The 41454-nt window shown below is 63.2% G+C and carries 36 protein-coding genes; 28 read left to right on the top strand and 8 right to left on the bottom strand.

What is annotated here, in order from left to right; genetic code table 11:
- Positions 1-452 precede the first annotated feature (452 nt).
- Positions 453-2282, bottom strand: a complete 1830-nt coding sequence (gene glmS / locus ACLB1G_RS24400; RefSeq protein ID WP_491629855.1) for a glutamine--fructose-6-phosphate transaminase (isomerizing) — start codon at positions 2280-2282, stop codon at positions 453-455.
- 143 nt (positions 2283-2425) lie between these two features.
- Here glmS and ACLB1G_RS24405 point away from each other — a divergent pair, with 143 nt between their 5' ends.
- On the top strand, positions 2426-2893 hold the full coding sequence (locus tag ACLB1G_RS24405; RefSeq protein WP_491629856.1) for an Lrp/AsnC family transcriptional regulator: 468 nt from the start codon (positions 2426-2428) through the stop codon (positions 2891-2893).
- A 532-nt stretch (positions 2894-3425) separates the two neighbouring features.
- Here the strand turns inward: ACLB1G_RS24405 and glmU are convergent.
- Positions 3426-4790: a bifunctional UDP-N-acetylglucosamine diphosphorylase/glucosamine-1-phosphate N-acetyltransferase GlmU gene (gene glmU / locus ACLB1G_RS24410; protein WP_491629857.1), complete on the bottom strand. Its 1365-nt coding sequence runs from the start codon at positions 4788-4790 to the stop codon at positions 3426-3428.
- A 25-nt stretch (positions 4791-4815) separates the two neighbouring features.
- Here glmU and ACLB1G_RS24415 point away from each other — a divergent pair, with 25 nt between their 5' ends.
- The 4 genes from ACLB1G_RS24415 (at position 4816) to ACLB1G_RS24430 (ending at position 7266) form a co-directional block, all read left to right on the top strand.
- On the top strand, positions 4816-5712 hold the full coding sequence (locus ACLB1G_RS24415) for a DUF6279 family lipoprotein (protein ID WP_491629858.1): 897 nt from the start codon (positions 4816-4818) through the stop codon (positions 5710-5712).
- A gap of 59 nt (positions 5713-5771) precedes the next feature.
- Positions 5772-6413 (top strand): 16S rRNA (guanine(966)-N(2))-methyltransferase RsmD, encoded by a 642-nt coding sequence (gene rsmD, locus ACLB1G_RS24420; RefSeq protein WP_491629859.1) that lies wholly within the window; start codon positions 5772-5774, stop codon positions 6411-6413.
- A 97-nt stretch (positions 6414-6510) separates the two neighbouring features.
- Positions 6511-7002, top strand: coding sequence for a pantetheine-phosphate adenylyltransferase (gene coaD, locus ACLB1G_RS24425; RefSeq protein ID WP_491629860.1), 492 nt, complete (start codon positions 6511-6513; stop codon positions 7000-7002).
- A gap of 9 nt (positions 7003-7011) precedes the next feature.
- Positions 7012-7266 (top strand): YfhL family 4Fe-4S dicluster ferredoxin, encoded by a 255-nt coding sequence (locus tag ACLB1G_RS24430; protein WP_491629861.1) that lies wholly within the window; start codon positions 7012-7014, stop codon positions 7264-7266.
- Between the two features lie 95 nt (positions 7267-7361).
- On the opposite strand, the gene ACLB1G_RS24435 is transcribed toward ACLB1G_RS24430, so the two are convergent.
- Positions 7362-7643, bottom strand: coding sequence for a hypothetical protein (locus ACLB1G_RS24435; RefSeq protein ID WP_491629862.1), 282 nt, complete (start codon positions 7641-7643; stop codon positions 7362-7364).
- 160 nt (positions 7644-7803) lie between these two features.
- On the opposite strand from ACLB1G_RS24435, the gene ACLB1G_RS24440 reads away from it, so the two are divergent.
- A complete protein-coding gene (locus ACLB1G_RS24440; protein WP_491629863.1) occupies positions 7804-8769 on the top strand; it encodes a LysR family transcriptional regulator in 966 nt (321 codons plus the stop codon).
- Here ACLB1G_RS24440 and ACLB1G_RS24445 read toward each other — a convergent pair.
- Together ACLB1G_RS24445 and ACLB1G_RS24450 are read right to left on the bottom strand one after the other, a co-directional pair.
- Positions 8766-10334: a methyl-accepting chemotaxis protein gene (locus tag ACLB1G_RS24445; RefSeq protein WP_491629864.1), complete on the bottom strand. Its 1569-nt coding sequence runs from the start codon at positions 10332-10334 to the stop codon at positions 8766-8768. The two genes, ACLB1G_RS24440 and ACLB1G_RS24445, sit on opposite strands and share 4 nt — an antisense overlap.
- A 60-nt stretch (positions 10335-10394) precedes the next feature.
- Positions 10395-10850 carry an Lrp/AsnC ligand binding domain-containing protein gene (locus ACLB1G_RS24450; RefSeq protein WP_008443393.1) on the bottom strand — a complete coding sequence of 152 codons (456 nt, stop codon included), beginning with the start codon at positions 10848-10850 and terminating at the stop codon, positions 10395-10397.
- A gap of 212 nt (positions 10851-11062) precedes the next feature.
- Here ACLB1G_RS24450 and putA point away from each other — a divergent pair, with 212 nt between their 5' ends.
- Positions 11063-14704 carry a trifunctional transcriptional regulator/proline dehydrogenase/L-glutamate gamma-semialdehyde dehydrogenase gene (gene putA / locus ACLB1G_RS24455; protein WP_491629865.1) on the top strand — a complete coding sequence of 1214 codons (3642 nt, stop codon included), beginning with the start codon at positions 11063-11065 and terminating at the stop codon, positions 14702-14704.
- A 375-nt stretch (positions 14705-15079) separates the two neighbouring features.
- Here putA and ACLB1G_RS24460 read toward each other — a convergent pair whose 3' ends face one another.
- Positions 15080-15850: a 5'-methylthioadenosine/adenosylhomocysteine nucleosidase gene (locus tag ACLB1G_RS24460; RefSeq protein WP_491629866.1), complete on the bottom strand. Its 771-nt coding sequence runs from the start codon at positions 15848-15850 to the stop codon at positions 15080-15082.
- Positions 15851-16662: 812 nt separating this feature from the next.
- Here ACLB1G_RS24460 and ACLB1G_RS24465 point away from each other — a divergent pair.
- The 8 genes from ACLB1G_RS24465 (at position 16663) to ACLB1G_RS24500 (ending at position 26259) form a co-directional block, all read left to right on the top strand.
- A complete protein-coding gene (locus tag ACLB1G_RS24465; RefSeq protein ID WP_491629867.1) occupies positions 16663-17709 on the top strand; it encodes an NAD(P)H-dependent flavin oxidoreductase in 1047 nt (348 codons plus the stop codon).
- Between the two features lie 23 nt (positions 17710-17732).
- Positions 17733-19358, top strand: a complete 1626-nt coding sequence (locus ACLB1G_RS24470; protein WP_491629868.1) for a GMC family oxidoreductase — start codon at positions 17733-17735, stop codon at positions 19356-19358.
- 158 nt (positions 19359-19516) lie between these two features.
- Entirely contained in the window at positions 19517-20290 is a 774-nt protein-coding gene (locus tag ACLB1G_RS24475) for an ABC transporter ATP-binding protein (RefSeq protein ID WP_491629869.1), read from the top strand.
- Positions 20290-20997, top strand: a complete 708-nt coding sequence (locus ACLB1G_RS24480) for an ABC transporter ATP-binding protein (RefSeq protein WP_491629870.1) — start codon at positions 20290-20292, stop codon at positions 20995-20997. Before ACLB1G_RS24475 ends, ACLB1G_RS24480 begins: the two co-directional genes overlap by 1 nt.
- A gap of 34 nt (positions 20998-21031) precedes the next feature.
- Positions 21032-22231, top strand: a complete 1200-nt coding sequence (locus tag ACLB1G_RS24485) for an ABC transporter substrate-binding protein (RefSeq protein WP_491629871.1) — start codon at positions 21032-21034, stop codon at positions 22229-22231.
- 68 nt (positions 22232-22299) lie between these two features.
- Complete coding sequence (locus tag ACLB1G_RS24490) at positions 22300-23184, top strand: branched-chain amino acid ABC transporter permease (RefSeq protein WP_491629872.1); 885 nt, start codon at positions 22300-22302, stop codon at positions 23182-23184.
- A gap of 9 nt (positions 23185-23193) precedes the next feature.
- A complete protein-coding gene (locus tag ACLB1G_RS24495) occupies positions 23194-24174 on the top strand; it encodes a branched-chain amino acid ABC transporter permease (protein ID WP_491629873.1) in 981 nt (326 codons plus the stop codon).
- A gap of 15 nt (positions 24175-24189) precedes the next feature.
- Positions 24190-26259, top strand: coding sequence for a 3-hydroxybutyrate oligomer hydrolase family protein (locus ACLB1G_RS24500; RefSeq protein WP_491629874.1), 2070 nt, complete (start codon positions 24190-24192; stop codon positions 26257-26259).
- Here ACLB1G_RS24500 and ACLB1G_RS24505 read toward each other — a convergent pair.
- Positions 26256-28787, bottom strand: a complete 2532-nt coding sequence (locus ACLB1G_RS24505) for an aldo/keto reductase (RefSeq protein ID WP_491629875.1) — start codon at positions 28785-28787, stop codon at positions 26256-26258. The genes ACLB1G_RS24500 and ACLB1G_RS24505 overlap by 4 nt on opposite strands.
- A 15-nt stretch (positions 28788-28802) precedes the next feature.
- Positions 28803-29045: a hypothetical protein gene (locus ACLB1G_RS24510; protein WP_491629876.1), complete on the bottom strand. Its 243-nt coding sequence runs from the start codon at positions 29043-29045 to the stop codon at positions 28803-28805.
- Between the two features lie 206 nt (positions 29046-29251).
- Here ACLB1G_RS24510 and ACLB1G_RS24515 point away from each other — a divergent pair, with 206 nt between their 5' ends.
- The 13 genes from ACLB1G_RS24515 to atpD all read left to right on the top strand — a co-directional run bounded on the left by ACLB1G_RS24515 (position 29252) and on the right by atpD (position 41383).
- Positions 29252-30019, top strand: coding sequence for a sulfite exporter TauE/SafE family protein (locus ACLB1G_RS24515; RefSeq protein ID WP_491629877.1), 768 nt, complete (start codon positions 29252-29254; stop codon positions 30017-30019).
- A 188-nt stretch (positions 30020-30207) separates the two neighbouring features.
- Positions 30208-32139, top strand: a complete 1932-nt coding sequence (gene mnmG / locus ACLB1G_RS24520) for a tRNA uridine-5-carboxymethylaminomethyl(34) synthesis enzyme MnmG (RefSeq protein WP_491629878.1) — start codon at positions 30208-30210, stop codon at positions 32137-32139.
- Positions 32136-32780 (top strand): 16S rRNA (guanine(527)-N(7))-methyltransferase RsmG, encoded by a 645-nt coding sequence (gene rsmG, locus ACLB1G_RS24525; RefSeq protein WP_491629879.1) that lies wholly within the window; start codon positions 32136-32138, stop codon positions 32778-32780. The genes mnmG and rsmG overlap by 4 nt, the downstream gene beginning before the upstream one ends.
- Positions 32781-32891: 111 nt before the next feature.
- Positions 32892-33662: a ParA family protein gene (locus ACLB1G_RS24530; RefSeq protein WP_491629880.1), complete on the top strand. Its 771-nt coding sequence runs from the start codon at positions 32892-32894 to the stop codon at positions 33660-33662.
- A gap of 8 nt (positions 33663-33670) precedes the next feature.
- Complete coding sequence (locus ACLB1G_RS24535; RefSeq protein ID WP_491629881.1) at positions 33671-34555, top strand: ParB/RepB/Spo0J family partition protein; 885 nt, start codon at positions 33671-33673, stop codon at positions 34553-34555.
- A gap of 220 nt (positions 34556-34775) precedes the next feature.
- Positions 34776-35141, top strand: coding sequence for an ATP synthase subunit I (locus ACLB1G_RS24540; RefSeq protein ID WP_491629882.1), 366 nt, complete (start codon positions 34776-34778; stop codon positions 35139-35141).
- Between the two features lie 63 nt (positions 35142-35204).
- Positions 35205-36026 carry a F0F1 ATP synthase subunit A gene (gene atpB / locus ACLB1G_RS24545; protein ID WP_491629883.1) on the top strand — a complete coding sequence of 274 codons (822 nt, stop codon included), beginning with the start codon at positions 35205-35207 and terminating at the stop codon, positions 36024-36026.
- 65 nt (positions 36027-36091) lie between these two features.
- Complete coding sequence (gene atpE, locus ACLB1G_RS24550) at positions 36092-36373, top strand: F0F1 ATP synthase subunit C (RefSeq protein WP_491629884.1); 282 nt, start codon at positions 36092-36094, stop codon at positions 36371-36373.
- Positions 36374-36415: 42 nt separating this feature from the next.
- The gene (locus tag ACLB1G_RS24555) at positions 36416-36886 is read left to right on the top strand and encodes a F0F1 ATP synthase subunit B (RefSeq protein ID WP_491629885.1); all 471 of its coding nucleotides are present in this window, start codon (positions 36416-36418) and stop codon (positions 36884-36886) included.
- 2 nt (positions 36887-36888) lie between these two features.
- A complete protein-coding gene (locus ACLB1G_RS24560; RefSeq protein WP_491629886.1) occupies positions 36889-37422 on the top strand; it encodes a F0F1 ATP synthase subunit delta in 534 nt (177 codons plus the stop codon).
- Positions 37423-37482: 60 nt separating this feature from the next.
- Positions 37483-39024 carry a F0F1 ATP synthase subunit alpha gene (gene atpA, locus ACLB1G_RS24565; RefSeq protein ID WP_491629887.1) on the top strand — a complete coding sequence of 514 codons (1542 nt, stop codon included), beginning with the start codon at positions 37483-37485 and terminating at the stop codon, positions 39022-39024.
- 55 nt (positions 39025-39079) lie between these two features.
- The gene (atpG, locus tag ACLB1G_RS24570) at positions 39080-39955 is read left to right on the top strand and encodes a F0F1 ATP synthase subunit gamma (protein WP_491629888.1); all 876 of its coding nucleotides are present in this window, start codon (positions 39080-39082) and stop codon (positions 39953-39955) included.
- A gap of 27 nt (positions 39956-39982) precedes the next feature.
- Positions 39983-41383, top strand: coding sequence for a F0F1 ATP synthase subunit beta (gene atpD, locus ACLB1G_RS24575; protein ID WP_491629889.1), 1401 nt, complete (start codon positions 39983-39985; stop codon positions 41381-41383).
- Positions 41384-41454 lie beyond the last annotated feature (71 nt).

The following is a 41454-nucleotide window of genomic DNA, read 5'->3' on the forward strand; positions in this document are numbered from 1 at the left end:
TCAGTTCCTCCAGTATGACCTTGGCGCGAAACAAAGGCCAGCTACGACGAGGGATATGATCGCACGGAACTAAACACCTAGATGCCTTCATCGAATACAGGGACCTCGTTTCGGTGGCTCGTCCAAATTTCGATAGCGTGAACGACGGACGTTGAAGTCAATATTGCAGCCTGGAGAAACACAGTAATTACAGCGACTCCAAGTCTTTGGTCTACGTAGCTCCACCATCGGGCGGTACAGCACAGCACCTGGAATCTCGCTCCTGATGAGCGAGCCTTCATGGGGACGGTTTCCCCATTTGACTTGCCTAAATGGTGCGGGAAATAGAAGCCTTCCTGCTTAGGCTGGAGTTGGGTCCGCTATGATTTCAGCCTCCAAAACGCAAGCTTCTAGACATAGTCAAACGAGCGTATCTATTTCCCGCCTACACTTGGGTCCGACTCGTCCAGAATTTACTCCACCGTCACCGACTTGGCCAGGTTACGCGGCTTGTCCACATCGGTGCCGCGCGCCACGGCCGCGTGGTAGGCCAGCAGCTGCAGCGACACCACGTGCAGGATGGGCGACAGCAGGCCGTAATGCTCGGGCAGGCGGATCACGTGCACGCCCTCGCCCGGGGTGATGCGCGAGTCGACGTCGGCAAACACGTACAACTGGCCGCCGCGCGCCCGCACTTCCTGCATGTTGGACTTGAGCTTTTCAATCAGGGCGTCGTTGGGCGCCACCGTCACCACCGGCATTTCTTCCGTCACCAGGGCCAGCGGGCCGTGCTTCAGCTCGCCCGCCGGATAGGCTTCGGCGTGGATGTAGGAAATCTCCTTGAGCTTGAGCGCGCCTTCCAGCGCGATCGGGTAGTGCATGCCGCGTCCCAGGAACAGGGCGTTTTCCTTGCGGGCGAAGTCCTCGGCCCAGGCGATGATCAGGGGTTCCAGCGCCAGCACGGCGGCAATGGCGACCGGCAGGTGGCGCATGGCTTTCAGGTGCGCACTTTCCTGCTCGTCACTGAGCCGGCCGTTGACTTGCGCCAGGCTCAGGGTCAGCAGGAACAGCGCCGCCAGCTGGGTGGTGAAGGCCTTGGTCGAGGCCACGCCCACTTCCACCCCGGCGCGCGTGATGTAGGCCAGTTTGCATTCGCGCACCATGGCGCTGGTGGCGACGTTGCAGATGGTGAGCGTGTGCTCCATGCCCAGGCTGCGCGCGTGCTTGAGGGCGGCCAGCGTGTCGGCCGTTTCGCCGCTCTGCGAGATGGTCACCACCAGGGTGTTCGGGTGCGGCACGCTGTCGCGGTAGCGGTATTCGCTGGCGATCTCGACGTTGACCGGGATCTGGGCCACCGATTCTATCCAGTACTTGGCGGTCAGGCCGGAGTAGTAGCTGGTGCCGCAGGCCAGGATCAGCACGCGGTCGATCTGCTTGAAGACCTGGTAGGCGCCGTCGCCGAACAGCTCGGGCATGATGCCGGTGACGCCTTCCAAGGTATCGCCGATCACGCGCGGCTGCTCGAAGATTTCCTTCTGCATGTAGTGGCGGTAGGGGCCCAGCTCGGCGGCGCCGGTGTGGGCCTGCACGGTCCTGACCTCGCGCTGCACCTGCTTGCCGTTGGCGTCGGCGATCCACACGCGCCCCAGCTGCAGGTCGACCACGTCGCCTTCTTCCAGGTAAATGATCTGGTCGGTGGTGCCGGCCAGGGCCATGGCGTCGGAAGCGACGAAGTTCTCGCCCTTGCCCAGGCCGACGATGAGCGGCGAGCCCTGGCGCGCGGCCACCACCCGGTGCGGTTCCTCGCGGCAGAACACGGCAATGGCGTAGGCGCCCGTCAGGCGCTTGACGGCGTGCTGCACGGTGTCGAACAGGTCGCCGTTGTACAGGTGGTCGACCAGGTGGGCGATCACTTCGGTGTCGGTCTGGCTCTGGAACACATAGCCCAAGGCGGTCAGCTCGGCGCGCAATTCGTCGTGATTCTCGATGATGCCGTTATGGACCAGGGCGATGCGGGCCTGGTCGGCCGAGGGCGAGAAGTGCGGGTGGGCATTGTGCGAGGCCGGCGCGCCGTGCGTGGCCCAGCGGGTGTGGGCAATGCCGGTAAAGCCGGCCAGGTGGGCGTCGCTGATCTGCTTTTCCAGGTCCGCCACGCGCGAGGTGCTGCGCGAGCGCTGCAGCTGGCCATCCACGTGCAGGGCCACGCCGCAGGAATCGTAGCCGCGGTATTCCAGGCGCTTCAAGCCTTCGACCAGGATGGGGGTGATGTTGCGTTGCGCTACCGCGCCGACGATGCCGCACATGGGATACCTCGTTGAGTAATCGATGGGGCATCGTAGAGCAGGGCGTTTGAAATATGCTTTCTATTTGTCGTGATATTTGAAATAAAATATCACCAAGTACTCACCAAGAAATAATATTTCATTTTCACCTGAAGATTTTGCAAATGCCGCATACCGAACTGGACGATCTTGATCGTCGCATCCTCAACGCCCTGCAGCTTGATGCATCGCAAACGAACAGCGAGCTGGCACAAGCAGTGCACGTCTCCGCGCCGACTTGTTTGCGGCGGGTCAAGCAGCTGACGGAAAACGGCGTCATCGAGCGTCAGGTCGCCATCGTGGCGCCGGAAAAAGTGGGGGTCCGACTGACCGCCATCGTGGAAATCTCGCTGGACGTGCAGGCCGCCGAGCGCATGGACGAGTTCGAGCAGCTGGTGGCCGACGAAGCCGCCGTGCTGCAATGCTACCGTGTCGCGCCCGGCCCGGACTTCGTGCTGGTGGTGCAGGTGGCCGACATGCAGGCCTACCACGCCCTGGCGCATCGCCTGTTCGCGGCCCATGCCAACGTCCGCAATGTGAAGGCTTATTTCTCCACTTTCCGCAGCAAATTCGAGACCCGCATCGAGTTGTAAACAAAGTTATACACAGTTATCCCATCCCTGGGCACAGGATGTCCAGAGGCTTATACATGGCTTGCCCTCAGCTTATGCACCGGGTTTTCCCGGCCTTGTCCCAAGGCTGATCACAGGGTTAGCCACAACCTTATCCACATTACGCCGGAAGTCCCTGCCGTCAGGGGAAAAACGTGGCCGCACCCTCATCCTCACCGGGGAAACCATCACCGTGGACTTACACACCGCTTACCCAAGCACTATGCACAAGCTTCTCCACACCTTTATTCACACCGTGCAATCACGTGCATGCAGTTATGCGCCACTTATCCAGCCCTTTCCCACACTGGCGAGCAGGCTTACCCACAATGTTATGCACATTTTGCGCAAAGCGAGCTGTTCCAATCAAAATCGCGCACTACCCCATGAGCTGCTTGCAGGAGTGACCCAGGTTCCCCACACGTTTTCCAGCGCTTGCGCACGACTTACCCACACCGTTATGCACAAAACAAAACGGCGCCCCGCAGGGCGCCGTGCACGGACGCTTGTAACCTTACTTCTTGACCTTGACCGGGCGGGTCCAGCCGTCGATGGACACCTGGCGGGCGCGCGACACGGTCAGCTTGCCGGCCGGCGCATCCTTGGACAGCGTGGTGCCGGCGCCTATGGTGGCGCCCTTGCCGACCGTGACCGGGGCGATCAGCTGGCTGTCGCTGCCGATGAAGGCGTCGTCCTCGATCACGGTGCGGTGCTTGTTGGCGCCATCGTAATTGCAGGTGATGGCGCCAGCGCCGATGTTGACGCGCGAGCCTACCGTGGAATCGCCCACGTAGGCCAGGTGGTTGGCCTTGCTGTGGGCCGCAACCTGGCTGTTCTTCACTTCGACGAAGTTGCCGATGTGGACGTCCTCGGCCAGCTCGGTGCCGGGCCGCAGGCGGGCATACGGCCCGATGATGGAGGCCGGCCCCACCACCGCTTCCTCGATGTGGCAGAAGGGCTTGATCTGTGCCCCGGCCGCGATGCGCGCGTTGACCAGCACGCTGTGCGCCCCGATGCTGACGCCATCGGCCAGCTCGACCTTGCCTTCGAACACGCAGCCGACATCGATGGTGACGTCGTGCCCGCACACCAGCTCGCCGCGCACGTCGATGCGGGCCGGGTCCATGATGGTAACGCCCTGCTCCAGCAGGCGGGCGGCGGTGTTGCGCTGGTGAATGCGCTCCAGCTCGGCCAGCTGCAGCTTGCTGTTCACGCCGGCCACTTCCCACTGGGCCGAGGGCTGGGCCGAGACCACTTCCACGCCGTCGGCCACGGCCATGGCGACGATGTCGGTCAGGTAGTACTCGCCCTGGGCGTTCTCGTTCTTCAGCGCGGCCAGCCACTGCTTCAATCGCACGGTCGGCACCATCATGATGCCGCTGTTGATTTCCCTGATGGCGCGCTCGGCCTCGGTGGCGTCCTTCTGCTCGACGATGCGCACGATGCGCCCGTTCTCGCGCACGATGCGGCCCAGGCCGAACGGATCGTCCTGCACCACGGTCAGGATGCCCAGCTTGTCGTTGCCGGCCGCCTCGGCCAGGGCGCGCAGCGAGCTGGCGCTGGTCAGCGGCACGTCGCCGTACAGGATCAGGGTGGGGGCGGCGTCGTCCAGTGCCGGCAGCGCCTGCATGACGGCGTGGCCGGTGCCCAGCTGCGGTTCCTGCAGCGCCGTGGCGACCTGCTCCGGCTGGGCGGCCAGCAGCTCCAGCACCGCTGCGCCGCCGTGTCCATAAATCACGCATAATCGGCCGGGAGCAAGGGAGCGCGCCGTATCGATAACGTGCGACAACAGCGGCTTGCCTGCCAGCGGATGCAGCACTTTGGGCAAAGCGGATTGCATGCGTTTGCCCATGCCGGCGGCGAGGATAACTACGTTCATATGCGCTTGATGAGGTGAGTGATAAATGCAAAAGTCTACCATGGTGAATCCGGGCCGCTGGTCCCTGCGCAGCATAGTGCTGATCCTGCTCATGGTGCTGGCGGCCGGCTGCAGTTCGCTCAAGCTGGCCTACAACAATGGCGATACCTTGCTGTACTGGTGGCTGGACGGCTATGTGGACCTGGACGCGGAACAGAAGGGCTGGGTCAAGAAAGATATCGACCAGTTGTTCCACTGGCACCGCACCACCCAGCTGCGCGACTACGCCCAGATCCTGCAGAAAGCCCAGCACCAGCTGCAGGGCACGCCAACCACGGCCGACCTGCTGGCCGACTACCAGGACATCAAGCAGCGCACCCAGACCCTGCTGATGGAAGCCCTGCCGGACTTGGCCGACCTGGCCCGCTCCCTCAAGCCGGAACAGATCGACCAGATGGAGAAAAAGTTCGCGTCCAACAACGCCGAGTTCCGCAAGAAGAACATGAAGGGTGACGCCGAAGCCCAGCAGAAATACCGCTACAAAAAGGCCATGGAACAGTTCGAGCTGTGGTTCGGCAGCTTCACCAGCGAGCAGGAAGCGGCCCTGCGCAAGGCCTCGGATGCGCGGCCGCTGGACAACCAGGTCTGGCTGGAGGAACGCATGCGGCGCCAGAAAGCCATCGTGGCGCTGGCGCGCAAGGTCCAGCGCGAGAAACTGGGCAAGGAGGCCACCATGGCCCTGCTGAGCGCCACCATCAAGGACAATTTCGAGCGCCTGGACCACTCCGAGCGCAGCGCCTTCTTTAACAGCTACAACCAGGCCACGGCGGAAATGATCTTGACCGCCATCCGCATCGCCACCCCGGCCCAGAAACTGCACGCCCACCAGCGCATGCAAGGCTGGATAGACGACTTCAACACCCTGGCGGGGCAGGCCCGCTGACCAGCGCCAGCAGCCGTCGTGGTATAGTGGCCTGTTGAATCAAGCACTTACAACAGGCCATGCAGAAGAAGTCCATCAAAAAGCCCGCCAGGACGCCGGTCCACGGTCCCCAGCACAGCAACCAGGTGCGCATCATAGGCGGCAGCTGGAAGCGCACGCCGCTGCCGGTACTGGCCGCGCTCGGCCTGCGTCCGACCCCGGACCGGGTGCGCGAAACCGTGTTCAACTGGATCAACCACCTGCGCGACGGCGACTGGGCCAACGCCCGCGTGCTGGACCTGTTTGCCGGCAGCGGCGCGCTGGGCTTCGAGGCCGCCAGCCGCGGCGCGCAATCGGTGACCCTGGTGGACAGCCACGGCCCCGTGGTCCAGCAGTTGGAGGCCATCAAGGCCAAGCTCAAGGCCGACAAGGTGCAGGTGCTGCGCGCCGACGCGATCACCCTGGCGCAATCGTCCGCCGCGCGCGGCCAGCGCTACGACCTGGTCTTCCTCGATCCGCCTTACCAGCAGGAACTGCTGCCGCGCGTGCTGCCGCTGTGCGCCAGGCTGCTGGCGCCGGGTGGACTGGTGTATGCCGAGTCGGACGCCGCCTTCGATCCCGAGGCACTGCCGGAATGGCTGGCTGGCTGGGAGATAGTGCGAGCTGACAAAGCCGGCATGGTGTTTTATCATTTATTAAAATGCAAGGAAACGGCTGCCTAACAACGGGCATCCGCCGTCAAAACCGCCTCAACTTAAGGCAACGTGCGGATTTGAGGCATAATGCGCGTCTAACTTGGTGCAACCGCAGGGAGCCGCAATGGTAGTAGCTGTTTATCCGGGCACGTTCGATCCGCTGACCCGTGGTCACGAAGACCTGGTGCGCCGCGCATCCGGCCTGTTCGACACGCTGGTGGTGGGTGTTGCCGACAGCAAGAATAAAAAACCTTTCTTCTCGCTGGAAGAGCGGCTGGCCATCGCCAATGAAGTGCTGGGCCATTATCCGAACGTGCGGGTGGAGAGCTTCTCCGGCCTGCTCAAGGATTTCGTGCGCGAGAACGATGCACGCGTGATCGTGCGCGGCCTGCGCGCCGTGTCCGACTTCGAATACGAATTCCAGATGGCCGGCATGAACCGCTACCTGCTGCCCGACGTGGAAACCCTGTTCCTGACCCCGTCCGACCAGTATCAGTTCATTTCCGGCACCATCGTGCGCGAGATCGCCCAGCTGGGCGGCGACGTGTCCAAGTTCGTGTTCCCGTCGGTGGACCGCTGGCTGCAAAAGAAAATCGCCGCGACCCGCGGCGAGTGAGGGGTCGCCATGGCTTTGATGATTACCGCCGAATGTATCAATTGCGACGTGTGCGAGCCCGAGTGCCCGAACGACGCCATCCACATGGGCCAGGAATACTACGAAATCGATCCGAACAAATGCACCGAATGCGTGGGCCACTTCGGCGAGCCGCAATGCGTGCAGGTGTGCCCGGTCGAGTGCATCCCCATCAACCCGGACTGGCAAGAGTCCGAGGAACAGCTGCGCGCCAAGTATGAGCGCCTGCAGGCCGGCCAGGCCTGAATTCCTGAATTCCCCGGACCTGGGTGCAAGCCATGCCGGCGCCGCTGGCGCTGGCCGCCCGCTGCATGCGGCCGGGGCAGTCTGTGAGACGCCTGTCAGGCGCGCGAGGCCAGGGCGCGCAGCTCGGCAGCGTGGCTGGGTGCGCCGTCCATGTTATTGAGCATGCTGTTGAGCAGCATGGCGTCGTGCATCTGGCGGCGGTACAGCCGTTCTTCCTTGCTCAGCTTGGGCTTGACGATCAGCAGCAGGGCGCGCGCGATGCCGCGCAACATGGGCTTGAACAGCAGTAGCAGGGAAGCGGCGACGACGAGGACCAGCGCCAGCTGGACGGTGGCGACCAGGTTGAGGGTCTGGACAAATGCAATGATGGTGGACATGGTATGCGCGTACATTTAGAATCAATGTCACTATAGTGCAGCGCAACATAAGTATCCAATTTCCTTTCCCCATAATTAATATACGTTTGATGAATGGGGCAGGCTACAATCGCCAGAAAAGCGTATTTCTCCTCTCATTAACCTTTACCGCTGACCCCCTATGAGCTTTCTGACGCTGGACTTGAATTTGTTACGCGTCTTCGACGCGGTGATGACAGAGCAAAACCTGACCCGCGCCGCCGGCCACCTGGCCATGACCCAGCCCGCCGTATCGAACGCCATCAAGCGGCTGCGCGAGAGCCTGGGCGACGAACTCTTGATACGCACCGCCTACGGCGTCAAGCCGACCCCGCGCGCGGAAGCGCTGTGGCCCTCGGTGCGCAGCGCCCTGGCCAGCCTGGAAGCGGCCGTGGCGCCCGAAACCTTCGACGTCTCGGCCGCCCACGCCACCTTCCGCATGGCCATGGCCGACGCCACCGCCGCCATGTGGCTGCCGTCGCTGATGCGCTCCATCGAGAGCGAGGCGCCGGGCGTGAACGTGCGCATGGTGCCGCTGACCACGCGCGAGCCGCGTCCCATGCTGCTGCGCGGAGATATCGACCTGGCGGTGGGCTTCTTCCCCGGCGTGGCGGCCCAGCTGTCCTACGAGACCGGCTCCCCGATCCGCCACGAGCGCCTGTATTCCGGTAAATACGTGTGCGTGATGCGGCGCGACCATCCGCTGTCCAAGGTCGAGCTGACCCTGGAAAACTATTGCGCCGCCAACCACCTGCTGGTGAGCTTCTCCGGCCGCGCCCACGGCCTGGTGGACGAGGCCCTGGCCCAGCTGCAGCGCGAACGCCGCATCCTGCTGACCGTGAACCAGTTCTTCACGGCCGGCCGGGTGGTGGCCAACTCCGACCTGATCACCGTGCTGCCGCGCCACCTGATTGCCGCCACCGGCATGACGGACGCCCTGGTGCACAAGGAATTGCCGTTCACCTTGCCAGCCGTGCACCTGGACATGCTGTGGCATGAACGCGATGCCCGCAGCCCGGCCCACAAATGGCTGCGCATGCACCTGGAAGGAATGAATTCGCAGGCCCAGCGCAGCGTGGCGCCAGGCCCGGCCCGCAACAGCGATTAAACCTTGCTGCTGGAGCGGTAGCCGATGCGGAAACCGCCCCAGTGCTTGCCGTTCACATAGATGGGCGCCGACAGGTCGTGCATGACCTCGCCCGTATCGCGCTTGTATGTCTGCAGCAGGAAGGGCTTCGTATTCGAGCCGCAGCGTTTGCCCGTGCGGTCGCTGAAGATGCGCTTGGTGCGGTTGTTGACGATGTCGATATCGTAATTGCCTGTCAGCGGCTGGGAAAACTTCTTGTTGTGGGTGGGGAAATAGCCATTGTTGTCCACCGCGCCCGCATAGGCCAGCTGCGGCATGCGCCGCAGCAGCCCTTCCTGCAGCTCCGGCAGCACGCGGTCGGTGAAGCTGTCGAATTTGGTCGTGTGCTTGGGCGGGTCGGTGTTCGGGATGGGCACGTAGTGGCGGTCAAACAGGGCCTCGCGCGTGATCTTGCCGGAGGCAATGGCATGCTCGAAAATTCGGCCGACTTCGGCCGCAGCCTGCTGGGCGGCGTCGCGGATGGCGTCGTGCTCGGTTTCCATGCTGGACTCGCCCAGGGCGCCGGCAATGATTTCGGCGCGCTCGGCCAGGGCCATGGCGGAACTGGCCGCGCGCGGCAATTCCTTGTCGGTGGACAGCATGCTGTCGCGGATGTCCGCGATGGCGGTGGCGATTTCCTCGGTGGTGGCCACATGCTCGCGCGAGGCGCGCGCAATTTCTCCGATTTCCTGTTCCGACTCGCCCGACGAGCGTTCTATATTGCCCAGCAGGCCGTGCACGGTTTCCACGTTTTTGGCCGCCTCCGTCACCACCCCGGCCAGCGAAGTCATGCCGCTGGCGGCGCGCTCGGCTTGCTCGTTAATCTCGCGCACCATCTGGCTGATCTCGTCGGTCGCTTCCTTGGTGCGCAGGGCCAGCTGGCGCACCTCGCTGGCCACCACGGCAAAGCCGCGGCCCTGCTCGCCGGCGCGCGCGGCCTCGATGGCGGCGTTCAGGGCCAGCAAATTGGTGCGGGCCGAGATCTCGCTGATGGCTTCCGTGAAGCCATAGATGCGGCGTGAATTGGCTTGCAGTCCCGTCATCACGGAGGCGGCTTCCTGGGCGTCGCTGCGGGCGCTGCTGATGCGCTTCAGGCCCTGGTCGATCTCGGCGCGTCCGGCCACGGTTTCGCTGCGCACCTGGGCCGCCACCCGGGCGGCGCGCTCGGCGTTGGCGGCAATGCGCTCGGTGGTGCGGGCGTTCTGGTCGGTGCTTTGCGCCACGCCGCTGGCGGTGCGCACATCCTGCTCGATCTTCTTCTTGACCGAGTCGACAAAATAGGAAGTCTCGGCCGCGCCTATCATGATGGCGTCGATTTCGCTGCCCACGGTATGGGCGAAGTGGCGCACGCCATCCTGGCCGGCCGTGGCGCGCGAGCCGAACTTGTAGATCAGGGCGCCGGCCACCGCGGCCGGCAGCGCGCCTATCCAGGCGCCGGCGGCATTGCCCGCCGCCCACTGGGCCAGGTAGGCCAGGCAAGTCCCGCCTGCCGCCGCCGCCAACAGCCAAACTCCGCGCTGCACCAACTTGTGTTGCAATTGCTTCATGTCTCCCCCGTTGTGCTGGCGGGCCATGGCCCGCGGCCCATCTTTTTTGTTTCTCTACTGCTATTTTATGGGCAACTTGGTGGTATTCTTGACTTCTTCCATGACGGCGTAGGTATGGGTTTCGCGCACGCCTTTCTGAAGCAGGGTTTTACCGAGGAATTCGCGGTAGGCGGCCATGTCCTTGACACGGGCCTTGACCAGGTAGTCAAAGCCGCCGGCCACCATGTGGCACTCCAGCACCTCGGGGATGACCTGGACGCTGTGCTTGAAGGCGTCGAACACTTCCGGCGTGGTGCGGTCCAGCACCACCTCGATGAAGACCAGCAGCGAGACATCGAGCAGCTGGGGATTGAGCTGGGCCGTGTAGCCCATGATGTAGCCGGATTCGTGCAGCTTGCGCACGCGCTCCAGGCAGGCGGCAGGAGAGAGGTTGACGCGCGCGGCCAGTTCCACGTTGCTGATGCGGCCATCGCTCTGCAGTTCCATCAGGATTTTCTTACTGATCTTGTCCAGCATTCCGGGTATCCCCCAAATTAATTTTATTTGGTCAAATTGTCGCATCAAAAACTATCTTTTGCTAGTCCTTAGCAATACCAGAATTAATCCAGAAGATTCCGCTTTACAATCGAATCATCCGCAGTTCGTATCCTGATCGCCGCCGGCCTGCCGCGCGGTGGTCCATGCACGCCTGAACTGATCACTGATTTTCCCTTTGAAAAGAGTCTCTTATGCACGCAGCGTTCTCTCCGTTCGCCACCCTGCAGGCTGAAATCCTGCCCGATCCCACTCCCTTGCGCGCCGCCGTCACGGCGGCCTACCGCCGCGATGAAGTGGATGCCGTGCAGTGGCTGCTGGCGCAAATTGGCAACACTGCTGCAGAAACGCAACAACAGACCCGGCAGCTGGCCCACAAGCTGGTAGCCCAGGTGCGCGCCCAGCGTACCCGCGCCTCCGGTGTGGATGCGCTGATGCACGAGTTTTCGCTGTCGTCGGAGGAGGGCATCGCCCTGATGTGCCTGGCCGAAGCCCTGCTGCGCATCCCCGACAGCGCCACCGCCGACCGCCTGATCGCGGACAAGATCAGCAAGGGTGACTGGCGCAAGCACCTGGGCGAATCGCCGTCCATGTTCGTGAACGCCGCCACCTGGGGCTTGCTGATCACCGGCAAGCTGGTCGGCACCGCCAGCGAAAACGGCCTGACCTCGGCCCTGACCAAGCTGATCGCCAAGGGTGGCGAACCGCTGATACGCAAAGGCGTGGACCTGGCCATGCGCATGCTGGGCAACCAGTTCGTGACCGGCCAGACCATCGAGGAAGCCATCAAGAACGGGCGCGACAACGAAGCGCGCGGCTACCGCTATTCCTACGACATGCTGGGCGAGGCCGCCCTGACCGAGCACGACGCGGCCAACTACTACAAGTCCTACGAGCACGCCATCCACGCCATCGGCAAGGCGTCCAATGGACGCGGCATCCAGGACGGTCCCGGCATTTCCGTGAAACTGTCGGCCCTGCACCCGCGCTACAGCCGCGCCCAGCGTGAGCGCGTGATGGCCGAGCTGCTGCCGCGCCTGGTCAAGCTGGTGCAGCTGGCCAAGCACTACAACATCGGCCTGAACATCGACGCGGAAGAGGCCGACCGCCTGGAACTGTCGCTGGACCTGATGGAAGCCATGGCTTTTGACCCCTCCTTGGCCGGTTTCGACGGCATCGGCTTCGTGGTGCAGGCCTACCAGAAGCGCTGCCCGTTCGTGATCGACTACCTGGTCGACCTGGCGCGCCGCAGCGGCCGCAAGTTCATGGTGCGCCTGGTCAAGGGCGCCTACTGGGATGCGGAAATCAAGCGCGCCCAGGTCGACGGCCTGCCCGGCTACCCGGTCTACACGCGCAAGGTCTACACCGATGTGTCCTACCTGGTGTGCGCGCGCAAGCTGCTGGCCGCCACCGACGTCATCTACGCCCAGTTCGCCACCCACAATGCGCAGACCCTGTCCACCATCTACACCTGGGCCAAGCGCGACAACATCAGCCACTACGAATTCCAGTGCCTGCACGGCATGGGCGAATCGCTGTACGACCAGGTGGTGGGCAAGGACAACCTGGACAAGGCTTGCCGCATCTACGCCCCGGTCGGCACCCACGAAACCCTGCTGGCCTACCTGGTGCGGCGCCTGCTGGAAAACGGCGCCAATTCTTCCTTTGTGAACCAGATCGTCGATGAAAACATCCCCATCGATTCGCTGATCCAGGACCCGGTGGCGGTGGCGCGCGCCCAGGGCGGCTTGCCGCATCCGGGCATCCCCCGGCCGCTGGCCATGTTCGGCGCCGAGCGCGCCAATTCGGCCGGCCTGGACCTGTCGAATGAAGACGTGCTGCGCGAGATTGCCGTGGCCCTGGCCGCGCCGCGCAACTGGCGCGCCGCGCCGCTGCTGGCGGGCGAGGCCAGCGTGGGCCAGCCGGTGCTGGCCGTGACCAACCCGGCCCAGCGCACCGACATCGTGGGCGAACTGGTGGAAGCCAGCGCGGCCGACGTGGAAACGGCGCTGGCCAGCGCCAGCCAGTACGCCATGGACTGGCAGACCACGGAACCGGCCGAGCGCGCCGCCGCCCTGGGCCGCGCCGCCGACCTGTTCGAGCAGCACCGCCTGGAACTGATGGCGCTGGCCGTGCGCGAGGCCGGCAAGTCGCTGCCCAACGCCGTGGCCGAGATCCGCGAAGCGGTCGATTTCCTGCGCTACTACGGCGCCCAGGTGCGCGGCGAAACCAATGCGCTGGCCCTGGGGCCGGTGACGTGCATCAGCCCGTGGAACTTCCCGCTGGCCATCTTCACGGGCCAGGCCGCCGCCGCGCTGGCGGCCGGCAACGTGGTGCTGGCCAAGCCGGCCGAGCAGACCCCGCTGATCGCCTACCGCGCGGTGGAACTGCTGCACGAAGCCGGTATTCCGCGCGCCGCGCTGCAATTCCTGCCCGGCCGCGGCGACGTGGTCGGCGCCCGCCTGTGCGAGGACGCCCGTGTCAAGGGCGTGATCTTCACCGGCTCGACCGAGGTGGCGCAGCTGATCAACCGCACCCTGGCGCGCCGCGCCGCCGCTGAAAACGTGGACATCCCGCTGATCGCAGAAACCGGCGGCCAGAACGCCATGATCGTCGATTCCTCGGCGCTACCGGAGCAGGTGGTGCAGGATGCGATTTCGTCGGCCTTCGACAGCGCGGGCCAGCGCTGCTCGGCGCTGCGCGTGCTGTTCCTGCAGGAAGATATCGCCGACAAGACCATCGCCATGCTCAAGGGCGCGATGCAGGAACTCAAGATCGGCAATCCGGACCGGCTGGTGACCGATATCGGCCCCGTGATCGACGCCGAGGCGCAGCAAAACCTGCTGGCCCACATAGCCCGTACCAAGGCCGGCGCCATCAGCTCGTATTCGCTGGAGCTGCCCGCCAGCGCGGCTTCGTCCGGCACCTTTGTCGCGCCAACGGTGCTGGAAATCCGCGCCCTGGACGAGCTCAAGCACGAAGTGTTCGGCCCGGTGCTGCACGTCATCCGCTACCAGCGCGCCGACCTGCCCAAGCTGATCGACCAGATCAACCGCAGCGGCTACGGCCTGACCCTGGGCGTGCACTCGCGCATCGACGAGACCATAGCCTACATCAGCGCCAGCGCGCACGTGGGCAATATCTACATCAACCGCAACATCGTGGGCGCGGTGGTGGGCGTGCAGCCGTTTGGCGGCGAAGGCAAGTCCGGCACCGGTCCCAAGGCCGGCGGCCCGCTGTACCTCAAGCGCCTGCAACGCAACGCCCTGGTGGACGTCAAGCACGAGCGCCATCCGACAGCGGGGCTGGACGCCTTCACGGTCTGGGCCAGCAAGCAGGGCAAGACGCGCGCCGCGCAGCTGGCGGAAGAATACGCCCGCTGCACCCTGCTGGGCAGCAGCACCGTGCTGCCGGGTCCCACCGGCGAACGCAACACGCTGACCATGGCCTCGCGCGGCGCCGTGGTCTGCGCGGCGGCCACCCAGGATGGCCTGCTGAACCAGCTGGCGGCCGCCATGGCCACCGGCAATATCGCCCTGGTGCCCGGTGACAGCTCGCACCTGCTGCCGGGCGACCTGCCGGCGCCGGTGAAAGACCGGGTGCAGGTGGTGGCCGACCTGGAGCAGGCCAACTTCCAGATCGCGCTGGTGGAAACCAGCCTGGTGGGCGCCCTGCGCACCCAGCTGGCGGCACGCGACGGCGCCCTGGTCGGGCTGATAGCCACCACGGCTGACGGCCACATCCCCCTGTGGCGTTTGCTGGCCGAACGCGCCCTGTGCGTCAACACCACGGCTGCCGGCGGCAACGCCAGCCTGATGACGCTGGACGCCGCCTGATCTCTGGCACACAGAGCTGTACCTAAGCCGGGCTGGCCCCGGCTTTTTTGACCCTGTGTCTCCCCCGGTGTCTACATCGGTGTTGTCTACATCGGCGTCAGATCTGCCATTGTCTACATCGGTGTCTGTCTACATCGGTGTCAGATCTGTCTACATCGGTGTCAGATCTGCCATTGGTACATGAGACTGCTTATTCTGGCGTACTGATGTACCAATGGCAGATCTGACACCGACTTAGGCGTGCTGATGTACCAATGGCAGATCTGACACCGACTTATACCAATGGCAGATCTGACACCGACTTAGACACCGACTTAGCGGACACCGATTTAGCGACTTACAGATCCAACACCGACTTACAGACACCAACTTATTTCAAGCCGGGCTGGTCCCGGCTTTTATTTCGCAGAAATTCCGGATGACGCCTAAGGCATAGCGCGAAGCGACGGTTTTGACGAAGCGCATGAAGTCGATGGCTGCGTGGTCGTTGGCGTTATCGGAGATGGTGCGTATCACGGCAAACGGAATGCCTAACTCGAAACAGACCTGGGCCACGGCCGCGCCTTCCATTTCCACCGCCAGCAAGCCGGGGATATCGGCCTGCAGCGCGGCAATCTGGCTGTGCTTGCCGATGAACTGGTCGCCGCTGGCGATCAGGCCGCGGTGCAGCCGGGGAGCATCCAGGCCGAAGTCCTGCCGCTCGGACGCGTGCACAGCCGTTTCCAGACCGTGTTGCAGGAATTGCCGGGCAGCACCAGCCAAACTGTCCGTCAAGGCGACATCGGTCTCGAAGTGCGACAAGCCCGTCAGCGGGATTTGAAAGCGCGGAAACAGGGGGCTGGCGTCGAAGTCATGTTGTAGCAGCGATTCCGCGACCACCAGGTCGCCCACATGTACATCCAAAGACCCGCTGCCGGCCACGCCGGTGAAGACGATGTGGGTAACTCCGAACTTCTCCACAAGGATGGCGGCAGTCATGGCCGCTGCAACCTTGCCTATACGCGATAAAACGCACACAGCGTCGATTTCCCACAGTCTCCCTGCTGTGTACTCGCGCATGCCGTGCAAGCGCTTGTAGGGGCTCTGCATGGCTTCTATCAGCCCCTGCTGTTCTTCAGCCAACGCACTGATGATGCCTAAGCGCATGGTCAACCCGTTTTTTGTTGAGCAGAAAGCATTGTAGCGCGGTAGCTGGGCTGTGGGCATGTGCGGCCTTGTCCACAGCAAAGTCGCCTTTCCGGCGCGTTTTGAGGCCGTCCTTGCGTGCCAGCGCCTGTCGCGACAGCGAGCAGGCGATTTAAACACGGCGCCAGGCCGTCATTTTTCCCCGCTGTCCGCAGCTTTTGCGTTTTAGTTGTTTACAAGAACTTTATATAAAAATAGTAGTAGTAGTAAACGCGGTTCTGCTTGTGGATAAGTCCTGTATACGTTTACGTATCAGCTGTTTACGCGAACGATAAGCGCTTGCATAAGCGCTGTAGGAAGGCGGGATCAATCTTGTATAAAAAAGCGGTCTGGTGAGAAGTCTTGCGTTGCTCACAAACTGTTACTGTGGATATCCAGTCGCTTATCCACAGTCGCGCAAGACTGACCGTCATTTCCAGCTGCTGGGCAGCGTCTGCAAGCATGAAAACATGGCTGCCAAGCAAGTTGCCGGCACGACACATCTCGCGCGACGAAGTCGCCCAAATCCGGTTTTGCACGACACGCGGCTCATGGTTTACTCTAAAGCTGTATATAAAAATAGTAGTAGTTGTTAACGCGGACTTTTTTTGTGGATAAGTCGGGTTAACGCAGGAAAATCAGCTGTTTACCTCAAGCATAAGCGGGCGCGTAAACCTTGTATGGCAGGGGGGTCTTTTTCTGGATAAAAATGGACTCTCCGGTTTACACCTTGCTTACTCACATATGCCACCTGTGGATATCCATAGACTTATCAACAGGTAGAAAGGGCTACCATGCCGTTACAGGATCTCTACGTTCATCCCATTATCCAGGGGCCGACTGCCGGCGGCGCCAATACGCCGGCCCAGGTTGCCGCCGTGTCGAATACCGGCGCTCTAGGTTCGCTGGCCTGCTCGCTGCTGTCGCCGGAGACCATCAAAAGCCAGACCGCGCAGGTGCGAGCGCTTACTGACCGACCGTTTTGCCTGAATTTCTTCGTGCTGGAGACGCCCCAGCCCAGTGAGGAAGAAGTGCAGGCCGCTGTCGAATTGCTGAAACCGTTCTGGACCTCGCTGGGGTGGAGCGAATTGCCCCGTCCTGCCAAGTGGTGTGAAGACTTCGGCGCCCAGTTCGAGGCCCTGGTCGAACTGCGCCCGGCCGCGGCCAGTTTTACCTTCGGCATCCTCAGCAGGGAGCAGATCCAGCGCCTGCACGCGGCTGGCATCGTTGTGATCGGCACCATCACCCACGTGGCCGAGGCGCTGGCCTGGCAGGAGCGGGGCGCCGATGCCGTGATCGCGTCCGGAATCGAGGCCGGCGGCCACCGCGGCACCTTCATCGGCGCCCAGGAAGACGCGACACTGGGCCTGTGGGAATTGCTGCCCGGGGTGGTGGCGGCCGTGGACATCCCCGTGATTGCGGCCGGCGGCATCATGGATGGCGGCGACATCGCCAGGGCCTTGTCGCTGGGCGCCCGGGCCGTGCAAATGGGCACCGCCTTCCTCGTTGCGGACGAGTCCGGCATCCAGCCGGATTACAAAAAGCGGCTGCTGGAAGCGGGCGGCCAGCCCACCCGCCAGACCCGTGCGTTCTCCGGACGCTACGCCCGGGGCCTGGAAAACCGCTTTATTGTGGAAACATCGACATTCCAGCAACAGTTTCCAGCCTATCCAGTGCAAAATGCACTGACGGGCTCCCTGCGCGCGGAAGCAGCCAGGCGCGGCGAGACTGAACTGATGTCGCTGTGGTGCGGCACCGAAGTGCGGCGCGCCCGGCCCATGCCCGTGGCCGAACTCGTCGCCACGCTGGTGAAGGAGACGAAAGCGGCCCAAGGCCGTTAGCAACCATCTTGCAAGGAGCCGATTTGGAAGCAGCGGGAGAGTTCGATTACATCATCATCGGCGCCGGCACTGCCGGCTGCGTACTGGCCAACCGGCTCAGCGGCGATTCCCTGGCCCGCGTGCTGCTGATCGAGGCCGGCGGCAAGGACGATTACGTGTGGATACATATCCCGGTCGGCTACCTGCATTGCATCAATAATCCACGCACCGACTGGCTGTATCGCACCGAGGCCGACGCCGGGCTGGGCGGGCGCAGCCTGATCTACCCGCGCGGCAAGGTGCTGGGCGGCAGTTCCTCCATCAATGGCATGATCTACATGCGCGGCCAGCGCGGCGACTATGACCGCTGGGCCGAGCAGTGCGGCGATCCGGGCTGGCGCTGGGAGGAAGCGCTGCGCCTGTTCAAGAAAAGCGAGGATTATTATCGCGGCGCCTCGGACACGCATGGCGCGGGCGGGGAGTGGCGCGTCGAGCAGCAGCGCCTGTCCTGGGATATCCTGGATGCCTTCCGCGATGCGGCCGAGCAGAGCGGCATCCCCAAGGTAAGCGATTTCAACGGCGGCGACAATTTTGGCTCCGCATATTTCGACGTCAACCAGAAGCGCGGCATACGCTGGAACACGGCCAAGGCCTTCCTGAAGCCGGCCGCGCAGCGCTCCAATCTCACCATCATGACGGGCTGCCACGTGGAACGGCTGACGCTGGAGCAGGGCGAGCGCGGGTTGGTCTGCACCGGCGTGGTCTTCACTGGCGGCGGCACCCGATTCGTGGCGTCCAGTACGCGCGAAGTGATGCTGGCTGCTGGGGCCATCGGTTCGCCGCATCTCCTGCAGGTGTCCGGCATAGGAGCGGCGTCCATGCTGCGCGAACACGGCGTGCAGCCGCTGCTGGACCGCGCCGGCGTGGGCGAGAACCTGCAGGACCATCTGCAGCTGCGCATGGTCTACAAGGTGCGCGGCGCCCGCACCCTGAACACGGCGGCCGCCAACTGGTGGGGCAAGCTGCGCATCGGCCTGGAGTATGCGATGTTCCAGAGCGGGCCCATGTCGATGGCGCCCTCGCAGCTGGGCGTGTTTGCCCGTTCGGATGAACAGCAGGCCTCGCCCAATTTGCAATACCACGTGCAGCCGCTGTCGCTGGAGAAGTTTGGCGATCCGCTGCACGGGTTCCCGGCGTTCACGGCCAGCGTGTGCAACTTGCGTCCAAGTTCGCGCGGCCACGTGCGGCTGTCGGGCGCCGATGCCTATGCGCCGCCCAAAATCACGCCCATGTATTTGAGCACGGCGGAAGACCGCAAGGTGGCGGCCGACGCGCTGGCGCTGACGCGCCGCATCGTGGCCGCGCCCGCGCTGAAGAAGTATGCGCCGGAGGAATACAAGCCGGGTCCGCAATACCAGACGCAAGAGGAATTGGCGCAAGCCGCCGGCGTGATAGGCACCACCATTTTCCATCCGGTCGGCACCTGCAAGATGGGCCGCGCGGACGATGCCAGCGCCGTGGTGGACAGCCAGTTGCGCGTGATCGGGGTGGCGGGGTTGCGGATTGCAGACGCTTCTATCATGCCATTCATCACCTCCGGCAACACCAATTCTCCCACGTTAATGATCGCCGAGAGGGCGGCGGAGCTGGTGCGCGCCGCCTGGAAGTGAGCAGTGAAAAAAGTGCCCCTGGTTTGTCAAGAAATATGCGCGTTCGCTTTGGTGTAGATCAAAGTAAGACCGTAGTTGTACGGTATTGTTGGCTAATTTGTTAGTCGCTATGATCGCTGGACGAATTTATGCGGTTCGCAAAATAACTGGGAGACGGTATGTCGAGCGTTATCTTGGAAACGAGAAATTTGACGAAGGAATTCAAGGGCTTCACAGCGGTCAATGACGTGAATCTTTCCGTCGAGCGCGGCCACATCCATGCCTTGATCGGCCCCAACGGTGCGGGCAAGACCACCTGCTTCAACCTGCTCACCAAGTTTCTCGTGCCCAGCTCAGGCGCGATCCTGTTCAACGGCAAAGACATCACGGCGGCGCGGCCAGCCCAGATTGCGCGCATGGGTGTGATACGTTCGTTCCAGATTTCCGCCGTGTTCCCGCATCTGACGGTGCTGCAGAATGTGCGCATCGGCCTGCAGCGCCAGCTCGGTACCAGCTTCCATTTCTGGCGCAGCGAACGTTCCCTGAACCAGCTCAACGAGCGCGCCATGGCCTTGCTGGCCGAAGTCGACCTGGCCGGTTTCGCGGACGCCGTCACGGTCGACCTGCCCTATGGCCGCAAGCGTGCTCTGGAGATCGCCACCACCCTGGCCATGGAGCCGGAGCTGATGCTGCTCGATGAACCCACCCAGGGCATGGGCCACGAGGACGTGCACCGCGTGACCGAGCTGATCAAGAAAGTCTCGTCCGGCCGCACCATCCTGATGGTCGAGCACAATATGAAGGTGGTGTCCGGCATCTGCGACAAGATTTCGGTGCTGCAGCGCGGCGCCGTGCTGGCCGAGGGCAGCTATGCGGACGTGTCGCGCAACCCGCAGGTGATGGAAGCCTATATGGGTACAGAAGCGGGCACCGCGCTGGAAGGAGCGCACTGATGGCCGCCGCGCTGGAGATTACCGGGCTGCAGGCCTGGTATGGCGAATCCCACATCCTGCACGACGTCAACCTGGCGGTGCAGCCGGGCGAAGTGGTGACCCTGCTGGGCCGTAACGGCGCCGGCCGCACCACCACCCTGCGCGCCGTCATGGGCCTGACCGGCGCGCGCAAGGGCTCGATCCGCATCCACGGCCAGGAAGCCATCGGCCTGCCCACGCACAAGGTGGCGCACCTGGGCGTGGGCTATTGCCCCGAGGAGCGCGGCATTTTTTCCTCGCTGTCGACCGAGGAAAACCTGATGCTGCCGCCGCAGCTGAAAACGCGCGAAGCCGGCATGCCGGTAGCGGAAATCTACGAGATGTTTCCCAACCTGCTGGAAAGGCGGCATAGCCAGGGCACGCGTTTGTCGGGCGGCGAGCAGCAAATGCTGGCGGTGGCGCGCATCCTGCGCACCGGCGCCCGCCTGCTGCTGCTGGACGAAATTTCCGAGGGCCTGGCGCCAGTCATCGTGCAGGGCCTGGCGCGCATGATCACCACCCTGAAATCCAAGGGCTACACCATCGTCATGGTGGAACAGAACTTCCGCTTTGCCGCGCCGCTGGCGGACCGTTTTTACGTGATGGAGCATGGTCAGATCGTCGAGACCTTTGTTGCATCCGAACTCAACGCCAAGATGCCGGTGCTGACCGAGCTGCTGGGCGTGTAGGCGCAACACCCAAACCTAAAGAAACGGAGACCACATGAAACGTACCACCCTTGCCGTCGCGGCAGCCTGCGCCATGGGCGCGACCAGCGTACACGCCCAGATCTCGGGCGACACCATCAAGATAGGCTTCATCACCGACATGTCCGGCCTGTACACGGACATTGACGGGCAGGGCGGGGCGGAGGCCATCAAGATGGCCATTGCCGACGCCGGCGGCAACATCAACGGCAAGAAAATCGAGTTCATCTCGGCCGACCACCAGAACAAGGCCGACATCGCCGCCTCCAAGGCGCGCGAATGGTTCGACCAGCAGGGCGTGGACATGCTGATCGGCGGCACCAATTCCGGCGCCAACCTGGCCATGGCCAAGGTGGCGGCGGAGAAGAAAAAAATCTTCATCTCCATAGGCGCGGGATCGGCCCGCCTGACCAACGAGGAATGCACGCCCTACACCATCCACTACGCCTACGACACGGTGGCGCTGGCGCGCGGCACCGGCGGCGCCATTGTCAAGCAGGGCGGCAAGAGCTGGTATTTCCTGACCGCCGACTACGCCTTTGGCCAGTCGCTGGAAAAGGATACCTCGGACGTGGTGAAGGCGGCCGGCGGCCAGGTGCTGGGCTCGGTCAAGCATCCGCTGTCGGCCTCGGACTTCTCATCCTTCCTGCTGCAGGCGCAAGCGTCCAAGGCGCAAATCCTGGGCCTGGCCAACGCCGGCGGCGACGCCATCAATTCCATCAAGGCCGCCAACGAATTCGGCATCACCAAGGGCATGAAGCTGGCTGGACTACTGATCTTCATCAATGACGTGCATTCATTGGGGCTTAACCTGACCCAAGGCATGTACCTGACGGACGGCTGGTACTGGGACTTGAACCCGGACACGCGGGCCTGGTCCAAGCGCTACTTCGAAAAGATGAAAAAGGAACCGTCCATGCTGCAGGCCGGTGACTACTCGGCAGCCAGCAATTACCTGAAGGCGGTCAAGGCGACCGGCACCGACAACAGCGAGAAGGTCATGGCCTACCTCAAGGCCAGCAAGGTCAACGACATGTTCGCCAAGAATGGCGAGATCCGGCCGGACGGGCGCTTCGTCCACGACATGTATTTGATGGAGGTGAAAAAGCCGTCGGAATCCAAATATCCCTGGGATTACTACAAGCTGGTCGCCACCATCCCCGGCGCCCAGGCCTATGTGACCAAGGCCGAGACCAAGTGCGCCTTGTGGAAGTAGGCGGCGGTTTCCCTGTTTAACCCAAGCCGCTGCCCTTGGCGGGCGGCGGCGCACGCGTGTACCCAGTCATGGAAATATTCGGCCGTCCACTGCCTTTCCTCATGAGCCAGCTGATGCTGGGCCTGGTCAACGGATCGTTCTACGCCATGCTGTCGCTGGGCCTGGCGGTGATCTTTGGCTTGCTGAACGTGATCAATTTCGCCCACGGCGCCCTGTACATGATGGGCGCCTTCCTGGCTTGGATGGGGATGACGTATTTCGGCCTGAGCTACTGGGCCATGCTGCTGCTGGCGCCGTTGCTGGTGGGGCTGTTCGGCGTGCTCATCGAACGCAGCATGCTGCGCTGGCTATACCAGCTGGACCACCTGTACGGGCTGCTGCTGACCTTTGGCATCACGCTGCTGGTGGAGGGCGTGTTCCGCTCGTTCTACGGCGTGTCCGGCCAGCCCTTCCCGGTGCCGGAGCAGCTGGCCGGCGCCACCGACCTGGGCTTCATGGTGCTGCCGAATTACCGCGCCTGGGTGGTGCTGGCTTCGCTGGCGGTATGCCTGGGAACCTGGTTCGTGATCGAGAAAACCAAGCTGGGCGCCTATTTGCGGGCCGGTACCGAGAACCCCAAGCTGGTCGAGGCTTTCGGCATCAACGTGCCGCTGATGGTGACCCTCACTTACGGCTTTGGCGTGGCCCTGGCCGGCTTTGCCGGGGTGCTGGCGGCGCCCGTGATACAGGTGCAGCCGCTGATGGGGCAAAACCTCATCATCGTGGTGTTTGCCGTGGTGGTGATAGGCGGCATGGGGTCCATCATGGGTTCCATCTTCACCGGGCTGGCGCTGGGCGTGATCGAGGGATTGACCAAGGTGTATTACCCGGAATTCTCGTCCACCGTGGTGTTCCTGGTGATGGTGCTGGTGCTGCTGGTGCGGCCGGCCGGCCTGTTCGGCAAAGAAAAGTAAGGGGCGGCGATGAACAAGACTATCGGTTATGTGCTGGCGCTGGTGATCGCCGTGCTCCTGCCGCTGGCGGGCGGCTATCCCGTATTCCTGGCCAAGCTGCTGTGCTTTGCCCTGTTTGCCTGTTCCTTCAATTTGCTGATCGGCTATACCGGCTTGCTGTCCTTCGGCCACGCGGCCTTTTTTGGCAGCGCCGGCTATGTGGCGGGCAATGCGCTCAAGCTGTGGGGATGGGGACCGGAGCTGGGCATCCTGGCGGGTATCGCGGCGGCCGCCCTGGTGGGGCTGGTGATGGGCGTGCTGGCGATACGCCGCCAGGGCATCTACTTTTCGATGATCACTTTGGCGCTGGCCCAGATGGTGTATTTCGGCGCCCTGCGCGCCGGCGAGTTCACGGGCGGCGAGGATGGCTTGCAGGGCGTGCCGCGCGGCCGTTTGCTGGGCGCCATCGACCTGGGCAACGATTTGTGGCTGTATTACTTCGTGCTGCTGCTGTCGGTGCTGGGCTTCGCGCTGATCGTGCGCACCGTGCATTCGCCGTTTGGCCAGGTGCTCAAGGCCATCAAGGAAAACCAGCCGCGCGCCGTGTCGCTCGGCTATGACGTGGATAAATACAAGCTGTTGGCCTTCGTGCTGTCCGCCGCGCTGAGCGGCCTGGCAGGCGCGCTCAACACCTTGGTACAAGGCTTCGAAACGCTGACCGACGTGCACTGGTCCATGTCCGGTCTGGTAATCCTGATGACGCTGGTAGGGGGCATGGGCACCATGGCCGGCCCCATGCTGGGCGCGGTGCTGATCATCGCGCTGGAAAACAAGCTGGGCGACCTGGGCAACGTCCTGGCGTCGCTTACCGGCATTGAATGGTTCCATACGCTGGGGGAGGCGGTCAGCATGGTGACGGGATTGATTTTCATCGCCTGCGTGCTGCTGTTCCGGCGCGGCATCATCGGGGAAATCGTGGCCAGGTTCGCAGGCGGCGGCAAGCCCGCCTGATCCACGGAGGGTACCATGAACACCGTAATGAGCAAGACTGCCTGGACGGCAGTGGGACTGGCCGCGTGCGCGGCATTGACGGCCTGCGGCTCCGGTCACGACGACCACCGCCCCATCAACATCAAGCCCGCCTACCTGGGGGCGATCAGCAGCACCACTTACGACGGCAACAGCGACGATTTGCTGACTGCCGGACTGGGCAAGACCGGACTGGCCTCGGCTGCGCCACCGGCCTATGCCGATCCGAATAATCCGACCCCGGCCGAGCTGCGCCGTAACGCCATCTGGTCCAACTACCGGGCCGTGCTGGACATTGCCGCCAACAGTGGCTACGGCACCTTGTACGGGCCGAATGTCAACACAGCAGGCGTACCCACCAGCAGTGAAGGCAAGATCGCCGGCACCGAGTACCTCGCCTATACGGACGACGGCAGCGGCAAGGAAAACGTGACCCTGATGGTGCAGGTGCCAGCCGGCTTCGACCCGGCCAATCCGTGTATCGTCACCGGCACTTCCAGCGGCTCGCGCGGCATCTACGGCGCCATCGGCAGCTCGGGCGAATGGGGGCTCAAGCATAACTGCGCCGTGGCTTACACCGACAAGGGTACCGGCACCGGCTTGTACACCTTCGACGACGACAGCGTGAACCTGCAGAACGGTGTGCGCGCCACACGCACGGCAGCCGGCAGCCGCGCCATTTTTGCGCCCACGCTGGACGACGCCGTGCGCGCTGCATTTGCCGCCGCCTATCCTTACCGTATCGCCTTCAAGCATGCTCACTCGCAGCGCAATCCGGAAAAGGATTGGGGCCGCTACACCCTGCAGGCGGTGGAGTTCGCTTTCTATGTGCTGAACGAGCAATTCGGTCCGGTAGCCTGGGACAACAAGCACCGCATACGCCTGACGCCGAAAAATACCATCACCATCGCCTCCAGCATTTCCAACGGCGCCGGCGCGGCCCTGCTGGCAGCCGAGCAGGATGTCCAGGGCCTGATCACCGGCGTGGCGGCCACCGAGCCGCAGGTTCAGCCCTACACCACGCTGGGCTACAGCGTGCGCCAGGGTGGCCAGCCGGTCAGCGCCTACGGCAAGCCGCTGTACGACTATTCCACTTATGCGGCCTTGTACCAGCCCTGCATTGCCGGCAGCGCGGGCCGCTGCACGGCGCTGGTGTCCAAGGGCCTGCTGAGCGGCGCCACCCTGGCGGCCCAGCAGGCCGATGCGCTGGCGCGCATGCACGCCTACGGCTGGCTGCCCGATTCCGACCCGCTGCAGGCCTCGCACGCGCTGACCAACGTGCTGGTGGCCGTGACCTATGCCAATGCCTATGGCCGCTTTTCCGTGACCGACAAGGTGTGCGGCTTCAGCTTCGCCCTTACCGATGCGGCTGGTGCACCGGTGGCCATGAGCGCGGCATTCAAGGCCAGCAGTTTCGCCACACAGAACGGCATCATCGGCACGCCCGTGTACGAGGACGCGGTGGGCGGTGCACGCGCCTACAACCTGGCAGTGTCACCCAGCACCGGACTGGCCGACCAGGCCCTGGACGGCTTCCTTTGCCTGCGCGCCCTGGCCCTGGGCGTGGACCCCGTCACGGGCGGGCCGCTGAACGCCACGCTGGCGCTGCAAAGCGCCCGCGTGAAGGCTGGCATCGCCGAGGTGCTGGCGACCGGCAACCTGCACGGCAAGCCGGCCATCATCGTGCAGGGCAGGGCCGATACCCTGATCCCGGTCAATCACGCTTCGCGCGCTTACCTGGGGCTCAACAGCCTGGCTGAAGGCGCCGCCAGCCGCCTGCGCTACGTCGAGGTCACCAATGCCAATCACTTCGATGTCTTTACCAGCGCCTTGCCCACCGTGGTGGTGCCTTTGCATGTCTACCTGTTCCGTGCGCTGGACGCCATGTATGCCCACCTGCGCGACAAGACCGGCTCGCCGCTGCCGCCCTCGCAGGTGGTGCGCACCGTGACGCGGCCCGATAACACGGTGCCCATCACCGTCGCCAACGTGCCGCCGATTTCCCCGACGCCGCCGGCAGCGGACGCCATCACCGTGAGCGGCACGGTGGTGAACGTGCCCAACTAGGCTGGCGGCATTGCCCGCTCCAGCCGGCCATACTCGGCAGCGCTCAGCGGCGCCACGGCGGCCAGGCCCAGGTTATTCTGCACGTGGGACGGTTGGCTGGTGCCGGCCAGCGCAGCCGTCAGGCCCGGTGTGGAGCGCACGAACTGCAGGCAGCGCTGGGCCGGGCTGGCGAGGCCGGGCAGTGCTGCAAGCCACGGCGGGTCCTGCAGCCGGCCCTGGCCCAGGGCCGCGCTGGCGATCACGCTGATGCCCAGCTCGGCGGCTTGTTCCAGCACCTTGTGTACCTTGTCCCCGGTATTACGCAGCTGCAGATTGATGGGCAGCTGAAGGAAGCGGAAATGGTGGCGCGGGCCTGCCACCTCCCGCGCCAGGCCAGCCAGCATGGGCAGCGACAGGCTGCCGTCGCGGCAGCCGTGCCAGGTCGCCGCGCCATACCAGCGTAGCTTGCCTTCGGACACGGCCTGTTCCAGCCGGCCGAAAGCACGCCGCAGGCGCTCTTCGAAGGTGGCGGCGTCGGCTTCGTCCAGCTGGTGCTCGGGATTGTGCAGGTAATAGATGTCCAGCGTCTCCAGGCCCAGGTTGCGGCGGCTGCGCTCGATCTGGTCGGCCAGGAAGGAGGGCGCAATGCAATGCGCCTTGCCGACGATGGCAGCTCCCTCCAGCGCAGCCGGGGTGATGGCGCCCGGCGTCAGATAGCCACCCTTGGTACACACCACCACGGCCTCGCGGCTGCCACCATCCTCGATAAAGCGGCGCAAGCCTTCTCCCACGCACAGCTCGGAGCGCTGGTGGCGGTAGTTGATGGCGGTGTCGATCAGGTTGATGCCACCGCCCAGCGCGGCGTGTACCGTAGCGGCATAGCCCTCGTCGGTGGACAGGTCGAGGTTACCACGGTAGGTGCCCAGCCCAACGCTGGACAGCAGCAGGTCCTGGGCCTGGCGCAACCAGCCATTGCGGGCCGTGCCGCTGCGCTCGGCGTGGCTGGCGATGGCGGCCGCCGTCGCATGGCCGGGCAGGGCGCGTCGCGGGCCGAAGGTGGAGCCATCGAGCAGCCATTGCAGCTGGGCGCTGGCGTCCTCCACCATGTTGCGGATGATGGCGTCCGCCTGTCCGGATGGACTGAGCCGGTAATCGGGCGTCACCTGGGACAGGACCGTTTGGACGACCAGCTGGCGTACCGCCGTGAAGCGCTGCGCCGGCTGCTCGGCTTCCAGCCGCTCCAGGGCACGGTCATAGCTGTCCGTCGGCAGCGGCACGGCGGTCAGGGCGGCGCGCGCCGTTTGCGATTCCTGCTGCGCCATGCTGGCCAGCGCGCTGCTCCAGGCGGCGCTGCGCTCGGGCGGTATGCTGGCCAGCGACACGGCTTCGCGCCAGTAGCGGTCCAGCAACAGGTGCACGTCGGCGCCGGCCGCGGGTGGATGCTCATCCAGCAGTTCCAGTACCTGGTTGAACCAGGACAGGAAGCGCTGGCCTGCTGGGCCCAGCTCGCGTGATGCAAGCTTGCCGATTTGTTCACCCAGGTAGTGGGCGCGCGCCAGCGCGGTGCGGCGCCCGACCAGGTGGGCCGGGCCATATTCCTCCTGCAGGTCGCTGCGCTGGCCAGCCGCCTCGCACAGCAGCGCCAGATGGGTGTAGACGTGGAAGGCTGCCAGCGCGCGGTGCACGTCCCAATAATTGTTGCGGGTGGCGTCAGGACGGTTCCACGGGGAGTGGATCAGCGGCGCTCCGGTGCGGGTGAAGTCGGGCGCCAGCAGGGTGTGGCCGGCGCGCAGATCATAGAATTGCTGGTGCAGTGATTCGTGGTACAGGTGTTCGGCCAGGGTCCAGGGATTGGCCAGCATGCGCCGGCTGAGGAATACCGTACCGCTGAGCCGGTATTCCGAGCTGGACAGCCTGCCGGCCCACACGCCGCGCTCGGGGAAGAATACGGCCAGGTGAGTGTGGGTGAGGGCGCTGTGGGCCGAGGCCGGCAATAGCTGGCGCAGCAGGCCCACGCCCAGGTCCAGCATGGCGAGTTCGTCCTGGTTCAGGGCGCAGGGTTGTTCCTGGCCATAGTCCAGGCTCAGCACATGTGCGAACGCTTGCTTGTAGACGCTGTCCGGGCAGTCGGGCTGCCACACCCAGGCCAGCTCCGCGTCCTGGTCCAGGTGCCGGCTCAGGCTGCCACCGAGCGGCGCGGGACGGGCGCTTGCCAGGTCGTGCGCGGCCATCTCCATCACGGCCTGGCACATGGCCAGTGGCATGCCGTAGGCGTCCCCGGTTTCCACCTGTACCTGGGCATGCTGGATGGCGCAGCGCACCACGGTGTCGCCCAGCGTGCGATACACCTGTGTTGCCTTGGCCTGCGCCAGGCGCGCCAGCAGCAGGTCCGCTTCCGGCAAAGCCAGCGCCAGCCGGTCCAGGCGGCGCAGGTAGGCCGCGTGCATTTGTTCAGTGAGGTACTGATGCTCGCCGAAGCGGTGACTGGCAAGCAGCGCGTCGATGTCGGCCACGGGCAGCTCGGCCTCGGTAATCGGTTCGGCTAGCATGATCGTTCCCTCCTGTCAGCCGCGTTGCGGCAGGGTTTGAAGAATGATGCGCTCCAGGATACCGCCCAGGTCAGTGACCGAGCTGTGATGCTGGGAGTGGTGCGAGTTGGGCGAGCTGTGGCTTTCGTGATGGGTCTCGCCGGCCCGGCTGATGGTTTCCAGCTGGTCGATTTGCGTCTGCAGATAGCTGAAATCGTCGGCGTTCAGGGTGGCCCTGAGCTTGGTCATGATGTCCTTGATGCGTGATGCGTCGGCCATGTCACACCTCCTTGGGTTGTACTGCGGTTGTCTGGGCTAACGATATGCCGGTCACGCGCACTGTCTTGGAGGTCGCTCAACAAATGTGACTGGGTTTTTACGGAACTTTTAACAGATGTGCTTTACAAACTATGCAAAAGTCGCATCGGCCACAACCGCTTTCTTCCGTACAATGATGCTCTTGGACATGTTGCGAGGGGTGGCGGGTGGAGTATCTGGTCTTGGCGGTGGCTGCGTTCAGCGCGGGCCTGGTGGACGCGGTGGTGGGAGGCGGGGGGCTGATACAGCTGCCCGTGCTGTTTTCCATGTTTGGCAATATGGCGCCAGCCACGCTGCTGGGGACCAGCAAGCTGGCCGGCGTGTTCGGGACGGCGGCGGCGGCGGTGAACTATGCCCGCCGGGTGCGGATTGCATGGACCACGGCCGCCCCCGCAGCCGTGGCGGCGTTCGCCTTTTCTTTTTGCGGCGCCTACACGGTCACCAAGCTGCCGGCCGATTTCATGCGCGCCCTGTTACCGCTGGTGCTGATCGCCGTGGCGGTCTACACCTTCAAGAAGAAGGACCTGGGCAGCATCCACGCACCGCTGCATACGGGCACCAGGGAGCGGGTGATTGCCGTACTGGTCGGCGCCGCCATTGGCTTCTACGATGGCTTTTTTGGTCCGGGCACCGGCAGCTTCCTCGTATTCCTGTTTGTGCGCTTCTTCGGTTTTGACTTCCTCGACGCCTCGGCTGTGGCCAAGGTGGTCAATGTGGCTTGCAATGTGTCTGCCTTGCTGTGGTTTGGCTACAGCGGTCACTTGCTCTGGCAGCTGGGCTTGATGATGGCGGTGTGCCAGGTTGGCGGCTCCCTGCTGGGTACCAGGCTGGCGATGCGACACGGCAGCGGTTTTGTACGCCGCGTGTTCCTGGTCGTGGTGACCATCCTGATCATCAAGACCGGCTATGACGCGGTATTGCGTTGGCAAAGTTAGCGATTGTTTCACGTGGAACAAAAACGGTTTGAGCACGAGAGGGCGCCATGGCGCCCTTTTTTACGCCCCGGCTCAATGTTTCACGTGAAACAAAGCGTGGTGTTTTCGGGTTTATTTTTGCCTAAAAAAGTCGCAGCTACAAAAAAACCCTATAATTTGACTTCAATCCCTACCGCACTACTTTTCCTATGTTATTTCCTACTCAATTCGACGTCATCGTTGTCGGCGGTGGTCACGCCGGCACCGAGGCTGCCCTCGCGTCGGCCCGCATGGGCCAGAAAACCCTGCTGCTGACGCACAATATCGAAACGCTGGGCCAGATGTCGTGCAATCCCTCCATCGGCGGCATCGGCAAGGGCCATCTGGTCAAGGAAGTCGACGCCATGGGCGGCGCCATGGCCATCGCCACCGATGAAGCCGGCATCCAGTTCCGCATCCTGAATTCCTCCAAAGGCCCTGCCGTGCGCGCTACACGCGCCCAGGCCGACCGTATCCTGTACAAGGCCGCGATCCGTTCGCGCCTGGAAAACCAGCCCAACCTGTGGCTGTTCCAGCAGGCTGTCGACGACCTGATGGTGGAGGGCGACCGCGTGGTCGGCGCCGTCACCCAGATCGGCTTGAAATTCCTGGCCCCCGCCGTGGTGCTGACCGCCGGTACTTTCCTCGACGGGAAGATCCACGTCGGCCTGCAGCATTACTCCGCCGGACGCGCCGGCGACCCGCCTGCCATCTCGTTGTCGGCCCGTTTGAAGGAGCTCAAGCTGCCGCAGGGCCGTTTGAAAACCGGCACGCCGCCGCGCATCGACGGCCGCAGCATCGATTTTTCGCGCATGACGGAGCAGCCCGGCGACCTCGATCCGGTGCCGGTATTCTCGGTCATGGGCAACACTGCCATGCACCCGAAACAGCTGCCGTGCTGGGTCACCCACACCAACAGCCGCACTCACGACATCATCCGTGGCGGGCTGGACCGCAGCCCCATGTACACCGGCGTGATCGAAGGCGTGGGCCCGCGCTATTGCCCGTCCATCGAAGACAAGATCCACCGCTTCTCGGCCAAGGAATCACACCAGATTTTCCTGGAACCGGAAGGCTTGACCACCCACGAGTTCTACCCCAACGGCATCTCCACCAGCCTGCCGTTCGACGTGCAGATCGAGCTGGTGCGCTCCATGGTCGGACTGGAAAACGCCCATATTTTGCGCCCCGGCTATGCCATCGAATACGATTATTTCGACCCGCGCGGCCTCAAGTCCTCGCTGGAAACCAAGGCCATCCATGGCCTGTATTTCGCCGGCCAGATCAACGGCACCACCGGCTACGAGGAAGCCGCCGCCCAGGGCATGCTGGCCGGTATCAACGCCGCCCTGCAAACCCAGGGCAGGGAAGCCTGGTCTCCGGGCCGTTCCGAAGCCTACCTGGGCGTGCTGGTGGACGACCTGGTGACGCAAGGTGTGCAGGAGCCGTACCGCATGTTCACCAGCCGCGCCGAGTACCGTCTTAGCCTGCGCGAAGACAATGCCGACATGCGCCTGACCGAGATCGGCCGCGAATTGGGCGTGGTGGGCGACGCCCAATGGGAAGCCTTCGACCGCAAGCGTGAAGCCGTCGCCAAGGAGCTGGAACGCCTGCGTTCGACCTGGGTCAACCCGCGCATCCTGGCCGCCGCCGAGTCGGAACGCGTGCTGGGCCAGCCCATCGAACGTGAGTATTCGCTGGCCGACTTGCTGCGCCGTCCGGGCGTGGAATACGACAAATTGATGAGCATGGAGGGCGTGGACGGGCGCGAACTGGCCGGTCCCGGCGTCACCGATGATGCGGTGCGCGAGCAGATCGAGATCCAGCTCAAGTACTCGGGCTACATCGACCGCCAGCTGCGCGAGGTGGAGCGCCACGAGCATTACGAGAACCTGAAACTTCCGGAAGGCTTGCAATACCTGGACATCAAGGCCCTGTCCTTCGAGGTGCGCCAGAAACTGGACAAGCAGCGTCCGGAAACCCTGGGCCAGGCGTCGCGCATCTCCGGGGTTACCCCGGCGGCTATCTCGCTGCTGCTGGTGCACCTGAAAAAGGCCGGCTACGGCGGCTTCGTGGCGCAACAGGATGAGGCAGTTCAATGAAGGTGTTCGACCGTGCGGCAGTATCGGAAGTGTTGAACAAGGGCATACAGGAACTGGCGCTGCAGCTGGACGCCGGCCGGGTGGACCAGCTGCTGGACTACCTGGCTCTGCTCAACAAGTGGAACAGCGTGTACAACCTGACCTCGGTGCGCGATCCCATGCAAATGGTGACCTTGCACCTGCTGGATTCGCTGGCGGCCGTGCCGGCGTTTGCCGGCGCCCGCAATGTGCTGGACGTGGGAGCAGGGGGAGGATTGCCGGGCATGGTGCTGGCCATTGCCCGGCCGGACATGAAAGTGTCCATGATAGACACGGTGCATAAAAAGACAGCCTTCTTAAACCAGGTGAAGGCAGAGCTAAGCCTGGCCAACGTCACCGTGTACACGATGAAGGTGGAACAGCTGGAAGTGAAGCAGAAATTCGACGTCATCACCTCGCGCGCATTTGCCGACCTGTCCGACTTCGTCAACTGGTCCGGGCACGTGCTGGAGGAGGGCGGCAAGTTCATCGCCCTGAAAGGGACGGCGCCGGAGGAGGAACGCCAGCGGCTGCCCCAGCCATGGAGCGTGAGCGATTTGCAGCCCCTGCGGGTGCCGGGGCTGGACGCGGAGCGGCACCTGGTATTCATTTCCAGGGCTTGAGCCAAGAAACGTATAAACGATTTATACGGTATAAATACAACATACCGTATAAACTGTATAAACGACCTATATCGTTTATACGAACTAAACAGTATAAATAGAAAATCATAGATGGCAAAAATATTTTGCGTAGCAAACCAGAAGGGCGGCGTCGGCAAGACCACCACCGCGGTCAACCTGGCGGCCGGCCTGGCCAAGCTGGAACAGCGCGTGCTGCTGGTCGACCTCGACCCGCAGGGCAACGCCACCATGGGCGCCGGCATCAACAAGGCGGGGCTCACGGCATCGACCTATGAGGTCATGCTGGGCACGTCCGACATTGCCGCCGCGCGCCAGCGTTCCGAGCATGGCGGCTTCGACGTGCTGCCGTCCAACCGCGAACTGGCCGGGGCCGAGGTGGAGATGGTGGAACTGGAACGGCGCGAGTCGCGCCTGAAGGATGCGCTGCAGCTGGTGGCCAAGGACTACGACTTCGTGCTGATCGACTGTCCGCCGGCCCTGTCCATGCTGACCCTGAACGGCCTGTGCGCCGCGCATGGCGTCATCATCCCCATGCAGTGCGAGTACTATGCGCTGGAAGGCTTGTCCGACCTGGTCAACACCATCAAGAAGGTGCACGCCAACCTGAACAAGGAACTCAAGATCATCGGCCTGCTGCGCGTGATGTTCGATCCGCGCATGACCTTGTCTCAGCAGGTGTCGGCCCAGCTGGAACAGCACTTCGGCGACAAGGTGTTCAAGACCATCATTCCGCGCAACGTGCGCCTGGCCGAGGCGCCGTCCTATGGCGTACCGGGCGTGGCCTTCGATCCTTCGTCCAAGGGCGCCCAGGCCTACATCGCCTTCGGCGCCGAGATGGTCGAACGCATCCAGAAAAAATAAGGGTAGATATGGCAACCAAGAAATTCAAAGGAGGCCTGGGTCGCGGCCTCGATGCGCTGCTGGGCGGCGACGGCGACTTGAACAATCCGGCGGCGGGCACGCCATCCGAGCTACCCGTGTCGCAGCTGCAGGCCGGCAAGTACCAGCCGCGCACCCGCATGGACGAGGGCGGCCTGCAGGAGCTGGCCGCCTCCATCAAGACCCAGGGCATCATGCAGCCCATCCTGGTGCGCCCGGTCGGGCAGGCCGGCGGCGTGACCCAATACGAGATCATCGCCGGAGAACGGCGTTTCCGCGCCGCGCAACTGGCCGGGCTGGAACAGTTGCCGGTGCTGGTGCGCGAGGTGGACGACCAGGCGGCCGCCGCCATGGCCCTGATCGAGAACATGCAGCGCGAGGATTTGAATCCGCTGGAGGAAGCCCAGGGCATACACCGCCTGATCACGGATTTCGGCTTCACCCACGAACAAGCCGCCAACGCGGTGGGACGTTCGCGCAGCGCCGTGTCCAACCTGCTGCGCCTGATGAACCTGGCAAAGCCGGTGCAAACCATGCTGATGGCGGGAGATATCGACATGGGCCATGCGCGCGCCTTGCTGGCGGTGGACGCCGCCAGCCAGATCACGCTGGCCAGCACCGTGGTGGCCAAGCGCCTGTCGGTGCGCGAAACGGAAAAACTGGTGGCGAAAACCGTGGAGGAGCAGAAAGCCGCGCCGCCGACGGCACGCCAGAAGGACAAGCCGGGCGATATCGTGCGGCTGGAAGAAGAATTATCGGATACGCTCGCCACCCCCGTCGTCTTCAAGATGGGCGCCAAGGGGCGCGGCCAGCTGATCATCGACTTTGCCGACCTGGAGGTGCTGGACGGGGTCCTGGCCCGCCTGCGGGCTTGAACGGCGGACAGCGTTCAACTACTTGTATATGCAGGCAACTGCATATACAGGGAAAACGACAAACTCATCATTATGAGCGATCGTGGTGCAAACATTGCTCAATTTGGTGTTAAAGCGTGTCTTTCGTGCACCATTTGCTCTGCTGCGGTGCAGCAATGTTTGACGTCATGAATGAAAGACACATATAATCCCGTGTCTTTGGGTTAATCGGGCTTGGCGCGTGAGCAATTCAACAAGTATTTCCAAGCCTGTCTTTAAAGTCGTGGCCCTCCAGTTAGCCATCGCAACTGGGTTCGCATTGCTCGCGTGGAACATCGGCGGAGCACTCAAAGGATGGTCGGCCGCCTATGGCGGAGGTATCGCAGTCATCGGGAGCCTGATGTACGCGATGATCGTCGCGGGCGGAAATAAAGACGCAAAGCAAGCATTTCGGACGCATGTGCGGGCCGAATTGGCAAAGATATTTATCACGGTAGTGCTGCTGGGTGCGGCACTGGCGCTGTTTCAGTCGGCCTCCTGGTTATGGCTGATATTAGGATTCGCAGTGGCAACCTTGGCATATTGGTTCTCGCTGCTCGCGGTTTAAATCATCAGTTCCGGCGCAGGGGATCGCTCCGGGGTTAAGCAAAAATCTTACTTATATTGACCTATGACCACAGAACACGCTGCTGAAGCGGGCCACGCGGCTCCGGCAAATGCCACGGAATACATCCAGCACCACCTGTCCCACCTGCACAATGCCGGCGCCACCGGCCCTGGCGACACCTTCAACCTGGATACCTTCTGGATCTCGGCCATCCTGGGCCTGGTATTCCTGGTGGTGTTCAAGCTGGCGGCCCGCAAGGCGACCGCCGGCGTGCCTGGCAAACTGCAGAACTTCGTCGAATTCGTCATGGAACTGGTCAATGACGTCGTCAACTCCGCGTTTCATGCCAAGAGCAAGGTGATCGCGCCGCTGGCCATCACGATCTTCTGCTGGGTTTGGCTGATGAACGCCATGGACTTCCTGCCGGTCGACCTGCTGCCCATGGTCGCCAGCCAGTTCGGCATCCACAAGCTGCGCGTGGTGCCGACCGCCGACGTCAACCACACCTTCGGCATGTCGTTCGGCGTGCTGATCTGCATCATCGGTTTCTCCATCAAGGCCAAGAGCCTGGGTGGCTGGTTCAAAGAATTGCTCACCGCGCCGTTCCACGCCCATGGCTTCATGGCCATCGTGCTGGCGCCCATCAATTTCATCTTCCAGATGATCGAGCTGCTGGCCAAACCACTGTCGCTTTCGCTGCGACTCTTCGGCAACATGTATGCCGGCGAACTGATCTTCATCCTGATCGCTTTGCTGCCATGGTGGGGCCAGTGGCTGTTGGGTGGCCCATGGGTAATCTTCCACATACTGGTGGTCACCCTGCAAGCTTTCGTGTTTATGGCGCTGACTGTCGTGTACCTGAGCCTTGCGGTTGAGAAGCACTAATTCGGCAAACTTGGTTTTAACTTTTTAGTATCTGTAGTTTTTTTTAAATCTTAGGAGAAATATAAATGCAAGCTCTGATCGCTCAAGTACAAGGCTTCACCGTTCTGGCCGCCGCTATCATCATCGGCCTGGGCGCCATCGGCACCGCTCTGGGTTTCGCCATTCTGGGCGGCAAATTCCTGGAAGCCTCGGCTCGCCAGCCTGAACTGATGCCCCAGCTGCAAACCAAACTGTTCGTGATCGCCGGTCTGCTGGACGCCATCTCGATGATCGGCGTTGGTGTCGCTCTGCTGTACACCTTCAACAACCCCTTCCTGAACGCCGTTATCCAAGCCGCCGGCAAGTAATCGCTCCCCTTTTAGGAGAACCTTTTAGTTAGGAGCTAAGGTATGGACATTACCATGTCTCTCGTCGGCCAGATGATCACCTTCGCGGTGCTCGTCTGGGCGTCGATGAAGTTCGTCTTCCCGGCGCTCAACAGCGCGCTGGACGAGCGTGCCAAGCGCATTGCCGACGGCCTGGCCGCCGCCGACCAGGGCCAGCAGGCCATGGTGGTGGCCGAGAAACGCGCCGCCGAGGCCCTGTCCTCGGCCCGCGACGAGGCTGCGCAACGTGTTGCCGACGCTGAAAAGCGCGCGCAACTGGTCGCCGAAGAAATCAAAGCCAACGCCAAAGCCGAAGCCGACCGCATCATTGCGCAAGCCAAGGCAGAAGCCGAGCAGCAAATCACCCAGGCCCGCGAAGCACTGCGCGCCCAGGTTGCTGACCTGGCCGTCAAGGGCGCCGAGCAAATCCTGAAGCGCGAAGTGACTGCGTCGGCCCACGCCGACCTGCTGGCGCGCCTGGCGACCGAGCTGTAATCATGGCAGAACTCGCAACCGTCGCCCGTCCCTACGCGGAAGCCCTGTTCCGCGTGGCCCAAGCCGGCAACCTCGGCGCCTGGTCCGATCTGGTGTCCGAACTGGCCCAGATCGGCGCCAACGAAGAGGTGCTGGCCTATGTCCGCAATCCGAAAGTGTCGGAGAGCGAAGTGGCCGCCACCGTCGCCGCGCTGCTGAAAACGCCGCTGAGCGCCGAAGCCAAGAACTTCCTCGACATGCTGATCGGCAATGGCCGGATCGAACTGCTGCCGGAAATCGGCGCCCAGTTCCAGCTGCTGAAAAATAGCGCGGAAGGTGCGGCGGATGCCGAGATCTCCAGCGCCTTCGAGCTGAGCGCCGCCCAGGTTACTGAGCTGGTCGCCACGCTGGAAAAGAAATTCAGCCGCAAGCTCAATCCGAGCATCACGGTAGATCCATCGCTGATCGGTGGCGTGCGCGTGGTCGTCGGCGACGAAGTGCTGGACACTTCGGTGCGCGCCAAGCTGCAGCACATGCGTGTTGCGCTGGCCGCCTAAGTCGGCGCCGCAGACCCTTTTTCCTCGCGCAAGCTGAGAGAACACCATTTAGGAGTTAGTATGCAACTCAACCCATCTGAAATCAGCGAGCTGATCAAGAGCCGGATCCAAGGCATTGACGGCGGCGCTGAAGTGCGCAACCAAGGCACGGTTATTTCCGTTGCCGACGGTATCTGCCGCATCCACGGCCTGTCGGAAGTGATGCAAGGCGAGATGCTTGAATTCCCGGGCAATACCTTCGGCCTGGCCATGAACCTGGAACGCGACTCCGTCGGCGCCGTGATCCTGGGCGCCTACGAGCACATCTCGGAAGGCGACACCGTCAAGACCACCGGCCGCATCCTGGAAGTGCCGGTCGGCCCCGAACTGCGTGGCCGCGTGGTCAACGCCCTGGGCCAGCCTATCGACGGCAAGGGCCCGGTCAACACCGCCCTGACCTCGCCGATCGAGAAAATCGCTCCCGGCGTGATCGCCCGCGAATCCGTCTCGCAGCCGATGCAGACCGGCCTGAAATCGATCGACGCCATGGTGCCTATCGGCCGTGGCCAGCGTGAGCTGATCATTGGCGACCGCCAGACCGGCAAGTCGGCCGTGGCAGTGGACGCCATCATCAACCAGAAGGGCCAGGGCATGACGTGCATCTACGTCGCCATCGGCCAAAAAGCGTCGACCATCAAGAACATCGTGCGTTCGCTGGAACAGCACGGCGCCCTGGAGTACACCATCGTGGTGGCTGCTTCGGCTGCCGAGTCGGCTGCCATGCAGTACATCTCGGCCTACTCCGGCTGCGCCATGGGCGAGTACTTCCGCGACCGCGGCGAAGACGCCCTGATCGTCTACGATGACCTGTCCAAGCAAGCCGTCGCCTACCGTCAAATTTCGCTGCTGCTGCGCCGTCCGCCGGGCCGCGAAGCCTACCCTGGCGACGTGTTCTACCTGCACTCGCGCCTGCTGGAGCGCGCCGCCCGCGTCAACGCCGACTATGTCGAAGCGTTCACCAACGGCGCCGTGAAAGGCAAGACCGGTTCGCTGACCGCCCTGCCCATCATCGAAACCCAGGCTGGCGACGTGTCCGCCTTCGTGCCGACCAACGTGATCTCGATTACCGACGGCCAGATCTTCCTGGAGACCTCGCTGTTCAACTCGGGTATCCGTCCCGCGATCAACGCCGGTATCTCGGTGTCGCGCGTCGGTGGCGCCGCCCAGACCAAGGTCATCAAAAACCTGTCCGGCGGTATCCGTACCGACCTGGCCCAGTACCGTGAGCTGGCCGCGTTCGCGCAGTTCGCTTCCGACCTGGACGAGTCGACCCGCAAGCAGCTGGACCGCGGCGCCCGCGTGACCGAGCTGCTGAAACAGCAGCAGTACTCGCCGCTGTCGATCTCGCTGATGGCCGCCTCGCTGTTCGCCGTGAACAAGGGCTACCTGGACGACATCGAAGTCAAGAAAGTGCTGCCCTTCGAAGCCGGCCTGCATTCGTACCTGAAGGCCAAGCAAGCCGCGCTGCTGTCCAAGATTGAAGAGACCAAGCAACTGGACAAGGACAGCGAAGCAACGCTGGCCGCCGCCATTGCCGACTTCAAAAAATCCGGCGCATTCTAAGGACATCGGCGGTCCGGCGACGGACCGCCATTACGCGCACAAGGAGTAAGGACTCATGGCAGTAGGCAAAGAGATACGAGGCAAGATCAAGAGCGTAGAGAATACGAAGAAGATCACCAAGGCGATGGAAATGGTTGCCGCATCGAAAATGCGCAAGGCGCAGGACCGTATGCGCGCCGCCCGTCCCTACAGTGACAAGATTCGTAACATCGCCGCCAATCTGGCCAACGCGAACCCCGAATATTCCCACCCGTTCCTCGCTGAAGAGCAGAAAACGGAGGCGAAAGCCGTAGGCTTCATCGTCGTCACGACCGACAAGGGTCTGTGCGGCGGTTTGAACACCAACGTGCTGCGCCAGGTGACGGCCAAGGCGCGCGAACTGGAATCCGCAGGCAACAAGATACAAGCTGTCGCCATCGGCAACAAGGGCCTGGGTTTCCTGAACCGGATCGGCGTTCCCGTGGTGGCGCATGCGATCCAGATTGGCGACACCCCGCACCTGGACAAGCTGATCGGCCCGGTCAAGGTCATGCTCGAGAAATTCGAGAGTGGCGAACTGGATGCCGTGTACGTGTGCTACACCAAGTTCATCAACACGATGCGTCAAGAGCCGATGGTGGAGCAGCTGCTGCCGCTGCCGGCCGCCAAGAAGCAGGCTGACGCCGGTAATCACAACTGGGATTACATCTACGAGCCGGATGCCGGCACCGTGATCGATGAGCTGCTGGAGCGCTACGTGGAAGCCCTGGTGTACCAGGCGGTGGCGGAAAACCTGGCGTCCGAGCAGTCGGCGCGCATGGTGGCCATGAAGGCCGCCAGCGACAACGCGGGCAATGTGATCGGCGAACTCAAGCTGGTCTACAACAAAACCCGCCAGGCCGCGATTACCAAAGAACTTTCTGAAATCGTCGCCGGTGCGGCTGCGGTTTAAACGACAACTATATTTGAAGGAACGAACATGGCTGATGGCAAAATCGTTCAGTGTATCGGCGCAGTGGTGGACGTGGAGTTCCCGCGCAACGCGATGCCCAAGGTTTTCGACGCCTTGAAAATGGAAGGGTCCGAGCTGACCCTGGAAGTGCAACAGCAGCTGGGCGACGGCGTGGTCCGTACCATTGCTCTGGGTTCGTCCGACGGCCTGCGCCGCGGCATGACCATCCAGAACACCGGCAAACCCATCATGGTTCCGGTCGGTAACGGCACCCTGGGCCGCATCATGGACGTGCTGGGCAACCCGATCGACGAACGCGGCCCGGTGTCGCAAGAGCAGGTCGCCTCCATCCACCGCACCCCGCCGGCCTACGACGAGCTGTCGCCGTCGCAAGACCTGCTGGAAACCGGCATCAAGGTGATCGACCTGGTGTGCCCGTTCGCCAAGGGCGGTAAAGTCGGCCTGTTCGGCGGCGCCGGCGTGGGCAAGACCGTGAACATGATGGAACTGATCAACAACATCGCCAAGGCGCACTCGGGTCTGTCCGTGTTTGCCGGCGTGGGCGAGCGTACCCGTGAAGGTAACGACTTCTACCACGAAATGGCCGATGCCAAGGTGGTCGACCTGGACAACCTGGGCAACTCCAAAGTGGCCATGGTGTACGGCCAGATGAATGAACCGCCGGGCAACCGCCTGCGCGTGGCGCTGACCGGCCTGACCATCGCGGAATCGTTCCGTGACCAGGGCAAGGACGTGCTGTTCTTCGTCGACAACATCTACCGCTTCACCCTGGCCGGTACCGAAGTGTCGGCACTGCTGGGCCGTATGCCTTCCGCCGTGGGCTACCAGCCTACCCTGGCCGAGGAAATGGGCCGCCTGCAGGAGCGCATCACCTCGACCAAGACCGGTTCGATCACCTCGATCCAGGCCGTGTACGTCCCTGCGGACGACTTGACCGACCCCTCGCCCGCCACCACCTTCGGCCACCTGGATTCGACCGTGGTGCTGTCGCGTGACATCGCCTCGCTGGGTATCTACCCCGCCGTGGACCCGCTGGACTCGACCTCGCGCCAGCTGGACCCGCTGGTGGTTGGCCAGGAACACTACGAGACCGCGCGCGCCGTGCAGGGCACCCTGCAGCGCTACAAGGAACTGCGCGACATCATCGCCATTCTGGGCATGGACGAACTGGCGCCGGAAGACAAGCTGCTGGTGGCCCGCGCCCGTAAGATGCAGCGTTTCCTGTCGCAGCCGTTCCACGTCGCCGAAGTGTTCACCGGCGCGCCTGGCAAGTATGTGTCGCTGAAGGACACCATCAAGGGCTTCAAAATGATCGCCTCCGGCGAACTCGATCACCTGCCGGAACAAGCGTTCTACATGGTCGGCACGATCGAAGAAGCCATCGAAAAAGCCAAGAAGCTCAACTAATCATTGAGCGTGGCGGGGGGGGGGGGGGGGGGGGGGGGGGGGGGGGGGGGGGGGGGGGGGGGGGGGGGGGG

This window comes from Duganella kummerowiae, from assembly GCF_053572355.1.

Coding starts and splice junctions, on each gene's coding strand:
- glmS (WP_491629855.1), bottom strand. CDS start 2,282: ATGTGCGGCATCGTCGGCGCGGTAGCGCAACGCAACATCACCCCCATC.
- ACLB1G_RS24405 (WP_491629856.1), top strand. CDS start 2,426: ATGCCGCATACCGAACTGGACGATCTTGATCGTCGCATCCTCAACGCC.
- glmU (WP_491629857.1), bottom strand. CDS start 4,790: ATGAACGTAGTTATCCTCGCCGCCGGCATGGGCAAACGCATGCAATCC.
- ACLB1G_RS24415 (WP_491629858.1), top strand. CDS start 4,816: ATGCAAAAGTCTACCATGGTGAATCCGGGCCGCTGGTCCCTGCGCAGC.
- rsmD (WP_491629859.1), top strand. CDS start 5,772: ATGCAGAAGAAGTCCATCAAAAAGCCCGCCAGGACGCCGGTCCACGGT.
- coaD (WP_491629860.1), top strand. CDS start 6,511: ATGGTAGTAGCTGTTTATCCGGGCACGTTCGATCCGCTGACCCGTGGT.
- ACLB1G_RS24430 (WP_491629861.1), top strand. CDS start 7,012: ATGGCTTTGATGATTACCGCCGAATGTATCAATTGCGACGTGTGCGAG.
- ACLB1G_RS24435 (WP_491629862.1), bottom strand. CDS start 7,643: ATGTCCACCATCATTGCATTTGTCCAGACCCTCAACCTGGTCGCCACC.
- ACLB1G_RS24440 (WP_491629863.1), top strand. CDS start 7,804: ATGAGCTTTCTGACGCTGGACTTGAATTTGTTACGCGTCTTCGACGCG.
- ACLB1G_RS24445 (WP_491629864.1), bottom strand. CDS start 10,334: ATGAAGCAATTGCAACACAAGTTGGTGCAGCGCGGAGTTTGGCTGTTG.
- ACLB1G_RS24450 (WP_008443393.1), bottom strand. CDS start 10,850: ATGCTGGACAAGATCAGTAAGAAAATCCTGATGGAACTGCAGAGCGAT.
- putA (WP_491629865.1), top strand. CDS start 11,063: ATGCACGCAGCGTTCTCTCCGTTCGCCACCCTGCAGGCTGAAATCCTG.
- ACLB1G_RS24460 (WP_491629866.1), bottom strand. CDS start 15,850: ATGCGCTTAGGCATCATCAGTGCGTTGGCTGAAGAACAGCAGGGGCTG.
- ACLB1G_RS24465 (WP_491629867.1), top strand. CDS start 16,663: ATGCCGTTACAGGATCTCTACGTTCATCCCATTATCCAGGGGCCGACT.
- ACLB1G_RS24475 (WP_491629869.1), top strand. CDS start 19,517: ATGTCGAGCGTTATCTTGGAAACGAGAAATTTGACGAAGGAATTCAAG.
- ACLB1G_RS24480 (WP_491629870.1), top strand. CDS start 20,290: ATGGCCGCCGCGCTGGAGATTACCGGGCTGCAGGCCTGGTATGGCGAA.
- ACLB1G_RS24485 (WP_491629871.1), top strand. CDS start 21,032: ATGAAACGTACCACCCTTGCCGTCGCGGCAGCCTGCGCCATGGGCGCG.
- ACLB1G_RS24490 (WP_491629872.1), top strand. CDS start 22,300: ATGGAAATATTCGGCCGTCCACTGCCTTTCCTCATGAGCCAGCTGATG.
- ACLB1G_RS24495 (WP_491629873.1), top strand. CDS start 23,194: ATGAACAAGACTATCGGTTATGTGCTGGCGCTGGTGATCGCCGTGCTC.
- ACLB1G_RS24500 (WP_491629874.1), top strand. CDS start 24,190: ATGAACACCGTAATGAGCAAGACTGCCTGGACGGCAGTGGGACTGGCC.
- ACLB1G_RS24505 (WP_491629875.1), bottom strand. CDS start 28,787: ATGCTAGCCGAACCGATTACCGAGGCCGAGCTGCCCGTGGCCGACATC.
- ACLB1G_RS24510 (WP_491629876.1), bottom strand. CDS start 29,045: ATGGCCGACGCATCACGCATCAAGGACATCATGACCAAGCTCAGGGCC.
- mnmG (WP_491629878.1), top strand. CDS start 30,208: ATGTTATTTCCTACTCAATTCGACGTCATCGTTGTCGGCGGTGGTCAC.
- rsmG (WP_491629879.1), top strand. CDS start 32,136: ATGAAGGTGTTCGACCGTGCGGCAGTATCGGAAGTGTTGAACAAGGGC.
- ACLB1G_RS24530 (WP_491629880.1), top strand. CDS start 32,892: ATGGCAAAAATATTTTGCGTAGCAAACCAGAAGGGCGGCGTCGGCAAG.
- ACLB1G_RS24535 (WP_491629881.1), top strand. CDS start 33,671: ATGGCAACCAAGAAATTCAAAGGAGGCCTGGGTCGCGGCCTCGATGCG.
- atpB (WP_491629883.1), top strand. CDS start 35,205: ATGACCACAGAACACGCTGCTGAAGCGGGCCACGCGGCTCCGGCAAAT.
- atpE (WP_491629884.1), top strand. CDS start 36,092: ATGCAAGCTCTGATCGCTCAAGTACAAGGCTTCACCGTTCTGGCCGCC.
- ACLB1G_RS24555 (WP_491629885.1), top strand. CDS start 36,416: ATGGACATTACCATGTCTCTCGTCGGCCAGATGATCACCTTCGCGGTG.
- ACLB1G_RS24560 (WP_491629886.1), top strand. CDS start 36,889: ATGGCAGAACTCGCAACCGTCGCCCGTCCCTACGCGGAAGCCCTGTTC.
- atpA (WP_491629887.1), top strand. CDS start 37,483: ATGCAACTCAACCCATCTGAAATCAGCGAGCTGATCAAGAGCCGGATC.
- atpG (WP_491629888.1), top strand. CDS start 39,080: ATGGCAGTAGGCAAAGAGATACGAGGCAAGATCAAGAGCGTAGAGAAT.
- atpD (WP_491629889.1), top strand. CDS start 39,983: ATGGCTGATGGCAAAATCGTTCAGTGTATCGGCGCAGTGGTGGACGTG.